General features: G+C 62.8%; 57 protein-coding genes and 1 tRNA gene (1 of these 58 only partly in view). 27 read left to right on the forward strand and 31 right to left on the reverse strand.

Annotated features, from left to right (window positions below):
- Positions 1-1,572: calcium-binding protein (locus AC07UR_RS32615; RefSeq protein ID WP_494700483.1), on the forward strand; the 1,572-nt coding region annotated here is incomplete at its 5' end.
- Between the two features lie 46 nt (positions 1,573-1,618).
- The gene (locus tag AC07UR_RS32620) at positions 1,619-2,944 is read left to right on the forward strand and encodes an HlyD family type I secretion periplasmic adaptor subunit (RefSeq protein WP_209793191.1); all 1,326 of its coding nucleotides are present in this window, start codon (positions 1,619-1,621) and stop codon (positions 2,942-2,944) included.
- Between the two features lie 115 nt (positions 2,945-3,059).
- On the opposite strand, the gene AC07UR_RS32625 is transcribed toward AC07UR_RS32620, so the two are convergent.
- From AC07UR_RS32625 to AC07UR_RS32645, 5 genes are all read right to left on the reverse strand, one after another.
- Positions 3,060-3,296: a sulfurtransferase TusA family protein gene (locus tag AC07UR_RS32625; protein ID WP_173423534.1), complete on the reverse strand. Its 237-nt coding sequence runs from the start codon at positions 3,294-3,296 to the stop codon at positions 3,060-3,062.
- A complete protein-coding gene (locus tag AC07UR_RS32630) occupies positions 3,296-4,741 on the reverse strand; it encodes a L,D-transpeptidase family protein (RefSeq protein WP_209793189.1) in 1,446 nt (481 codons plus the stop codon). Before AC07UR_RS32630 ends, AC07UR_RS32625 begins: the two co-directional genes overlap by 1 nt.
- 213 nt (positions 4,742-4,954) lie before the next feature.
- Complete coding sequence (locus AC07UR_RS32635; protein WP_173423532.1) at positions 4,955-5,908, reverse strand: acetyl-CoA carboxylase carboxyltransferase subunit alpha; 954 nt, start codon at positions 5,906-5,908, stop codon at positions 4,955-4,957.
- A 64-nt stretch (positions 5,909-5,972) separates the two neighbouring features.
- Entirely contained in the window at positions 5,973-6,935 is a 963-nt protein-coding gene (xerD, locus tag AC07UR_RS32640) for a site-specific tyrosine recombinase XerD (RefSeq protein WP_173423531.1), read from the reverse strand.
- Positions 6,932-7,081: a hypothetical protein gene (locus tag AC07UR_RS32645; protein ID WP_139353876.1), complete on the reverse strand. Its 150-nt coding sequence runs from the start codon at positions 7,079-7,081 to the stop codon at positions 6,932-6,934. Before AC07UR_RS32645 ends, xerD begins: the two co-directional genes overlap by 4 nt.
- 241 nt (positions 7,082-7,322) lie before the next feature.
- Between AC07UR_RS32645 and AC07UR_RS32650 the strand changes: the two genes are divergently transcribed.
- Genes AC07UR_RS32650 through AC07UR_RS32660 form a run of 3 tightly spaced genes read left to right on the forward strand, consistent with a single transcriptional unit; the run spans position 7,323 to position 10,343 of the window.
- Positions 7,323-7,913 (forward strand): shikimate kinase, encoded by a 591-nt coding sequence (locus tag AC07UR_RS32650; protein ID WP_173423530.1) that lies wholly within the window; start codon positions 7,323-7,325, stop codon positions 7,911-7,913.
- Positions 7,906-9,039 (forward strand): 3-dehydroquinate synthase, encoded by a 1,134-nt coding sequence (gene aroB, locus AC07UR_RS32655; protein WP_209793186.1) that lies wholly within the window; start codon positions 7,906-7,908, stop codon positions 9,037-9,039. Before AC07UR_RS32650 ends, aroB begins: the two co-directional genes overlap by 8 nt.
- On the forward strand, positions 9,036-10,343 hold the full coding sequence (locus AC07UR_RS32660; RefSeq protein ID WP_209793184.1) for an HlyC/CorC family transporter: 1,308 nt from the start codon (positions 9,036-9,038) through the stop codon (positions 10,341-10,343). The genes aroB and AC07UR_RS32660 overlap by 4 nt, the downstream gene beginning before the upstream one ends.
- 1 nt (position 10,344) lies before the next feature.
- Here the strand turns inward: AC07UR_RS32660 and AC07UR_RS32665 are convergent, their stop codons facing one another.
- Positions 10,345-10,626 carry a BolA family protein gene (locus tag AC07UR_RS32665; RefSeq protein ID WP_025424659.1) on the reverse strand — a complete coding sequence of 94 codons (282 nt, stop codon included), beginning with the start codon at positions 10,624-10,626 and terminating at the stop codon, positions 10,345-10,347.
- Between the two features lie 143 nt (positions 10,627-10,769).
- Here AC07UR_RS32665 and AC07UR_RS32670 point away from each other — a divergent pair, with 143 nt between their 5' ends.
- The 4 genes from AC07UR_RS32670 to AC07UR_RS32685 all read left to right on the forward strand — a co-directional run bounded on the left by AC07UR_RS32670 (position 10,770) and on the right by AC07UR_RS32685 (position 15,575).
- Complete coding sequence (locus AC07UR_RS32670) at positions 10,770-11,405, forward strand: J domain-containing protein (protein WP_173423798.1); 636 nt, start codon at positions 10,770-10,772, stop codon at positions 11,403-11,405.
- A 73-nt stretch (positions 11,406-11,478) separates the two neighbouring features.
- The gene (cobS, locus tag AC07UR_RS32675) at positions 11,479-12,474 is read left to right on the forward strand and encodes a cobaltochelatase subunit CobS (protein ID WP_077501023.1); all 996 of its coding nucleotides are present in this window, start codon (positions 11,479-11,481) and stop codon (positions 12,472-12,474) included.
- Between the two features lie 103 nt (positions 12,475-12,577).
- Positions 12,578-14,473 carry a cobaltochelatase subunit CobT gene (cobT, locus tag AC07UR_RS32680; protein WP_209793181.1) on the forward strand — a complete coding sequence of 632 codons (1,896 nt, stop codon included), beginning with the start codon at positions 12,578-12,580 and terminating at the stop codon, positions 14,471-14,473.
- Between the two features lie 109 nt (positions 14,474-14,582).
- Entirely contained in the window at positions 14,583-15,575 is a 993-nt protein-coding gene (locus AC07UR_RS32685; protein WP_209793178.1) for an esterase-like activity of phytase family protein, read from the forward strand.
- Positions 15,576-15,622: 47 nt separating this feature from the next.
- On the opposite strand, the gene AC07UR_RS32690 is transcribed toward AC07UR_RS32685, so the two are convergent.
- Together AC07UR_RS32690 and rpmB are read right to left on the reverse strand one after the other, a co-directional pair.
- Positions 15,623-16,261 carry a VUT family protein gene (locus AC07UR_RS32690; protein WP_173423525.1) on the reverse strand — a complete coding sequence of 213 codons (639 nt, stop codon included), beginning with the start codon at positions 16,259-16,261 and terminating at the stop codon, positions 15,623-15,625.
- A gap of 150 nt (positions 16,262-16,411) precedes the next feature.
- Entirely contained in the window at positions 16,412-16,708 is a 297-nt protein-coding gene (rpmB, locus tag AC07UR_RS32695) for a 50S ribosomal protein L28 (protein ID WP_025424653.1), read from the reverse strand.
- Positions 16,709-17,098: 390 nt separating this feature from the next.
- Here rpmB and AC07UR_RS32700 point away from each other — a divergent pair, with 390 nt between their 5' ends.
- On the forward strand, positions 17,099-17,875 hold the full coding sequence (locus AC07UR_RS32700; protein WP_173423524.1) for a DUF3108 domain-containing protein: 777 nt from the start codon (positions 17,099-17,101) through the stop codon (positions 17,873-17,875).
- 97 nt (positions 17,876-17,972) lie between these two features.
- On the forward strand, positions 17,973-18,863 hold the full coding sequence (gene yddG, locus AC07UR_RS32705; RefSeq protein ID WP_173423523.1) for an aromatic amino acid exporter YddG: 891 nt from the start codon (positions 17,973-17,975) through the stop codon (positions 18,861-18,863).
- A gap of 119 nt (positions 18,864-18,982) precedes the next feature.
- Here yddG and AC07UR_RS32710 read toward each other — a convergent pair whose 3' ends face one another.
- Positions 18,983-19,426 (reverse strand): cupin domain-containing protein, encoded by a 444-nt coding sequence (locus tag AC07UR_RS32710; protein ID WP_209793177.1) that lies wholly within the window; start codon positions 19,424-19,426, stop codon positions 18,983-18,985.
- Positions 19,426-20,196 (reverse strand): hydroxyacylglutathione hydrolase, encoded by a 771-nt coding sequence (gloB, locus tag AC07UR_RS32715; protein ID WP_209793175.1) that lies wholly within the window; start codon positions 20,194-20,196, stop codon positions 19,426-19,428. The genes AC07UR_RS32710 and gloB overlap by 1 nt, the downstream gene beginning before the upstream one ends.
- A gap of 171 nt (positions 20,197-20,367) precedes the next feature.
- Between gloB and AC07UR_RS32720 the strand changes: the two genes are divergently transcribed.
- The 3 genes from AC07UR_RS32720 (at position 20,368) to AC07UR_RS32730 (ending at position 23,253) form a co-directional block, all read left to right on the forward strand.
- Positions 20,368-21,132: a class I SAM-dependent methyltransferase gene (locus AC07UR_RS32720; protein WP_139353875.1), complete on the forward strand. Its 765-nt coding sequence runs from the start codon at positions 20,368-20,370 to the stop codon at positions 21,130-21,132.
- Positions 21,133-21,223: 91 nt separating this feature from the next.
- On the forward strand, positions 21,224-22,330 hold the full coding sequence (gene hisC, locus AC07UR_RS32725) for a histidinol-phosphate transaminase (protein ID WP_209793173.1): 1,107 nt from the start codon (positions 21,224-21,226) through the stop codon (positions 22,328-22,330).
- Positions 22,327-23,253: a prephenate/arogenate dehydrogenase family protein gene (locus AC07UR_RS32730; RefSeq protein WP_173423519.1), complete on the forward strand. Its 927-nt coding sequence runs from the start codon at positions 22,327-22,329 to the stop codon at positions 23,251-23,253. Before hisC ends, AC07UR_RS32730 begins: the two co-directional genes overlap by 4 nt.
- A 102-nt stretch (positions 23,254-23,355) precedes the next feature.
- Here the strand turns inward: AC07UR_RS32730 and AC07UR_RS32735 are convergent, their stop codons facing one another.
- On the reverse strand, positions 23,356-24,369 hold the full coding sequence (locus AC07UR_RS32735; RefSeq protein WP_209793172.1) for a DUF2125 domain-containing protein: 1,014 nt from the start codon (positions 24,367-24,369) through the stop codon (positions 23,356-23,358).
- Between the two features lie 194 nt (positions 24,370-24,563).
- Between AC07UR_RS32735 and AC07UR_RS32740 the strand changes: the two genes are divergently transcribed.
- On the forward strand, positions 24,564-25,127 hold the full coding sequence (locus tag AC07UR_RS32740; RefSeq protein ID WP_209793169.1) for a gamma-glutamylcyclotransferase: 564 nt from the start codon (positions 24,564-24,566) through the stop codon (positions 25,125-25,127).
- Here AC07UR_RS32740 and AC07UR_RS32745 read toward each other — a convergent pair.
- From AC07UR_RS32745 to ftsE, 4 genes are all read right to left on the reverse strand, one after another.
- On the reverse strand, positions 25,124-25,915 hold the full coding sequence (locus tag AC07UR_RS32745) for a lysophospholipid acyltransferase family protein (RefSeq protein WP_209793167.1): 792 nt from the start codon (positions 25,913-25,915) through the stop codon (positions 25,124-25,126). The genes AC07UR_RS32740 and AC07UR_RS32745 overlap by 4 nt on opposite strands.
- A gap of 125 nt (positions 25,916-26,040) precedes the next feature.
- The gene (locus AC07UR_RS32750; protein WP_173423797.1) at positions 26,041-26,739 is read right to left on the reverse strand and encodes a YdcF family protein; all 699 of its coding nucleotides are present in this window, start codon (positions 26,737-26,739) and stop codon (positions 26,041-26,043) included.
- A gap of 96 nt (positions 26,740-26,835) precedes the next feature.
- On the reverse strand, positions 26,836-27,783 hold the full coding sequence (locus tag AC07UR_RS32755) for a cell division protein FtsX (RefSeq protein ID WP_412728434.1): 948 nt from the start codon (positions 27,781-27,783) through the stop codon (positions 26,836-26,838).
- A gap of 73 nt (positions 27,784-27,856) precedes the next feature.
- Complete coding sequence (ftsE, locus tag AC07UR_RS32760) at positions 27,857-28,516, reverse strand: cell division ATP-binding protein FtsE (protein WP_173423514.1); 660 nt, start codon at positions 28,514-28,516, stop codon at positions 27,857-27,859.
- Between the two features lie 294 nt (positions 28,517-28,810).
- Between ftsE and AC07UR_RS32765 the strand changes: the two genes are divergently transcribed.
- From AC07UR_RS32765 to AC07UR_RS32775, 3 genes are all read left to right on the forward strand, one after another.
- Positions 28,811-29,476, forward strand: a complete 666-nt coding sequence (locus tag AC07UR_RS32765) for a hypothetical protein (protein WP_209793163.1) — start codon at positions 28,811-28,813, stop codon at positions 29,474-29,476.
- A 63-nt stretch (positions 29,477-29,539) separates the two neighbouring features.
- Positions 29,540-30,085, forward strand: a complete 546-nt coding sequence (hpt, locus tag AC07UR_RS32770; RefSeq protein ID WP_173423512.1) for a hypoxanthine phosphoribosyltransferase — start codon at positions 29,540-29,542, stop codon at positions 30,083-30,085.
- 293 nt (positions 30,086-30,378) lie between these two features.
- Positions 30,379-30,738 (forward strand): response regulator, encoded by a 360-nt coding sequence (locus AC07UR_RS32775; protein ID WP_173423511.1) that lies wholly within the window; start codon positions 30,379-30,381, stop codon positions 30,736-30,738.
- Positions 30,739-30,866: 128 nt separating this feature from the next.
- On the opposite strand, the gene AC07UR_RS32780 is transcribed toward AC07UR_RS32775, so the two are convergent.
- From AC07UR_RS32780 to argH, 4 genes are all read right to left on the reverse strand, one after another.
- On the reverse strand, positions 30,867-33,488 hold the full coding sequence (locus AC07UR_RS32780; RefSeq protein WP_209793161.1) for a TIGR02302 family protein: 2,622 nt from the start codon (positions 33,486-33,488) through the stop codon (positions 30,867-30,869).
- A 154-nt stretch (positions 33,489-33,642) separates the two neighbouring features.
- Positions 33,643-34,911 (reverse strand): diaminopimelate decarboxylase, encoded by a 1,269-nt coding sequence (gene lysA, locus AC07UR_RS32785; protein WP_209793159.1) that lies wholly within the window; start codon positions 34,909-34,911, stop codon positions 33,643-33,645.
- Between the two features lie 15 nt (positions 34,912-34,926).
- Entirely contained in the window at positions 34,927-35,121 is a 195-nt protein-coding gene (lptM, locus tag AC07UR_RS32790) for an LPS translocon maturation chaperone LptM (protein WP_077501004.1), read from the reverse strand.
- 150 nt (positions 35,122-35,271) lie between these two features.
- On the reverse strand, positions 35,272-36,675 hold the full coding sequence (gene argH / locus AC07UR_RS32795; RefSeq protein ID WP_209793156.1) for an argininosuccinate lyase: 1,404 nt from the start codon (positions 36,673-36,675) through the stop codon (positions 35,272-35,274).
- A gap of 26 nt (positions 36,676-36,701) precedes the next feature.
- Here argH and tlpA point away from each other — a divergent pair, with 26 nt between their 5' ends.
- Positions 36,702-37,373, forward strand: coding sequence for a thiol:disulfide interchange protein TlpA (gene tlpA, locus AC07UR_RS32800; protein WP_209793154.1), 672 nt, complete (start codon positions 36,702-36,704; stop codon positions 37,371-37,373).
- 74 nt (positions 37,374-37,447) lie between these two features.
- Here tlpA and AC07UR_RS32805 read toward each other — a convergent pair whose 3' ends face one another.
- From AC07UR_RS32805 to AC07UR_RS32835, 7 genes are all read right to left on the reverse strand, one after another.
- Positions 37,448-38,320 (reverse strand): 3-hydroxybutyryl-CoA dehydrogenase, encoded by an 873-nt coding sequence (locus AC07UR_RS32805; RefSeq protein ID WP_173423506.1) that lies wholly within the window; start codon positions 38,318-38,320, stop codon positions 37,448-37,450.
- Between the two features lie 157 nt (positions 38,321-38,477).
- The gene (locus AC07UR_RS32810) at positions 38,478-39,407 is read right to left on the reverse strand and encodes an electron transfer flavoprotein subunit alpha/FixB family protein (RefSeq protein WP_209793152.1); all 930 of its coding nucleotides are present in this window, start codon (positions 39,405-39,407) and stop codon (positions 38,478-38,480) included.
- Positions 39,408-39,431: 24 nt separating this feature from the next.
- A complete protein-coding gene (locus AC07UR_RS32815) occupies positions 39,432-40,181 on the reverse strand; it encodes an electron transfer flavoprotein subunit beta/FixA family protein (RefSeq protein WP_209790197.1) in 750 nt (249 codons plus the stop codon).
- Positions 40,182-40,469: 288 nt separating this feature from the next.
- Positions 40,470-41,264: a rhomboid family intramembrane serine protease gene (locus AC07UR_RS32820; RefSeq protein ID WP_173423505.1), complete on the reverse strand. Its 795-nt coding sequence runs from the start codon at positions 41,262-41,264 to the stop codon at positions 40,470-40,472.
- Between the two features lie 30 nt (positions 41,265-41,294).
- Entirely contained in the window at positions 41,295-41,873 is a 579-nt protein-coding gene (locus tag AC07UR_RS32825) for a cob(I)yrinic acid a,c-diamide adenosyltransferase (RefSeq protein WP_209793150.1), read from the reverse strand.
- 16 nt (positions 41,874-41,889) lie between these two features.
- Positions 41,890-42,093, reverse strand: a complete 204-nt coding sequence (locus tag AC07UR_RS32830; protein WP_077500997.1) for a twin transmembrane helix small protein — start codon at positions 42,091-42,093, stop codon at positions 41,890-41,892.
- 23 nt (positions 42,094-42,116) lie between these two features.
- Positions 42,117-42,950: an SDR family oxidoreductase gene (locus tag AC07UR_RS32835; protein WP_209793148.1), complete on the reverse strand. Its 834-nt coding sequence runs from the start codon at positions 42,948-42,950 to the stop codon at positions 42,117-42,119.
- Positions 42,951-43,133: 183 nt separating this feature from the next.
- Here AC07UR_RS32835 and AC07UR_RS32840 point away from each other — a divergent pair, with 183 nt between their 5' ends.
- On the forward strand, positions 43,134-44,015 hold the full coding sequence (locus AC07UR_RS32840; RefSeq protein WP_173423502.1) for a YihY/virulence factor BrkB family protein: 882 nt from the start codon (positions 43,134-43,136) through the stop codon (positions 44,013-44,015).
- A gap of 6 nt (positions 44,016-44,021) precedes the next feature.
- Here the strand turns inward: AC07UR_RS32840 and gluQRS are convergent, their stop codons facing one another.
- Positions 44,022-44,912 carry a tRNA glutamyl-Q(34) synthetase GluQRS gene (gene gluQRS / locus AC07UR_RS32845; RefSeq protein WP_234942083.1) on the reverse strand — a complete coding sequence of 297 codons (891 nt, stop codon included), beginning with the start codon at positions 44,910-44,912 and terminating at the stop codon, positions 44,022-44,024.
- A gap of 54 nt (positions 44,913-44,966) precedes the next feature.
- On the opposite strand from gluQRS, the gene AC07UR_RS32850 reads away from it, so the two are divergent.
- Positions 44,967-45,614, forward strand: coding sequence for a DNA-3-methyladenine glycosylase family protein (locus AC07UR_RS32850; RefSeq protein ID WP_209793144.1), 648 nt, complete (start codon positions 44,967-44,969; stop codon positions 45,612-45,614).
- Between the two features lie 107 nt (positions 45,615-45,721).
- Positions 45,722-46,279 carry an HNH endonuclease gene (locus tag AC07UR_RS32855; protein WP_173423499.1) on the forward strand — a complete coding sequence of 186 codons (558 nt, stop codon included), beginning with the start codon at positions 45,722-45,724 and terminating at the stop codon, positions 46,277-46,279.
- A 116-nt stretch (positions 46,280-46,395) separates the two neighbouring features.
- Here the strand turns inward: AC07UR_RS32855 and AC07UR_RS32860 are convergent, their stop codons facing one another.
- Entirely contained in the window at positions 46,396-46,905 is a 510-nt protein-coding gene (locus AC07UR_RS32860) for a disulfide bond formation protein B (protein WP_173423498.1), read from the reverse strand.
- 219 nt (positions 46,906-47,124) lie between these two features.
- On the opposite strand from AC07UR_RS32860, the gene AC07UR_RS32865 reads away from it, so the two are divergent.
- From AC07UR_RS32865 to AC07UR_RS32885, 5 genes are all read left to right on the forward strand, one after another.
- A tRNA-Leu gene (locus AC07UR_RS32865) sits at positions 47,125-47,209 on the forward strand.
- Positions 47,210-47,393: 184 nt separating this feature from the next.
- The gene (locus tag AC07UR_RS32870; RefSeq protein ID WP_209793142.1) at positions 47,394-47,831 is read left to right on the forward strand and encodes a CopD family protein; all 438 of its coding nucleotides are present in this window, start codon (positions 47,394-47,396) and stop codon (positions 47,829-47,831) included.
- An 8-nt stretch (positions 47,832-47,839) separates the two neighbouring features.
- Positions 47,840-48,148, forward strand: a complete 309-nt coding sequence (locus AC07UR_RS32875) for a DUF3817 domain-containing protein (protein WP_234942082.1) — start codon at positions 47,840-47,842, stop codon at positions 48,146-48,148.
- 6 nt (positions 48,149-48,154) lie between these two features.
- Positions 48,155-48,742, forward strand: a complete 588-nt coding sequence (locus AC07UR_RS32880; protein WP_209793140.1) for a TetR/AcrR family transcriptional regulator — start codon at positions 48,155-48,157, stop codon at positions 48,740-48,742.
- Between the two features lie 134 nt (positions 48,743-48,876).
- On the forward strand, positions 48,877-50,523 hold the full coding sequence (locus AC07UR_RS32885) for an AMP-binding protein (RefSeq protein WP_209793137.1): 1,647 nt from the start codon (positions 48,877-48,879) through the stop codon (positions 50,521-50,523).
- A 9-nt stretch (positions 50,524-50,532) separates the two neighbouring features.
- Here the strand turns inward: AC07UR_RS32885 and AC07UR_RS32890 are convergent, their stop codons facing one another.
- The 3 genes from AC07UR_RS32890 to secA all read right to left on the reverse strand — a co-directional run.
- Positions 50,533-51,807, reverse strand: coding sequence for a GNAT family N-acetyltransferase (locus AC07UR_RS32890; RefSeq protein ID WP_209793135.1), 1,275 nt, complete (start codon positions 51,805-51,807; stop codon positions 50,533-50,535).
- Positions 51,804-53,198: a lipopolysaccharide biosynthesis protein gene (locus AC07UR_RS32895; RefSeq protein WP_209793133.1), complete on the reverse strand. Its 1,395-nt coding sequence runs from the start codon at positions 53,196-53,198 to the stop codon at positions 51,804-51,806. Before AC07UR_RS32895 ends, AC07UR_RS32890 begins: the two co-directional genes overlap by 4 nt.
- A gap of 287 nt (positions 53,199-53,485) precedes the next feature.
- Positions 53,486-55,215: the 3' portion of a preprotein translocase subunit SecA gene (secA, locus tag AC07UR_RS32900; protein WP_209793131.1), read on the reverse strand. It continues 985 nt past the right edge of the window; the window shows 1,730 of its 2,715 coding nt (coding positions 986-2,715); its start codon lies off the right edge, out of view; its stop codon occupies positions 53,486-53,488.

Here is a 55,215-nt window from a genome sequence, read left to right on the forward strand (position 1 = left end):
GGAACCGATACGCTCGATGCCAGCGCCACCACCGAGACCATTGTTGTCGATCTCGAACAGGGAACGGCGACAGGCGAGGAGATCGGCTCCGACACCGTCGACAGCATCGAGACCGTGATCGCTGGTTCCGGTGATGACCAGCTTTCCGGCGATGCCGCCTGCAACACGTTGGTCGGCAATGACGGCAACGATGTCATCGATGGCCGTGCCGGCGACGACATTCTCGCTGGCGGCCAGGGCGACGATGTCGTCTCCGGTGGAGCCGGTGATGATACCATTGTCGTCGAGGCTCCGGCCTGCGCGCCGGGTGAGGCGACTGATGGCAATGATAGCTATAATGGCGGCTCAGGCTACGACACGCTCGATGCCAGTGCCACCACCGAGAGCATCGTCGTCGACCTTGAAGAGGGAACGGCGACGGGCGACGAGATCGGTTCGGACACCGTCGACAGCATCGAGACCGTGATCGCCGGCTCGGGTGACGACCAGCTTTCGGGTGACAGCCAGAACAACACCCTCATCGGCAATGACGGCGACGATGTCATCGACGGCCGCGCCGGCGACGACACGCTGGCCGGCGGCCAGGGCGACGATACCGTCACCGGCGGCCAAGGCAATGACACGGTTATCGTCGTGGTGGCCGAAGGTGCCGGCAATGACGGCAATGACAGTTATTCGGGTGGGGACGGCATCGATACGCTCGACATGTCGGCGCTGGTGCAGGCCGTGCTCGCCGATATCGAGGCCGGCATTGCCGAAGGTGAGGAGATCGGTTCGGACCTGATCGACGGCTTCGACATCATCGTCGGCGGGAACGGCGGCGACCGGCTGTCGGGTGGCGCCGGCAACAATATCCTGTCGGGTGGCGAGGGTAACGATAGGCTGCGCGGCCGCGGCGGCGACGACATTCTCGTCGGCGGAGCCGGGGACGACGAGCTCGAAGGCAACACCGGCAATGATACCTTCCTGGTGGTGATCGCGCCGGAGGCGAGCGGCGACGATGGCGACGACCGTATCGATGGCAACGAGGCGATCGACACCTACGACGCTTCGGCAGCGACGCGTGCGGTGGTGATCGACCTCGACCGCGGGACGGCCGAAGGGGTTGAGATCGGCTCGGACCTGTTGACCTCGGTCGAAGGCGCTGTCGGCGGCAAGGGCGACGATGTGCTCGTCGCCGGCAATGCCGTCAACTTCCTCGCCGGCGGCGAAGGCGCCGACATCTTCGTCTTCCGCACGACCGCGGCGCTCGCCAATGACGGCAGCGGTCGCGACGAGATCCGCGACTTCCAGGTCGGCGATCGCGTCGACCTGTCGAAGATCGCCGAAGCCATCGGCGGGCTCGTCTTCGGCGGACTGCTGGAGGATGGGCAAGCACCGCCGGTGCACCAGATCACCTTCTATCACGAAGCCTTTGCCGACGGCGAGCGCACTGTCGTTCGCGCCGTCGTCGACCTCGAGCGCGACGAGGATCTGCAATTCCTGATCGCCGGCCGCCACGAGCTTACCGAACAGGATTTTATCCTGGCGGCAACCGAAAGCCCGGCCGACCAGCCGAGAGACACCGTCTGAACGACCACAAAACTCAATTGTCACGCGTTATCGGGAGAAGAAGACCATGAACACCACGGACAACCCCGCAACCAATGGCGCCACAGCTGCCGGCAAGCCGGCCGAGAAGCCGCAGTTCGGCATCACCTCGCGCATCGCTGTGTCGGCGATCTTTGCCGCAACGCTGGTGTTCGGCATCGGCGGCTGGGCCGCCCAGGCGAAGCTCTCGGGTGCCGTCATCACCCAGGGCCAGGTCGCCGTTTCCCAGCAGGTCAAGCTGATCCAGCACCGCGACGGCGGCATCGTCTCGGCCATCCCCGTCAAGAACGGCACCCATGTCAGGAAGGGCGACGTGCTGCTGCAGCTCGACGAGACACAGACCCGGGTCGAGCTGTCGATCGTGCGCGGCCAGCTGCAGCAGTTCTACGCCATGCGCGCCCGGCTGACGGCCGAACGCGACGGCGACGCCACCGTCTCCTTCGGCGAGCTCGATATTCCGGACGTGCTGAAAACGAGCGAAGTGAAGCTGTTCGAGGCCAATCGTCGGATGATCACCAGCCAGGAAGAGCAGATGCGGCTGCAGATCGGCCAGTTCGAGGAACAGATCCGCGGGCTGAAGGCCCAGACTGGCTCCAGCGACAAGGAGAAAGAGATCGTCGAGAAGGAGATCTCCAAGCTCGAGACGCTTCTGAAGAGCGGCCTGGTGCCGGTCTCCGAACATCGCGACCTGTTGCGCCAGATGGCCCGCATCGATGGTTCCAAGGGGGAACTGCTGGCGCGCATCGCCGAGGCGCTCGGCCAGATCAGTGAGCTGCGCATCAAGCTGATGTCGATCGACCAGAACAACCGCAAGGAAACGCAAGGGCAGATCGTCGGGCTCGAGGCCAAGATCGCCGAACTGACCGAACGGGCGGTGGCGGCCAAGGACCGGCTGTCGCGCATGGAAGTGCGTGCCCCCGTCGACGGTCTCGTCTACGACCTGCAGATCCACACCATCGGCGGCATCATCGCGCCCGGCGCCACCGCCATGTCGATCGTGCCCGAGGGCGAGGACCTGACGGTCGAGATCCGCATCCCGCCCGTCGATATCGACCGCATCGCGCCCGGCCAGAAGAGCCGCATGCGCTTTACCGTCTTCAACCAGCGAACGACCCCCGAGCTTGACGGCCGCATCGACGTCATTGCCGCTGCCACCACGCTCGACCGCAACACCGGACAGCCGTTCTATCTCGCAACCGTCGAAATCACCGAACCGCTCGACAAGCTCGGCGGCCGCAAGCTCATGCCCGGAATGCCCGTCGAAGTGTTCGTCCAGACCGACGAGAGAACCGCGATCTCGTACCTCACAAAACCATTCTCCGACCAGATGCTCAGAGCCTTCCGCGAGGAATGAGGGCGCGTTTGGTAAAGCGCGGACCGCGGGGATGAAGCCGATAATCCGGCTTCATCCCTGTTCTTTGACGTGCGGACGCCATCGGCTTGGATGAGAGACGTAGGCGCTGTGTGCTTCAGCCGCCCTTGCGGATCAGGAAGCGATGACCGCCGTCGGCAGGCGAGGCGGCCTCGAGGCTATGGCCGTCTTCCCGGCAGAAATGCGGGATGTCGATGACTGCCATCGGATCGGTCGTTTCGATCTCGAGCAGCGCGCCTGCGGCCATGGAGGCGATGCGCTTGCGGGCCTTCAAAACGGGAAGGGGGCACTTAAGCCCCCTGAGGTCGTAGACCGTCTTTGCTTCCTCAGGCATCAATTGCCCCAGATCTTCCAGAACGGCCGCTTCTTCGGCGGCTCTTCTACGGCGACCGGCGCTTCGGTCGTCGGCGCAACGGTGACTTCGGCATTTGCCGCGGCCACGGCGGTCACTTCAGGCTGTGCCTTCTGCGGGGCTGCGACTGAGCGGGTCTGTTTTGCCGCTGCTCCGGCAGGTTGCGCCTGTGGCTGCACGGCTGCCTGCAGTTCAGGGGGCGGTTGTGTGAGCTGCGCCTGTTCTGCCGGTTCGCTCTTGGAGAACAGGTTCCAGAAGGAGTTCTTGGCCGGCTGTTCGACGGCTGCCTGCAGCACCGGCTGGGGGACAGGATTGGCGGCGGGAACCGGCACATGGGTGCCGCCCTTGGTTGCTTTTTCGAGTTCCTTCTTCTGGATCTCGACAGCCACCTTGGTTTCTTCGGCTTCCTTCTGTTCGGCCAGCTTCTTTTCGAGGTCGCTCGCCTTCATCAGCTTGCCGGCATCGATCGAGTTGCCGGTCGGTGCGTAGGCAAGCTCGCGGCCGGCGCGCTGCTTGGCGACGATAGCCTTGCGCTCGGCCTCGCTCGGCTCATACCAGACCATGCCGTCATACTTCTTCATGGCCTTGTCGTAGTCGAGCTTGTAGCCTTTTTCGAAGGTCGACATGGCCATCTGAAGCGCGGGTGGGGTCGACATGGCAGGGCATGTTCCGCCCGGATTGAATGCGCCGCTGCCCTGCTGGTTGAAGACGTATTTCTTCTCGCAGACATTGATTTCCGGAGGACGCTTGGTGACTTCGAACTGATCGTAGCCGACCTTCAGCATGTTCCAGAATTCGATGTTCGGATTGTTGCGATGACGCGCCATGTTCTCGGCGGTCATGCGGAAGGGGAATGCCTGCAGCTGGACGCTCTGCTGCCCGCCCTTGAAGGCGTCACGCGCCATCGCGAAAATCTCGATCATCTGCTCGTCGGTCATCGAGTAGCAGCCGGACGACGAACAGGCGCCGTGGATCATCAGATGCGTACCCTGCCGGCCGTTGGCGCGGTCATAGGTGTTGGGGTAGCCGGTGTTGATCGCCAGGTAGTACTTCGAATTGGGGTTCAGCTGCTGCGGGAACAGCGGATAGAAGCCTTCCGGGGCCTGACGATCGCCTTCCTTCACCTTCGGGCCGAGCTTGCCCGACCAGGCACAGATCTTGTAGCTTTTCAGCAACTGGAAGCGGTTGGAGGTATTGGCCTTCCAGACTTCGAGCGTGCCTTCTTCCTTGAAGATGCGCAGCGCGATCGGGGCTGTCTTTTGCATCCCGAGCTCGCTCATCTTGGCGGCCATCTTGCTGGAAAGCTGGTACTCGGTCTTGTTCTTGACGGTCGAAAGATCGACCGTCGCCGTATCCAGGGCATCGTTGGTGCAGCCCGCAAGCAGAGCGGCAACAGTGGCGGTGGCTACAAGGTTTCTCAAGCGCATCAGCGAAAGCCCGTTCAAACCAAAACTCGTCAGTGCGAGCCGCGTCCGACGGGGAAGGGCTCTTAGGGAATCAGTAAGCCATTATACTTCACGAATTCTTAACCTTGCAGGGCGCCCTGCACAGACAGTTGTTCATGACGCCACGAATATGGCCAAGGTTTGGCCACAGTCCGATTTGCGGTTGCGAATTCTCTGGCGAACAATCGCCGGGAATCAGAGGTTCCGGCCGATATTGAGGTACTTTTGTCGGCGATCTGTGCGCAGTTCGTCGCCATTGCGTCCGGACAGTTCCTTCAGCGCATCGGCGATCACCGTTCCGGTGCGGGCGATGACCGACTGCGGATCGCGGTGCGCGCCGCCGACGGGCTCGGGAATGATGCCGTCGATCACACCCAGCGCCTTCAGATCTTCAGATGTGATCTTCATGTTGCTGGCGGCTTCCTTGGCGCGGGTCGAATCGCGCCAGAGGATCGAGGCGGCCCCTTCCGGCGAGATGACGCTGTAGATGGCATGCTCGAGCATGTAGACGCGGTTGCCGGTGGCGATCGCGATCGCGCCGCCGGAGCCGCCTTCGCCGATGACGACGGTGACGATCGGGACGCGCACGTTCAGGCACATTTCCGTCGAACGGGCGATGGCTTCCGCCTGGCCGCGTTCTTCCGCGCCGACGCCGGGATAGGCACCGGCGGTGTCGATCAGCGTGATCAGCGGCAGGCCGAAGCGGTCGGCCATTTCCATGATGCGGATCGCCTTGCGGTAGCCTTCAGGGCGCGGGCTGCCGAAATTGTGCTTGATGCGCGACTTAGTATCGCTGCCCTTTTCCTGGCCGAGGACGGCGACCGGCATGCCGCGAAAGCGCGCAAGCCCGGCCTGGATGGCCTCGTCGTTGCCATAGTTGCGGTCGCCGGCAAGCGGTGTGAACTCGGTGAAGAGCTCTGCCGAATAATCGAGGAAATGCGGGCGCGAGGGGTGGCGGGCGACCTGGGTCTTCTGCCACGGCGTCAGCTTCGAATAGATCTCGGCCATCGCATCGCGGACCCGTGTCTCGAGCCGTTCGACCTCATCCGAAGTGTTCACACTCTCGTCTTCGCCGGCGAGCTTCTTCAGTTCGAGAATCTTGCCTTCGAGGTCGGAGATTGGTTTTTCGAAATCGAGATAGTTGTGCATGAGATGCGTTTCCGATCGTTTTGCGACAAGGATCTGCCGGCCGAAACCAGCCTGCCCGGCGGTCCTAATCCTGTTTTTTCGCCTGTTTGGCAAGAGGGTGATGGTTTTGCACGAGGTCGTGCAGCCGTTCTTCCAGAACATGTGTATAGATTTGTGTCGTGGAAATGTCCGAATGACCCAACAGTTCCTGCACGGCACGAAGGTCGGCGCCGTTGGCAAGCAGGTGGCTGGCGAAGGCATGGCGCAGCACATGCGGCGAGATCGTCGCCACGCGGATGCCGGCGCGCGATGCCAGCGATTTCAGGTCCCGGGCAAAGACCTGGCGGGGAAGAAACCCTGCCTTTGCCGATGACGGAAACAGCCACGGGCTTTCGCGCTCGCCCTTGTCCGCTTTCGCAAACTCTTCAGCCAGAGCCGAACCGTACGTGCGCATCGCGCGGATTGCTGCCTGCGACAAGGGCACAAGCCGCTCCTTATTGCCTTTGCCGCGGATGACGAGAAAACGCCCGTCCTGGGCAAGCACGCTTGCAGGCAGCGACACCAATTCGCTGACGCGCATGCCGGTGGCGTAGAGGAGTTCCATCAACGCATGCATGCGCAGCCTGGACAGCCGCTCCGGACCGCCCGTCGTTGCCGCGGCTTCGCTCTCTGCCTGACCGATCAGTCGCGATACGTCGTCAATGCTCAGCGTCTTCGGCAGGCTTCTGCCTTTCTTCGGCGCATCGAGAATGCCGGTCGGGTCGTCGCCGCGCAGACCTTCGGCATAGAGGAATTTGTAGAATTGCCGGAGCGCCGACAGCCGGCGGGCCTGTGAAGAGGGCTTGAAACCCTGGCCGGCGAGATGGGCGAGATAATGCCGGAGATCGTCGGTCACCGCACCCGTCAGGCCCGTTCCTCGACTGCGCATGTGGGATAACGCGTCTTCCAGGTCGCGCTCGTAAGATTGCAGCGTGTTGACGGCGGCGCCGCGTTCGGCGCTCATCATTTCGAGGAAGGCCTCGACATGTGCCGCGGAAAGGTCGCTCATTGTGTCTTGTTGACCCGCTCGGAGGGGATCTTCACGGTCACATTCCGCTCGACCGGCTCGACGAAGGTGACGAGCGCGATCATCGTGCCATAGACCAGCCCGGCGATGACGCCGCAGAAAAACAGGAACCGGAAGAGGGTGGGCATTTCAGTCTCCTCTGCATGGTTGCTTAAACCGGAGCGAATCCAGGTATAAAATCATGCAGCCGTTGAATGTGCTGCGGCAGCCTGTTGCGCGTCTGGATGGACACGTGGCCCGTTGGCGGATGCCCAATCTATATGAACGCCCCTTTCGCCAAGTTCAAGAAGCTTGCACGGAGGGCCGCGACGGCTTGACGCTCCACCCCGATTTGTCGATACCGGAAGGGAATGGGGAACAAGAAGTCCAATGAACGACGTGATCGAACCGGTTTCCGCGACGCTTGCCGAACGGGCGAAGCTTGCACTCGGTAAACGCAATCTCGTTTTCATCGGCCTGATGGGTGCCGGAAAATCGGCGATCGGCCGGCTGACCGCGCAGGCGCTCGGCATACCCTTCGTCGATTCCGACCACGAGATCGAGCGCGTCTCACGCATGACGATCAGCGATCTCTTTGCCCGTTATGGCGAGGACGAGTTCAGGGCGCTGGAAACGCGCGTTTTGAAGCGCCTGCTGCGCACCGGACCTCGCGTCGTTTCGACCGGCGGCGGCGCCTATATCAACGAGCGATCACGGCGCCAGATCAAGCGCGGCGGCCTGACGATCTGGCTCAATGCGGAACTCGACGTGCTGTGGGAGCGGGTCAACAAGCGCGACACCCGACCGCTCTTGAAGACCGAGAACCCCAAACAGACGCTCGAAAACCTGATGCGCGCTCGCTATCCGATCTATGCCGAAGCCGATCTGACGGTGATGTCCCGCGATGTGAACAAGGAGACGATGGTGGAGGATGTTCTCACCGCCGTCATAGATTTCCGGAAAGTGCCCAACGATGAATAACCATGTGATGCCTGCTGCCGAACGCAAGGTGCGTGTCGATCTCGGCGATCGTTCCTATGACATCCTGATCGGCCCGGGGCTGATCGCGGCTGCCGGCAACGAGATCGCATCGCGCCTCAAGGGGCGCAAGGTCGCCGTCATCACCGACGAGAATGTCGGCCCTCGCTATCTCGAACCGCTGATGGCAAGCCTCAAGCAGAGCGATATCGAGGCCGTGTCGCTGGTGTTGCCCGCCGGCGAAAAGACCAAAAGCTTCGAGCATCTCATTCCTGCCTGCGAGGCCATCCTCGGCGCCCGGATCGAGCGCAACGACGCGGTGATCGCCCTTGGCGGCGGCGTCATCGGCGACCTCACCGGCTTTGCGGCCGGCATCGTTCGTCGCGGCTCGCGTTTCATCCAGATCCCGACATCGTTGCTGGCGCAGGTGGATTCCTCGGTTGGCGGCAAGACCGGCATCAATTCGCCGCACGGCAAGAACCTGATCGGCGTCTTCCATCAACCGGATCTGGTACTGGCCGACACAGATGTGCTGGACACGCTGAGTGAGCGCGAGTTCCGCGCCGGCTACGCCGAAGTCGCGAAATACGGGCTGATCGACAAGCCGGACTTCTTCGCCTGGCTGGAAGAAAACTGGCAGGCGGTGTTTTCCGGCGGTGCGGCTCGCATCGAGGCGATTGCCGTCAGCTGCCAGGCCAAGGCCGATGTCGTGGCGGCGGACGAGCGCGAAAACGGCCTCAGGGCGCTGCTTAATCTCGGGCACACCTTCGGCCACGCGCTCGAGGCTGCCACCGAATACGACAGCGCACGTCTGGTGCATGGCGAAGGCGTTTCGATCGGCATGGTGCTGGCGCATCAGTTTTCGACGCGCATGAACCTTGCGAGCGCCGACGATGCGACCCGTGTGGAAGCGCATTTGCGCGCCGTCGGCTTGCCGACGCGCATGGACGAAATCCCGGGCAGCCTGCCGCCGGCCGAAAAGCTGATGGACGCGATTGCCCAGGACAAGAAGGTCAAGGGCGGCAAGCTGACGTTCATCCTGACCCGCGGCATCGGCCGGTCCTTCGTCGCCGACGACGTGCCGGCCTCCGAGGTCCTGAGCTTCCTTCGGGAAAAGCGTCCGCAATGACTGGCGAAGCCTTCCTGGCGTTTCTTGGCGAATACTGGCTGTCGATTGCCGCGGTCTTCTGTCTCTTGTTGTTTTCCGCCTTCTTTTCCGGCTCCGAAACAGCGTTGACGGCTGCCTCGCGCTCGCGCATGCATTCGCTCGAAAACAATGGGGATGAGCGGGCTGGTATCGTCAACCGGCTGATCGAGCGGCGCGACCGGCTGATCGGCGCTCTGTTGATCGGCAACAATCTCGTCAACATTCTCGCCTCGTCGCTGACGACGAGCCTGCTGATCGGCCTGTTCGGCAATTCGGGCGTGGCGATCGCCACCGTCGTCATGACGGTGCTGCTGGTGATCTTTTCCGAAGTGCTGCCGAAGAGCTGGGCGATCGCCTCGCCGGACCGCTTCGCGCTCGCCGTGGCTGCTCCGGTTCGGTTGTTCGTTGCCGTGGCCGGCCCGATTTCGAGCCTCGTCAACGGCATCGTGCGCCGCATCCTTTCGCTTTTCGGCGTCAACCTTTCGTCCGAGATGTCGATGCTATCGGCGCATGACGAGTTGCGTGGCGCGGTCGACTTGCTGCACCGTGAGGGGTCGGTGATCAAGGCCGATAGGGATCGTCTTGGCGGCGTGCTCGATCTCGGCGAACTCGAAATCTCCGACATCATGATCCACCGCACCAACATGCGGGCGATCAATGCCGACGATCCGCCGGAGATCTGTGTGCGCGAGATCCTGCAGAGCCCGTTCACGCGGCTGCCGCTGTGGCGCGGTGCTGCCGACAACATCATCGGGGTGGTGCATTCCAAGGACCTTCTGCGCGCGCTTGCCGAACCGGATGTCGAGCCGGAAAATCTCGATATCGTCAAGATCGCACAAAAGCCGTGGTTTGTTCCCGACACGACCAATCTCAAGGATCAGCTCAACGCCTTCCTGCGTCGCAAGCTGCACCTTGCCATCGTCGTTGACGAATATGGCCAGGTTCAGGGACTGGTAACGCTCGAGGACATTCTGGAGGAGATCGTCGGCGATATCGCCGACGAGCACGACCTCGACATCCAGGGTGTTCGCCAGGAGGCGGACGGCTCGATCGTGGTCGATGGCTCGGTGCCTATCCGCGATCTCAACCGCGCGCTCGACTGGTCGCTGCCCGACGAAGAGGCGACGACGGTTGCAGGTCTGGTGATCCACGAATCGAAAAGCATTCCGGAGGAACGCCAGGCCTTCACCTTCCACGGCAAGCGCTTCATCGTGATGAAGCGGGTGAAGAACCGGATCACGAAATTGAGGATCCGCCCGGCTGACGACCAGACGCCGATCGCCTGATCTACCAGCGCGTCGGCTCGCCCGGCGCTGCCGGCTCGACGGCCAGCGCATGCAGGCCGGCATCCAGTTCGGGCTTTAGGAGGTCGTTGATGGCGCGGTGGCGCGCCACCCGGCTCATGCCGGCAAAGGCGTCGGCAACGATGCGGACGCGCATATGGGTTTCACCGCCGCCGTCGAAATCCGGTTGGTGGCCCGCATGCAGGTGGCTCTCGTTGATCACGGCCAGCCGTTCGGGATGGAAGGCTTCGGTCAGTTTCTGTTCGATCGTATCCCTGAGCGACATTCTTCCGTCCCATTTCCTTGGTTGCTGGACGCCCTTGTTTCGTGCGGGTCCGGCGATGCTGCCTCGGCGGCGCAAAAGGCCCGCACAAAGCCAGCAACATTCCGGTTTGTCAATTCTTGTTGTGGCTCCGGCCAAGCCCCATAATGAGCGCCATGAGACTCGATTCAAAATACTTCGATCGCATTCGGACACGGCGCAAGGTCGAGCCGCGCGCTGAGCCTACCGCTCCCACCTGTCAATGGGACGGCTGCGACAAGAACGGCGTTCATCGTGCACCCGTCGGCCGCAACGCCGAGGGGCAATACTTCATGTTCTGCTTCGAGCATGTGAAGGAATACAACAAGGGTTACAATTTTTTCTCCGGTCTCTCCGATAGCGAGGTCGCGCGCTACCAGAAGGAAGCGATAACGGGACATCGCCCGACCTGGACCGTCGGCGTCAACAAGAACGCCAAGAATGGTCCGACCCAGTCGCAGACCCGTTCGGGCTCCGCCGGGGCGCAGGCGCGCATGCGCGATCCCTTCGGCTTCGTCAGCGAGGCGAAGGCGCGTGCCGGTCGTCCAGAGCCGCGCCAGCGCAAGCTGAAAACGCTCGAAGCCAAGGCCTATGAAACGCTCGGCCTTGGCGCGTCGGCGACCGCCAGCGATATCAAGGCGGCGTACAAGGAGCTGGTCAAGAAACATCACCCTGATGCCAATGGCGGAGACAGGGGATCGGAGGAGCGTTTTCGTGCAGTAATTCAGGCCTACCAATTGTTAAAACAGGCTGGTTTCTGCTAACAACGCGGATTATTACAGAAGCACTTTTGCAGGCGAATGCGCGGGTGCCGCCGGTGGCCGCTCTGGAGACATGATGAGCAAGATTGACCTCGACATTTCCAACCTCCCCGACACGACCGTCTCGGTTCGGGAGGTTTTTGGCATTGATACGGATTTGCGCGTTCCCGCCTATTCGAAGGCTGACGCCTATGTGCCGGACCTTGACCCTGACTACCTCTTCGACCGCGAAACCACGCTCGCCATTCTTGCAGGCTTTGCCCATAACCGACGCGTGATGGTCTCGGGCTATCACGGTACCGGTAAATCCACCCACATCGAGCAGGTCGCAGCGCGCCTCAACTGGCCGTGCGTGCGCGTCAACCTCGACAGCCATGTCAGCCGTATCGACCTCGTCGGCAAGGATGCGATCGTCGTCAAGGACGGCATGCAGGTCACCGAGTTCAAGGACGGCATTCTGCCTTGGGCCTACCAGCACAATGTCGCGCTCGTCTTCGACGAGTACGACGCCGGCCGTCCGGACGTGATGTTCGTCATCCAGCGCGTGCTGGAATCTTCCGGCCGCCTGACGCTGCTCGACCAGAGCCGCGTCATTCGCCCGCACCCGGCGTTCCGCCTGTTTGCGACCGCCAACACGGTCGGCCTCGGCGACACCACCGGCCTCTACCACGGCACGCAGCAGATCAACCAGGCGCAGATGGACCGCTGGTCGATCGTCACGACGCTCAACTACCTGCCGCATGACAAGGAAGTCGACATCGTCGCTGCCAAGGTCAAGGGCTTTACGGCCGACAAGGGCCGCGAGACCGTTTCCAAGATGGTGCGCGTCGCGGATCTTACCCGCGCCGCCTTCATCAACGGCGACCTTTCGACGGTCATGAGCCCGCGTACGGTCATTACCTGGGCCGAGAACGCTTACATCTTCGGCGATATCGCGTTTGCCTTCCGCGTAACCTTCCTCAACAAGTGCGACGAGCTGGAGCGGGCGCTGGTCGCCGAGCATTACCAGCGCGCCTTCGGCGTCGAGCTCAAGGAGAGCGCCGCCAACATCGTGCTTGAAGCCACCGCCTGATCCATGGGTCGCCTTCCCCCAGGGAAGGCGACCTGTGACTTTGTGGCAAACTCGATGATATCCCGCCGGGGTATCATCGCCTCTGGCTGAAGAAGGGACTGTCGTGAGCTCGAACTCCAAGGCAAAGCCGACCACGCGTGAAAATGCCGCCGAACCGTTCAAGCGGGCGCTTTCCGGCTGCATCCGATCGATTGCTGGCGATGCCGAGGTGGAGGTGGCCTTCGCCAACGAGCGGCCGGGGATCACCGGTGAGCGCATCCGCCTGCCTGAAATATCGAAGCGTCCGACGCGGCAGGAACTCGCCGTGACGCGAGGGCTTGGCGACAGCATGGCGCTGCGCAAGGCCTGTCATGATGCGCGCATCCACGCGACGATGTCGCCGCAGGGTGCCGATGCGCGGGTGATCTTCGACGCTGTCGAGCAGGCGCGTGTCGAGGCGATCGGCTCGCTGCGCATGGAAGGTGTTGCCAAGAACCTGAGCTCGATGCTCGAAGAGAAATATTCGAAGGCCAATTTCGGCGCGATCAGCAAGCAGGCGGATGCACCGCTCGGCGAGGCCGTTGCGCTTCTGGTGCGTGAAAAGCTGACCGGTGAGAAGCCGCCGGCATCCGCCGGCAAGGTGCTCGATCTCTGGCGCGACTTCATCGAGGAGAAGGCCGCCGGCGACATCAAGAACCTGTCGTCGACGCTCAACGACCAGCAGGCCTTCGCCCGTGTCGTGCGCGACATGCTGACATCGATGGATGTGGCCGAGAAATACGGTGACGATGACATCGAGCCGGACGAGCAGGAAAGCGAGACCGACGAGGATCAGCCGCGCAGCCAGGAGCAGGACGAGAACGCCAGCGACGAGGAAGCCGGCGACGACGCCGCTCCTGCCGACGAGAACCAGGCTGCCGAAGAGCAGATGGAAGAAGGCGAGATGGACGGCGCGGAGATTTCCGACGACGACCTGCAGGACGAGGGCGACGAGGACAGCGAGACACCAGGCGAGGTCAAGCGCCCGAACCAGCCCTTTGCCGACTTCAACGAAAAAGTCGACTACACCGTCTTCACCCGCGAGTTCGACGAGACCATCGCTTCCGAAGAGCTGTGCGACGAGGCGGAACTCGACCGCCTGCGCGCCTTCCTCGACAAGCAGCTCTCCCACCTCCAGGGCGCGGTCGGCCGGCTCGCCAACCGCCTGCAACGCCGCCTGATGGCGCAGCAGAACCGCTCGTGGGAGTTCGACCTGGAGGAGGGCTATCTCGACAGCGCCCGCCTGCAGCGCATCGTCATCGACCCGATGCAGCCGCTGTCGTTCAAGCGCGAGAAGGACACCAATTTCCGCGATACGGTCGTGACCCTCCTGATCGACAATTCCGGATCCATGCGGGGCCGGCCGATCACGGTTGCGGCGACCTGCGCCGACATTCTGGCGCGCACGCTCGAGCGTTGCGGCGTCAAGGTCGAGATCCTCGGCTTTACCACCAAGGCGTGGAAGGGTGGGCAATCGCGCGAGAAGTGGCTGGCTGGCGGCAAGCCGCAGTCGCCGGGCCGCCTCAACGACCTGCGCCACATCATCTACAAGTCGGCCGATGCGCCATGGCGGCGTGCGCGCCGCAATCTCGGGCTGATGATGCGCGAGGGACTGCTCAAGGAGAACATCGACGGCGAGGCGCTGATCTGGGCGCATGAGCGGCTGATGGCGCGGCGCGAACAACGCCGCATCCTGATGATGATTTCGGATGGCGCGCCGGTCGACGACTCGACGCTGTCGGTCAACCCGGGCAACTATCTCGAGCGGCATCTGCGCGCCGTCATCGAGCAGATCGAGACGCGCTCGCCGGTCGAACTCCTGGCGATCGGCATCGGTCACGACGTGACGCGCTACTACCGCCGGGCCGTGACGATCGTCGATGCCGACGAGCTGGCCGGCGCGATGACCGAGCAGCTTGCCGATCTGTTCGAAGACGAAAGCATGCGCCGCCGTCCCGGGCGAGCTCGCCGCGCAGGATAATCGCTTACGAAACCGGGGCGACTTGTAGCCGCCCCGTTCATCCCAGAAGACGGCGGCACGCTTGTCGTTCCCTCCCTGCCTTTCCTGCCCGCCGAAGGAACTCCCCCATATGCTTGGTCGCGGCCTCCTCGTTCTTTGCCTGCTGGCGTCGGCCTGTCCGGCTATGGCTGCCAGCGACAGCGAGACGCTGCCGATCCGCAGTCGGCAGATCGATGCTTTCAAGGTTGGTTCCAGCCAGACGCGGTTTGGCCAGCTGGAGTTCATCGGCGGCCTGGAGATGACGTCGTCCAATGCGCTGTTCGGCGCCGTCTCGGCGATCCGCTTCCGTCCGGATGGAGCCTCTTTTGTTGCAGTCATGGATACTGGTCATTGGCTCGAAGGGGCCGTGACCCGCGACGCCGCCGGCAAGCTTTCCGGCCTGACGGACCTGACGGCGACGCCGATGGCCGACAGGAGCGGCGCGGTCGGGCTGGAAAAGTGGAAGGTGGATTCGGAGGGTCTGGCGCTACGCGAAGGCGAAGTGATCGTCAGCTACGAGCAGTCCCACCGCATCGATATCTACCCGGACCCCGGGTTTTCCGTTTCGGGGCCAGTCGGCAGCGTGCCGTTGCCGTTTCCGGCAACCGAACTGCGCAGCAATGGCGGGCTCGAAACCGTGGCCGTTTCACCGGCTGACAGTCCGCTCGGCGGCGCTGCCGTCACGGTGTCGGAGCGCAGCGTCGACAAGGCGGACAATCTGCTGGCCGGCATTCTCGACGGGCCGATGAAGGGCGCCTTCGCAGTTGTTCGCACAGAACCCTACGCCGTCACCGACGGCGCTTTCCTGCCCGATGGCGATCTCCTGCTCCTGGAGCGGCGGTTCAACTTCGCCTCCGGGCTCGGCATGCGCATCCGCCGCATTCCCGGTGCCACCATCCGGCCAGGCGCCGTGGTCGACGGCGACGTCATTCTCGAAGCCGACATGGGCTATCAGATCGACAATATGGAGGGCCTCGACGTGGTCGCTGGCCTTGACGGTGATATCAGGGTCATCGTCGTTTCCGACGACAACCACTCGATCCTCGAGCGCAATCTCATGCTGGAATTCCGGCTGATCAAATGAAAACGGGGCCAATCGGCCCCGTCGTCAATTCAGCTGTCTGAGATGGATCAGGCCGCGGCCTTGCCCGCAGGCATGGGCTTGATCACGCTCATTAGCGCGCCATAGGGCAGCAACATCACGATGCCACAGAGGATCTTCACCGAGAGGTCGCCGAGCGCCCAGGAGATCCAGCGCGGGGCCTCTGTGGCAAGAATGCCGAGCAGGGGCGCCGTCTCCAAGGCAAAGCTGTCGTTCGGTCCGAAGAACACGAAGAACGGCGCGAAGGCGAAGGAGAAGAACATCGCCGTGTCGAGCGCCGAGCCGATCAGCGAGCCCGCCAGCGGCGCCTGCCACCAGCTCTGGCGGCGGAGCCGGTTGAACACCGAGATATCCAGCAGCTGGCCGAACAGGAAAGCGGAGCCGGAGGCAATCGCGATGCGCGGCGTGGCGGCGAAGAAGGAAAGGACGATCGCCACGAGGAAGCCGACGACGACGACACGACGCGCAATGCGCGGGCCGAAATGGCGGTTGGTCAGGTCGGTGACGAGGAAGGCGAAGGGATAGCTGAAGGCGCCCCAGGTCAGGAGATCGCCGAGCTGCATGCCGGCGATCGAGCCTGGCAGCGGGTACTGAACGAGGAAGTTCGACGCAACGACCACCAGGGTCATGAGTGCGACGTAGACAAAGAACGTGCGGTTGATAAGCATTTTTTTATCCTGGGAGATGCCACCAGTTGCGCGGAAGCCAGGGCTGGACGCCTGGCCGATGAAATCTGCAAATTACACACGAGAAAAAGGCTTGCCGGATAAACCCGCAAGCCTTTTTAAAGTCGTGTCGAAGACAGACGCTAACGCCGATTAAGCGGCGGCAGCTTCAGCGTTCTTCTTGACGATCTGACGGCGCAGCAGGCGAGCGCGCATGCTCAGCTCGTTCTCGTCAGCCTTCACGAGGAAAGCGTCGAGGCCGCCACGGTGTTCAACCGAGCGAAGAGCGGCTGCGGAAACGCGCAGACGGAAGCGCTGGCCGAGAGCATCGGAAATCAGCGTGACGTTGCACAGGTTCGGAAGGAACTTGCGCTTGGTCTTGTTGTTGGCGTGGCTGACATTGTTGCCCGACTGGACGCCCTTGCCGGTCAATTCGCAACTACGGGACATGGTACACCTATTCTCTTTATCGCCGCCGGACGATGCGGTAGCGGGCCCAGAGCCCAGGCCGCGTTCCTGTTGGCCATTATTGGAAAGTTGCGGTTCTATAGTCAGAGACAGCCCGCCCGTCAAGCCAAACCTCTTGCATTCTCGGAAAACCGCGGTTTCTTGCGGCTGTTTCTGCATCAGGCAGGCTTGATAGCGGCCACACTAATGCTTCGCGATGGCCATTCCAAGCCCATTCGTGATGCGCTATCTGTTGTCCTGTGGATGCAGAAGAAGTCCTTGGCGCGGCTTTGGCCCCGGCGGCCGGATCTCCCGGAAAAGGCGTAGAAAAGCCGCAAACGACCTGCATTCCAAGGCATTGCGACGACATTTGAGTGATGGATCTCTTAGGGTATGAAGTTGCGCATCGGTTCTCGCGCGGTAGCGCTTTTGTCGGCGGCATTGTTTTCCACAGCATCGCTTGCTGCGGACATCGAGCATCAGACCGATTACAGCATTTCGCTTGCCGGATTGCCGCTTGCGAGAGCGTCATTCCATACGGCCCTGGAAAAGAATCGCTACACCATTTCAGGAACACTGCATTCGGCCGGTCTCGTCGACATCTTCAGTCGGACATCGGGCCAGACCCGTGTTTCGGGCGTCATCGGCCGCGACCATCTGCGCGCAAACGAATATTCGATGTCCTATCGCAGCGGCAAGAAGGGCCGGGCGATCAATGTCACCTATGCCAACGGCAACGTCGTGCATGCCAGCATGACACCGAAGCGCACGCCGCTACCGAAGAACTGGGTGCCGGTGACCTCCCGCGACATGCGCAACGTGCTCGACCCGCTGTCCGGCCTGATCATTCCGGGCAAGGCTCGCGTCTGCCCCAACACGCTGCCGATCTTCGATGGCGAATCGCGTCTCGACATCAAGCTGTCGGCGAAAGGAACCAGGCCGTTCAAGACCAAGGGCTTCGACGGCGAGGCGATCGTCTGCGGCATCCGCTTCGTTCCAAGGGCGGGCTACAAGAAGGGGCGCGAGGACGTCGAGTATCTCAAGCGTCTGCAGACCATGGAAATCTGGTTTGCCAAGTCGGACGCCGTCGATGTCTATGCGCCGGTCTATGTTCGCATACCGACCAAGCTTGGTCCGGTGACGGTTTCGGCCACGCGATTCGGCGGTTGAAACCACCAGTCGGTGGCGACCGGGCACTAACATTTTTCGGCGAGTCGTGATTTTATCCGCGCCGGCTTTCGCCAAGGAGCCGCACAGGGGATAAGACATGAAATTCAAGGCGACGTTGATCGGTGCGACCGCGATTTTGATGTGGTCGCTTCTGGCGCTGTTTACCGCAGCGTCCGGCAAGATGCCGCCGTTCCAGTTGTCGGCGATCTGTTTCCTTATCGGCAGCATTCCGGGTTTGATCGTTCTCGCGCTGAAGCCAGAGCGCCTTGCGCTGCTGAAGCAGCCGGCCAAGGTGTGGATCACCGGCATCGCCGGTCTTTTCGGCTATCATTTTCTCTACTTTACCGCGCTTCGCAACGCACCGGCCGTCGAGGCGGGCCTGATTGCCTATCTCTGGCCGCTATTGATCGTTGTCGGCTCAGCTCTTCTGCCGGGCGAGCGGCTGCGCTGGTATCATGTCGCTGGCGCGTGTTCGGGCCTGATGGGTACGATCATGATCATCGCCCGCAACGGCATCGCCTTTGACGACGCCTATCTCATGGGCTACGGCGCCGCGTTGCTGTGCGCCTTCACGTGGTCAGGCTATTCGCTTCTGACGCGCCGCTTCGAAGCGGTCTCGACCGACGTCGTCACCGGCTTTTGCTTGGCGACGTCGCTGCTCTCGTTCCTGTGTCATCTCGGCCTGGAGACGACGGTGTGGCCGGCAACGACATTCGAGTGGCTGGCGGTTGCCGGTCTCGGGCTGCTGCCGGTGGGGGCTGCCTTTTATGCCTGGGACTTCGGCGTCAAGAACGGCAATATCCAACTGCTCGGCGTTGCCAGCTACGCAGCACCGGTTCTGTCGACGTTGATCCTCATCCTGTTCGGCTTTGCCGAGCCATCTTGGCGCATTGCCGCCGCATGCCTCTTCGTCACCGGTGGTGCCGTGCTGGCCGCCAAGGACATGATCTTTCGCAAGGGGCGAGCGGCGGCGCAGCCGGCGGAGTAAAACGGGCTCGTTGGATCAAAGCATGTCGCGCAAAAGTGTGCCGCGGTTTTGCGACAACGACATGCGCAAAAGCAAGAACTTAAAGCGCGCCAAGTGAATCTGAAAGATCGCGACGCGCTTTAAGTCTCAGGCGGTGCCCAGTCGGGGGCCGCCATCTCGAAGACCGAGAAATCGAAGCCCGGCGCCACGGTGCAGCCGACCAACGTCCAGTCGCCGAGCGAGACGGCCGATTGCCACCAGTTGGGCGGCACCAGCCCCTGTGGGCGCTCGCCGTCCAGAATGCCGGGACCGAGGCGCAGCACCGTTGCCGGCGCGCCGTCGGCTGCGATGCTGAGCTCCAGCGGCGCACCAGCATAGTGATGCCAGATCTCAGCTGCATCGCGCACCCGATGCCAGTGCGAGCGTTCGCCGCGCTCCAACAGGTAGTATATCGCCGTCGAGTGGCCACGCGGCCCACCATTGCCGTCACGGAAGGTCTGAACATACCAGCCGCCCTCGGGATGGCGGGTCAGCCCGAGGATCTCGATGATGGCGGCAGGTGTCAGCTCGTTGTCGGCCGTCATCAGAAGTTATCCTTGCGCTTGCGGATCTCGGCAAAGACAGCCGCGTCGGCAGCGCCTTCCATGCTGAGACGGGCACGGATCTTCGGGTCTGCGGCGCGCAGGAACGGGTTGGTACGCTTTTCAAGGCCGATGGTCGTCGGCGCGGTAAAGCCGCCATCGCAACGCGTTTCCTCGATTTCGGCGGCACGCGCCTTCAGTTCGGCATTATCGGGATCGATGGTCACGGCGAAATGGGCGTTCGACAATGTGTATTCGTGGCCGAAATAGACGGTTGTGTCGTCGGGCAGGGCGAGAAGGCGGCTGAGCGATTGCCACATCGTCTCCGGCGTTCCCTCGAACAGGCGGCCGCAACCGAGCGCAAACAGCGTGTCGGCGGCAAAGAGCAGCTTGTCCTCGGGGAGGTGGAAACAGATATGGCCAGCGGTGTGGCCAGGCGTCTCGATGACGTCGACCGGGTGGCCGGCAAAGTCGAAGCGCTCGCCGTGGCGCACGCTTTTATCGATGCCGGGGATACTGGACGCTTCTGCCGCCGGGCCGATGATGGTGGCGCCGAAACGATCCTTGAGCGCCACGTTGGCCGCTACATGGTCGCCATGGTGGTGCGTGGTGAGGATGTGGGTGAGCGTCCAGCCCCGTCGCTCCAGCGCCTCCAGGATCGGCTGCTCCTCAGGCGCATCGATCGACGCAGTGGCGCCGCTTGCGAGGTCATGCACCAGAACGCCGAAATTGTCGGTACGGCAAAGAAAGAGGTCGAGTTCGAGTGCGGCCATGGCAAATCTTCCGATCGGGTTTCCGCCGGATGATGTTCGATCGGATCGACGAAAATCATCCGGCGCGTTTAACGCGGCCGCGCGCTTTGACGCTCTCAATAGCGCGGCGCAGCTGGGACTACCGTCGAATGTAGCGAGGCTTGCCTTGAAGTCTACCGCTTCAAGGCTAACATGTTGCGCATGCACACCGATATCGTCGACCTCCGCGAATTCTACCACTCCGAACTGGGCCGCATGGCGGAACAGTCCGTGACCATGGCGCTGTCGTCCGTCTGGGCGCGGCTGCCGGAGGAGCGGCTCGTCGGCCTCGGCTATGCCGTGCCTTATCTCGAGCGCTTCCGGAAGGACACGGAGCGTACCTTCGCCTTCATGCCGGCGGGGCAGGGCGCGGTGAACTGGCCGGTTGCCGAGCTGTCTTCGACGGCGCTGGTGTTCGACGAGGAGCTGCCGCTGCCCGATTCGTCGATTGACCGGGTGCTGATGGTGCATTCGCTGGAATTTGCCGAAAGCCCGCGCGAGACGATGAAGGAGATCTGGCGGGTGTTGGCGCCGGGTGGGCGGCTCGTCATCGTCGTGCCCAACCGTCGCGGCGTCTGGGCGCGCATGGAGCATACGCCCTTCGGCTCCGGCCGGCCCTATTCGCGCAGCCAGCTGACGGCGCTCCTGCGTGAGACGAACTTTACGCCCGGCGCCTCGGCGGAGGCGCTGTTCTTCCCGCCATCGAAGCTGAAGATGATCCTGCGCTTGCGCCGCGGCTTCGAGCGGCTCGGTCGGTCGCTGTGGCCTGTCTTCTCAGGGGTGATCGTGGTCGAGGCACAGAAACGGCTCTATCAGGGCCTGCCGGTCGCTGCGCGCGCATCACGCCGCGTGTTCGTGCCGGTGCTGGCCCCGCAGGGTATCCCAAGCACCCGGGACCGGCCTCGCGCTCAGTCGTGATCGCTGCCCTCACAGGGCCTGCCGACCCTCGACAAATCCCGATTGCGCCGGTATTGGCTTGGCCTTCTTTCCTGCCTTGAAAGCTGACCCCATGAGCCTTGCCTCCAAGAGCCCGCAGCCGCGCCCCGGCATTCTGGATATTGCCGCCTATGTGCCCGGCAAGGAGCATGCCCCCGGTGTCGCCAAGGTTCACAAGCTCTCCTCCAACGAGACGCCGCTCGGCGCGAGCCCGAGCGCGATCGAAGCCTTCCAGGCGGCCGCCTTCAATCTGGAGCGCTACCCCGACGGTCAGGCGCGGGCGCTGCGCGAGGCGATCGGCGCCGTGCATGGGCTCAATCCGGCAAACATCCTGTGCGGCAACGGTTCCGACGAATTGCTCGGCCTGCTCTGCCACACATACCTTGCGCCCGGCGACGAGGGCGTTATCACCGAGCACGGGTTCCTGGTCTACAAGATCCAGATCACCGCCGCCGGCGGCATACCCGTTACGGTCAAGGAACGGAATGCGACGGTCGACGTCGACGCGATCCTCGCTGCCGTGACCGAGCGCACGAAGATGGTCTTCCTCGCCAATCCCGCGAACCCGACCGGCACCTATATCCCGGTCGACGAAGTCCGCCGCCTGCATGCGGGCCTGCCCGAGGGCGTGCTTCTGGTGCTCGATGCTGCCTATGCCGAATATGTTCGCCGTAACGATTATGCGGCCGGGCTCGAACTGGTGTCGGCCAACCGCAACGTCGTCATGACCCGCACTTTCTCCAAGATTTACGGGCTTGCCGGCCTGCGCATCGGCTGGATGTACGCGCCTCCCGAAGTGATCGACGCGGTCGACCGGGTGCGCGGGCCGTTCAACCTCAGTGCGGTATCGATCGCAGCCGGTGCCGCTGCCGTGCGCGATCAGGCCTTCGTCGCTAAAGCCGTGGACCATAACCTGACCTGGCTGGAGCACGTCAGCCGCGCGCTGGAGGCGCTCGGCCTCACGCTAACGCCATCGGTGACCAATTTCGTGCTCATCCACTTCCCGGACGAGGACGGCAAGCGCGCGATCGACGCGGACACGTTCCTCACCGCTCGCGGCTACATCCTGCGCGCGGTTGCAGCCTACGGCTTTCCCAATGCCTTGCGCATGACCATCGGCTCGCAGGAGGCCAATGAGGGCGTGATCGCGGCACTGACAGATTTCATGGGACGGAAATGATGACACAGCAGTTTGAAACGATCGCGCTTATCGGCATCGGCCTCATCGGCTCATCGATTGCCCGGGAAATCCGCGAGAAGCAGCTCGCCGGGACCCTGGTGATTTCCACCCGCAGCGAGGCGACGCTTGCGCGGGCCGAAGAGCTTGGGCTTGGCGACCGCTATACGCTGTCGGCTGCCGACGCGGTGCGCGGTGCCGATCTCGTCATCGTCTCGGTGCCGGTCGGCGCGTCGGGTGCAGTCGCTCAAGAAATCGCCGCCCACCTGAAGCCGGGCGCGATCGTCACCGATGTCGGATCGACCAAGGGTTCGGTCATCGCCCAGATGGCGCCGCATCTGCCCGACACGGTCCATTTCGTGCCGGGCCATCCGATTGCCGGCACCGAGCATTCCGGTCCGGACGCGGGCTTCGTCGGCCTCTTCCGCGGCCGCTGGTGCATCCTGACGCCGCCCGCCGGCCAGGACGAGGAAGCGATCGCCCGGCTGCGGCGGTTCTGGGAAACGCTCGGCTCGATGGTCGAGGAAATGGATGCCGAGCATCACGACAAGGTCTTAGCGATCGTCTCGCACCTGCCGCACATCATCGCCTACAACATCGTCGGCACGGCGGACGATCTGGAAGCGGTGACCGAATCCGAAGTCATCAAGTATTCCGCGTCCGGTTTCCGTGACTTCACCCGTCTTGCCGCATCCGACCCGACCATGTGGCGCGACGTCTGCCTGCACAACAAGGATGCGATCCTGGAAATGCTGTCGCGGTTTTCCGAGGACCTCGCCTATCTGCAGCGGGCGATCCGCTGGGGCGACGGCGACAAGCTGTTCGATCTCTTCACCCGCACCCGCGCGATCCGCCGCTCGATCATTCAGGCCGGCCAGGATACGGCCATGCCCGACTTCGGCCGCCACGCGATGGACCAGAAATAGTCATTGCGCCACAAGAAAGCCCGGGTGGTGGACTTGATCCAAGACCCGGGCTTTTTCTATTCTTGCTCTTCCTGTCAATGCCGCAGGAGGCGCCGCTCTTGATCAGAGCGTCGGCAGCACGCCGATCGGGATGAAGGCAAGGAAGGCGGTGCCGTCGCGCACGTTGAGCTTCACCGTCGCCTCGTTCTTGCCGTTGGCAAGGGCCTTCAGCATGTTGGCGGTGTTGTTGACGAGATTCGCGTCGTCAGGGATGAGCGTGACGAGGTTCTGCCGCCAGGCATCGATGTTGCTCATCGTCAGCGAAAGTTCACCGGAGATCAGCCCCTGGTCGTTGACCGAGAAAGGACCTGACAGCTTGGCGTTCATGCCGGAGCCGAGGTCGAGTGTCATCTGGCGCAGTTCCCCCTTGCTGCCGCGCAGCATGGCCGGCGTCGGGATGCCCGAGCCCATCCAGCTTGCCTTGTCGACGAATGTGAGGTCGGCGGCGATGTTGGCGGGCGGCGCGAAGCTCGCGCCGTTTTCCGGGCGGAGATCGAGCTTGTCGACGCTCAAGGCTGCGTCGAGGTCGTTGCCGTTGCGGCGCAAATGCACTTCGCCGTGGCTTGCGCCGAAACCGAAGCTGTCGCCGCTCACGGGAAGGCGCACGGTGCCGGTCAGGTTGTCATAGGTAAGCGAGCTGCGGTCGAGCCCAGAGAGCGTCGCGCGGACGCTGGCATGCAGCAGCGTCCAGTCAGCCGACACTTTGAGGTCGGGCGCCACGCGCAGTTCCGCCGGGCCGTCGAGCTCGATGATCGCATGGCCGGGCTGGTAGACCTGGGCTGCCGTGCGAAGCGCCCCGAAGGAGGCGGAGGCGCCGCGGCGAGTGTCGTCGAGATTGACCTTGTCGCAGAAGAGGCCGATGCGGAAGGGGAAGCCGCGCACATCCATGTTGATGCATTCGCCGCCAAGCCCGTTTGCCCGGCCGTCTGCCAGGTGTGCCGTCAGGCGCTTTTCGACCTGGTCGGCCACGACGAACCAGCCGGCCGAGTAGGCGGCACAGACGATTACGATGCCGGCGATCAGCCAGCGGAACTTGCGGGCGACCGGCGAGGGATTGGCGACTGCGGTTGCGGTCATGATAGCGCGTACTCCACAAAACTTGAGACCGCGGCCGCCTTTCGGGTGGCGCCGCCGATCCTGCTTATTATCTTTCATTCTATGCACGGGGACGACTTGTCTCTTCCGTGCCGGGATGCTGTGCCGTAGAAAAACCGACATGGCTGGCCACCGATGAGCCGACGATTCGGCGACGAGCAGACAGCGCGGATTGAATGACAGTGGATATGGACGAATTTTGGGTCTTTGGCTACGGGTCGCTGATGTGGAACCCGGGCTTCCGGTTCGAGGAAAGATCGACGGCGCGGGCGTTCGGCTATCGCCGGGCGTTGTGCGTGCGATCGTGGGTCCACCGCGGCACGCAGCAGCGGCCAGGACTGGTGCTCGGGCTCGACTATGGCGGCTCCTGCATCGGCACGGCCTTTCGTGTCGATGGCAGCGACAAGACCGCGGTCGTCGACTATTTGCGCGAGCGCGAGCTGGTCACCCATGTCTACAAGGAAAAGACGATGCCGGTGCAGCTTGCCGACGGGCGGCGCGTGCCGGCGCTGACCTACGTGATCGATCGCGCCCATGTGCAATATGCCGGCGCGCTCAGCGCCCCGGAAGCGGCGGCGATCGTCGCCGTCTCGTCGGGAAAGTCAGGCCCGAACAGCGAATATGTGTTCAACACGCTTGCCCACCTGAAAGAGATGGGCATTCGCGATCATTGGCTCGAAGAAGTCGTGGCGACGCTGAACGCGAAGTCGCCGGCTGCAGCGCAGCCGCAGCCGATCTAGCTGCGGCCCATCGCCTTCAACTCGGCGAGGCGCTGCTTTGCCGTCGGCGGCAGCGGCAGATGCGGGTTGTCCCTGACGGTCTCGAGCAGAAGCTCGTCGCTTGCCGTCTCGGTCACCTCGATCAGCCGGGCGAGGAATTCGTCCGGATCGAGGCCGGCCTCGATCGGCGGCAGCACGCGCACCTTGAAATGACCGGGGAAGCGCAGGAACTTGCGGCGCGGCCAGAACAGGCCGGGATGCATGGCGACCGGCACGACAGGCACATTCAGGTCGCGATAGAGCCGGGCGATGCCATACTTGTAGTGCGGCGGCGCGCCGGGCGGACGGCGGGTGCCCTCGGGATAGATGATCAGCTCGCGGCCGGAGGCCATTTCCTGCTTGGCACGATCCATGACCTCGGTCATGGCGCGGCCACGGGCAGCCCGGTTCACCGGCACCATGCGCTGCTTGCGGATGTACCAGCCAAAGAGCGGGATCCAGGTCAGCTCGCGCTTGAGAATGAAGAAGGGGTCGTTCAGCCAGGGCAGGAGCGCGTAGACGTCCCAGAACGACTGGTGCTTGGGCGCAAAGATGTAGCCGCTCTTCGGAATATTCTCCAAACCCTCGATCTCGAAGGTCGTGCCCACCATCTTTTCGAACAGCCAGTGATTGCTGCGCGCCCAGTTCTTCGGAACGAACCAGGCCGTCTTTCGCGACACCAGAAAATAGGCCGGCGTAAAGACGATCATCTGCAGGATCAGATTGACGTAAAAGACCAGATTGAAAAGGACCGAACGCAGGACGATCATCAGCAGGCTCTCGAGAGGCGAGTTCAGTTATATCCGGCCCGTGGACCGGTGGATCGCTGCGTACACGAATAAACGCCGCAGGAAAACCGCTCGTTCTCACTTTGCTGATGGAAGCGTGCCGACGTCTATTCTTCGGCCGGTGTCGCCCGCGAGGGAACGGTGCGCAAACCGCTCGCCGGCCGGGCGCCGGCGATGTCGCGCACGGAGGCGACGGTATATTTGCCGAATTCCAGCAGGATCGATTTCAGCACCATCGGATTGCGCAGCCAGTTCGTCGTCTTGAGATCGGAATTGACGACGGGATAGGCGATGAATTCGGTCTCCGGCCGGGCGCGGCGCAGCTCCAGCAGGCTACGCGGCATATGGTAATTGTTGGTCACGACAAGCACGCGCTTGTAGCCGCGGTCGCTGATCCACTGGCTGGCCTCGGTGGCGTTGCCGATCGTGTCGATTGCCTCGTGACCGATGTCGACGCAGCATTTGAAGAGATCGGCCGAGCTTTGGGTGTTGCGCCGGATCTGGCTGCCTGTCGTTGCCGGGTGCACGCCCGAAATCAGCAGCCTTTTGCCGGCCCCGGACTTCAGCAGATCGACCGCCTGGTCTATGCGCTGGAAGCCGCCGGTCAGGACGACGATCGCCTCTGCCTTCGGGTTGTCGGGTGGCTGCAGCGAGGCGACGGTGTCGGCGAAATTGAGGAAGGCCGCGACGACGATCGCAAACGGCACAAGCAGAACGAAGAACGTCCGGCGGAGAATTTTGCGCAAAGGACCACGGCGTCGGCGTTCCTGCTCGGCCCCGCCTTGCCATTTACCTCCTCCGGCCATCCCGCTCCCGCGAAGTCCTTGCGCCATCATGATTCTCTTCAGATAGCGCCAGATTGCGGCAAGTCATGGATCGAATAAAGGCGAAACATCGGGGCGTCAGCTTTGGTAGGTATCCGTGCGTCCGGGGTCGGAGCGGATCAGGTCGATCTCATAGATCGTGCGGGTTACCGTGAGCCGCGCCGTCAGCGTCGTCAACACCGCAATCACGATCATGATGGCAAGAATGCCGAGATACCCACCGTAACCGATGGTGAACGTGCCGAAGAGGGCTGTCGCCTGATCGGTTTCCGGGGTTGCGAGGGTGCGGGATTGCCAATAGCCGGCAAGCGCGAAGAACAGTGCCGCCAGCAGCCCGCCGGCACCGGCCCCCTTGAGGCTTATCCTCAGGAAATGCTTCTGGAATTCCGACGCCACAAAACCGGCCTCGGCGCCGACGAAATGCAGCACTTCGACGATATGGCGGTTTCCGGAGAGAGCCCCGCGCGTGGCGAAGATGACCGTCAGTACCATGGTCGAAAAGACAAGGACGAGCACGCCGGTGCCGATCATCGCGGTGGTGTTGGCCATCGCCACCAGCCGGTCGACCCAGGTGCGGTGATCGTCGAGAAAGGCCTGGGGGATGATCTCGGTCAGCGCCTTGCGCATGGCGGCGAAATCGGGAGGGTTGTTTTCATCGATGGTAATGATGACAAGGCGCGGAACCGGCAATTCGTCGAGGTCGAGGCCCTCGCCAAGCCAGGGTTCGAGCAGGCGTGCGGTGGCTGCCCGGTCGACGATGTTGCCACCGGTCGCGCCACTGAAGGTCAGGGCCAGGTCGCGCGCGTCGGCCAGCGCCTTTTCCATGTCGAGATTGTCATCCGGCTTGATCTGGATGGTGATCTCGCGGGAAATCTGGCTCTGCCAGCTTTGTGCCGTGGCCCGCACCATGCTGACGCCGCCGAGCGTCAGGCAGGCGAGGAACGACATGATGGCGATGACGCACATCAGCGCGTGGCCGGAGACGTTCGTCGAGGGAACAATGGGCCCCATCGGGCGCACGCGCATCTCGGTACGGCGTGGCTGCTGCTGCGGTTCCGGTTGTTGCTCCGGCACCTCGTGGGTGCGTTTGGTGCGGCTCTCACTCATAGATATCGAGCCGCCCTTGCGAAAGGATCATGCGCCGCGCCTCGACCTGATCCATCAGCGACAGATCGTGTGTGGCGATGACGACGGCTGTGCCGAGCCGGTTGAGCTCGAGGAAGAGGTTGAGGAGACGGCGGGCCATCGGCGGATCGACGTTGCCGGTCGGCTCATCCGCGAGCAGGATTTCGGGGCGGTCGATCAGCGCCCGGGCGATGGCGGCGCGCTGCTTCTCACCGCCCGACAGCACCGGCGGCAACACATTGATACGTTCGCCAAGACCGACCCATTTCAGCAGTTCCAGCACGTCGGCGCGGTAGCTCGATTCGTCCTTGCCGCGCACGCGCAAGGGGAGGGCGACGTTTTCGTAGGTGGTGAGGTGGTCGAGCAGGCGGAAATCCTGGAAGACGATACCGACGCGGCGGCGCAGCATCGGGAATTCTTCGCGCGGGATCGTCGAAATGTTGCGGTCGAACATGCGGATCAGGCCGCGCGTCGGCTGCAACGAGAGGAAGAGCAGGCGCAGAAGCGTCGTCTTGCCGGCGCCGGATGGGCCGGTCAGGAACTGGAACGACCGACGCGGAATATCGAAGGTCAGGTCCCGAAGAATTTCCGGCCCCATACCATAACGCAATCCGACGTTCTCAAAATGAATCAAAGGGTAGCCCAGTCTCTCTCACGACCCATGCAGTTTTGCTGAAGGCCGGTCATCTGCGCATAGGACGACAAGCAACGAAAGGCAAAACCGCCAGCGGAACCATGGTTAAGCAGCGGTTAATTTTTCATGAAAAGACGCCGGTTTCGCGACCTCTTTCCGAAGCATTAACCATTTTGGTTTACGTGTCGGAAAGATTTGATGCAATGCCCAGATTCTTGCACCGCACGGGATCGGCGCATTGCCCGATGGTTTCGCACTGATGGTACGTCCGTCGGCGATCCGGGAGGAAAAGCGATGCAGGCATTCCGCACGAAAACGGCTGGCGCCACGGCCTATGCCGATCTGCTTCCGCCGGACCGCGCCCGGCGAAAGCCTGCAACCGCCGCGCGCCGCGTCGACTACATCGAGGCAGAGTTCGAGACGGTTTCAACGACGGCCCGTCGCAATCCCTATCCGGTTTTCAACGACAGCAAGCAGACCCGACGCGATGCCCCGATCCTGACGGTCGTTCGCGACGAGCAGACCGCGGCAAGGCGTCTGCTGTCCTTCGCCGAGGCGCGGCTGCGCGCCATGCCGGCCCGCCAGTTTGCAGGGCTTGTCGCCGGTTTCGCGCTTGCGGTCTTTGCGGGCATTATCGCGCTTTCGACCGGTGGCGGGGTTGCGCGCGATCCGTTGGCCATCTCCGACATCACCACCTCGCTCGATTATTCCGGCGGCATGCGGGTACTTTCCGTCTACGGCTCCATCGACAATTCCTCCTCCGACCTGCAGCGCTTGCCGTTGATCGTGGTGGATATTGTCAACAACGGCCGCAAGGTTACGGCGACGCGACTGATGCCGGAGGGCGCTGCCATTTCGCCCGGCGAGAGCCGCCGCTTCGTGACCAGGCTCCCATATGCAGGTGGAAAAATGCCGGAAGTGAAGGTTTCCTTCGCCGAAAACGGTGTCTCCGCGCGCTGATTGTGCTAAGCGGGCGCGAAAGGGAAGGCGCTGGTCTTCCGGAAGAAACGCTGGAGAAACCGCATGCCCGTCGTTCGCGGAAAGAATATCGAGCCCCTTTACACGGCAGAAACGATCGCCGCACGCAACACCGAGCTTGCCGACATGATCGTCGAAGGTCCCCACAAGGATCTGCTGGTGATCGCGGTGTTGAAGGGCTCGTTCATCTTCGCCGCAGACCTGATCCGTGCCATGCACAACACCGGGCTTGCACCTGAGGTCGAGTTCATCACGCTGTCGAGCTACGGGCTTGGCACGGTCTCCCAGGGCGTGAAGATCATCAAGGACATCGACAGCGACGTGCATGGCCGCGACGTGCTTCTGATCGACGATATTCTCGAGTCCGGCCGCACCCTGCGCTTTGCCAAGGAACTGATGTTCGAGCGCGGCGCCCGCAACGTCACGATCGCGGTGCTGCTCGACAAGCGCGTGAAGCGCAAGGTCGAACTTGAGGCCGATTATGTCGGCTTCGAATGCCCTGATCACTTCGTCGTCGGTTACGGCATGGACGTCGCCTATGCGTTCCGCGAATTGCCGTTCGTGGGTGTTGTCACCGGCGACGCCGAGTAAAAGGCGAGAGTAGGCAGCGCTGCGGCATTTGCGACCGTGGCGCTGCAACGACCTCCGGGATCGCCCGGAACCGGGCCTGCCGATCCGACATTCCGAAATCCAGCCGCCCGGCGTTTACCGAACACAAAGAAAAAGCTGGTTGTTTGGGGGCGTGTCGCGCTTCGTCCCCTCAAGGGTCTTGCGCGCCGCTGCGGCCTGCCGTCACATTTCTCGTGAGCGTTGCCGTATCCATTGGAATGGGCCGGTCTCTCCGCGATAGAGCCGTGCCGTCGCAGCGAACGCGGGAGGCCATGATGGCGAAGATCCTGATTACCGAGGACGAGGATGCATTGCGCTCGTTCGTCGCGCGAGCCCTAAGGCTCGATGGGCATGAGACCGTGGAGGCTGGAGACGGCGCAGACGGACTTGCCTGCCTGCAGACCGAGAATTTCGATCTGCTTCTTTCGGACATCCGCATGCCCGTGATGGACGGTATCGAGTTGACCCACCAGGCGTCCGCCGCCTTTCCGGCGATGAAGATCCTGCTGATGACCGGCTACGCCGAGCAACGCGAACGAGCCGACGATCTCGCCGACAAGATCGTCGACGTCATCTCCAAGCCCTTTTCTCTGCCAGATATCCGCAAGGCCGTGGCACAGGCGCTGGCTGCCTGACGTCTCTGTCCCGCGACCCGAATGCGGGCAGTGCCTTGGCGGTCTGACGATCTTACAAATTGAAGACGCCCTTGGCGCGGTTCCGCGCCAAGGGCGTTGTTGTTTCCGGCTGTTTTTCTGATCGAGGGTCAGCGCATGTCGAGCAATCGCTCGAGGTATTGCCGCTCGGCTTCCGGCGACAGGGTGTTGCCGAGCCGGCGGCGGATCTCGTCGAGAATCTCGCGCGCCCGCTGGGTATCGATTTCATCCGGCACCTTGACCTGGTCGCCGAAGTCAGGGCCGGCATTCTGTTGGCGCCGGCCGAGTGGATCGCGGCCGTTCTGCCCATATTGTGGCACGCCCTGACCCGGTCCCTGTCCCTGGGCCTGCATCTGGTTCATCATGTCCTGGGCGCCTTCGCGCAACGCCTGCAGTGCGCGGCCCTGGCTGCCGACGGCCGGTTCGCCCTGGCCCTTGCCGAGAGACCCGGAGGCGCCGTCCATTTCGCGCTTGGCGTCGCCGAAACCCTTGCCCGGCTTGATGCCGAGGCTTTCCAGCCCTTTCTGCAGTTCACCGAGCTGCTTGCCCAGTGCGTCCTGCTGCTGCTTCAGCTGCTTCAGCGCTTCTTTCAGCTGCTCGGCCGTCATGTCGTCAAGCGGGTTTGGCTCGCCGTTTTCGTCACCGCGCTGGCCCGGATCCTGTGGCATGTCCTGGCCGTAGAGCTCGTTGTCTTCGCCCTGCAGCGGGTCACCGCGCTGCATGCGGTCACGCTGCGCCTGGTCGAGCTTGAACGTCTCGTCCATCAGTCGCTGCTGCTCCTGCATCAGCTGTCCGAGCTTGTCCATCTGCTGGCGCATGGCGCTGTTCTGTTCGCCCTGCTGTTGTTGGCCGCGGCCGGCCTGCAGATTGTTCATCATCCGCTGTAGTTCGGACAACATCTGGCGGGCTTGATCGCGCGCGCCAGAGCGCGCCAGGTTCTCGATCTGGTTCATCATCTTTTCCAGATCCTGCTGGCGCAGAACATTGTTTTGATCCGGATTGGCAGCCATGCGCGGGTTCTTCGCCGCCTCCTTGGCAAGCGCCTGCATGTACTCCTGCATCGCTTCGCGCAGTTCCTTCATCAGCTTGGCGATTTCCTCGTCGGGCGCGTTGCGCTCGAGCGCGTCCGAGAGCGCCTGCTGTGCATCGCGCAGGCGACGGTCGGCAAGTGACAGATCGCCGTCTTCGATGCCAAGCGCGATTTCCCAGAGATGTTTGGCCGCATCGCGCAGCATGTCGTCGTTGTGCGCCAGGGCCATGCGCGAGCGGGCCGATTTCAAAAGCAGGAAATGGGTAAGATTGGGGATCGTTTCCTCGGCGAAACTGGCGATCGCGTCATTGAGGTCGATCGCCCGCGGCAGGTCGTTGGCGTTGAGGGCGAAGACCTGGCGCTGCTCAGCGACGGAGCCTGCCAAGGGGTTGAAGAATTGCCGTGCCGGCAGGATCATGTCCTGCGGGACACTGCGACCTTCTTGTCCGGCGGCATCGCGGGCAACGAGCGTGATGCGAACGCGCTTGCCGGCGAGCGGATGTTCGCTGAGGTTGCGGCTGGTCGTGCCCTTGGCCTCGCGGGCATTGCGGCGCGGCAGATCGAGCCGGTATTCGGGAAGCGGATAGAGCGGCCGTGCGTCCTTCACAGGCTCATCCAGCGGCTTGATCTCGGCCCAGGCCTGCGCGATCCCATAGTCGTCGGATGCGAGGAACGTTATGTCGAGCGACGCGTTGGGCGTCGGCTTCGGCACGCCGTCGAAGGCGATCTGCGGCACGCTGTCAGGGGTTATCTTGAACGTCCACTTCTGACCCCCGACGGAAAGCTCACCGTCCTTGACGATCTTGTAGAGGTGATTGCGAACCGTCTTATTGTCGGGCGCCGTCTGTGCGACGGGTTCTGCAGATGCAGTCTTTTCGTCCGGTCTTTCACCGGCGGTCGGGATGACGATCGGCTCTGCCGTTCCGTTCTCGGAGTAGCGGACGGTCTCTTCCACCCCGGCTCCGGTGACGCGCACGGTCAGGTCGCTGAATTGCGGAATGGTGATTGCAGCCGTTTCGTCGGCCTGGGAAGTGACGCCCTGGCGGCCGGTGAGGAAGACGGGTGCGCGTCCGGTGTAGGCGGGCGGCGTCACCCAGGCGTCGACCCTTATGTCGGCGACTTCGCTTGCAGGCTGCGGCAGGTGGAAGGCGTCCGAGAGCAGCCCTGCCCGGTTGGAATAGGAATAGGCGAAGGCGACGCAGGCGATCAGCACCGGCAGGGCGCGCAGCGCAAAGGGGTCGTGGCGGGCAATGTCGGGACGCGGCAGCCCAGTGTCGAGTGCGCGGATCATGCCCGCCATGCGCGTCTGGTGTTCGCGCCACAGCGCCTGGCCGAAAGCGCCGCCGGTTGCCGGCATGTCGTCCTGGACGCGGATCGCCTGGTGCGGCAGGTCGTTGCGCTCCTCCAGCATGCGGTCGGCATCGACATTGCCAGGCAATCGCAACCGGGTCAGCGGGACGAGCGAAGCGACGAAGGCGACGAGAAAGCCTAGGAGCAGGCTGGCATGCAGCCAAAGCGGAGCGATGCGGAAGAGGCCGAGCCAGGCAGCCGACAGAAACAAAAGGACGATCGAAGCGGGAACGAGGGCGCGCGGCAAAACCTGCTCGGCGATCAGTACCGCCCGCGCGACAAATCTCTTCAGTGCCAGCGTCCTGGCAAACGACTTCGGTTGTGGCGTTTCATCCTGCCGGAATTGCGTCATCCGCCCAAGTTCCCTTTCGGCCGTTCATGACCGTTCGTGACCGACCTATTGAAGGTTCAGGATAACATCGTTTGTGGCGAAGACGAGGGCGACAACAAAATCGTGATCGCCCGTGCGGGCGATCCACAGATCATCGTTCGATCCGGCGCGTGGCTCAGTCGAGCCAGTCCGGGACGGAATCGAGCCCGATCAGCTCGTCGTAGCTCCGGCGCGGCCGGATCACGTGGAAGCGGTCGCCCTTGACCAGCACTTCCGGGATCAGGAGCCGGCTGTTGTAGGTGCTGGACTGGACCGCGCCATAGGCGCCGGCAGAGCTGACGGCGATAAGATCACCCGGCTTCGGCATGGCCATTTCGCGGTCAAGCGCCAGATAATCGCCGGTCTCGCAGACGGGGCCGACGACGTCAGCCTTGATGCGGGGGGCATTGGCGGCCGAAATGCGCACCGGCCTGATCTCGTGATAGGCCTCGTAGAGCGTCGGACGGATCAGGTCGTTCATGGCGCCGTCGACGATGACGAAGGTCTTGTCGCCGCCATCCTTGACGTAGATGACCTCGGTCACGAGGATGCCGGCATTGCCCACGATCAGCCGGCCGGGTTCGGTGACAATCTTGCAACCGAGCGACTGCAGCTGGCTCTTGACGATCGAGGCATAGGCGTCGGGCAGCGGCGGCGGGTTGTTGTCTTCCTTGTAGGGAATGCCGAGACCACCGCCGATATCGACGTGATCGATCGCATGGCCGTCGTTGCGCAGCGTATCGACCAGTTCGCGCAAGAGCTTGAAGGCGGCGTCGAAGGGCTGCAGCTCGGTGATCTGACTGCCGATATGCATGTCGATACCGGTGACCTGAATGCCCGGCAGCGTTGCGGCATGGGCGTAGACGGCGCGGGCGCGCTCCCACGAAATGCCGAACTTGTTTTCCTTCTTGCCAGTCGAGATCTTCGAATGAGTGCCGGCGTCGACGTCCGGATTGATGCGGAAGGAGACGTGCGCGCGCTTGCCGGCGCGAACGGCACGCTGGTTCAGGACTTCGAGTTCCGGCTCGGACTCGACGTTGAAGCAGTAGATGCCGGCCTCGAGCGCCAGGTCCATTTCCTGCGGGGTCTTGCCGACGCCCGAAAACATGATGCGGCTTGCTGGAATTCCGGCAGCCAGCGCCCGGCGCAGTTCGCCGCCGGACACGACATCGACGCCGGCACCAAGGCGCGCAAGCGTCTTCAGCACGGCCTGGTTCGAATTGGCCTTCATGGCGTAGCAGACCATAGCGTCGACGTCGGCAAAGGCCTTGGAGAAGACCTTGTAGTGCCGCTCGAGCGTCGCGGTCGAATAACAGTAGAAGGGGGTGCCGACGGCACGGGCGATGTCGGTCACCGGCACGTCTTCGGCGTAGAGGATTCCGTCGCGGTATTCGAAATGATTCACGGGGCGTGGCTCGGCTTAGAGGAGGGGATCGAGCAGGAAACGGCGGTCGTCTGCCTGTTCTTTCTTTTCGACGGTTCCGGCAGGGGTCAAGGTGTTGATCGGTGCCGTCGAGCCGGGTCGGTCGAGGTCGCCCTTGCGTCCACAACCGGCAAGAACCAGCCCGGGGATCGCCAGAAGAAGCGCAAACCGGGCCGCCTTCGTGAATGTCATCGTGATTTTCCTTCGCGGAGACTGATGCTGGTGCGATGTCTTATCGATTTTTCCGGCGCTTGTGCACCCTGATTCTGCGACCTGTTTCAGGCGCTTGTGTCGAGGAAGGGCGTTGCCCCGAAACTGACGGGCAGTTTCGGGAGACAAGCATCAGTTGCGGGCGCGCCACCAGGCGATCTGCTTGCGAACCTCGTTCGGGGCCGTGCCGCCGAAGGAGGTGCGGCTGGCAACCGAGGCCTCGACAGTCAACACATCGAACACCTTTGCGGTGATCTGGGGATGGATCGATTGCAAGTCTTCGAGCGTGAGATCGGCGAGGTCGCAGGTCTTCTGCTCGGCAAGGGCTACGGCACGGCCGGTGACGTGGTGGGCATCGCGGAAGGGCAGGCCCGCTTCGCGCACCAGCCAGTCGGCAAGGTCGGTCGCAGTCGAATAGCCGGAGCCGGCAGCCGCCTTCATCCGGTCGGCGCGGATGGTCATGTCACGCACCATGCCGGTCATCGCGGCAACGGCGAGTTCGAGGCTCTCGGCGGCGTCGAAGACCTGTTCCTTGTCTTCCTGCATGTCCTTGGAGTAGGCGAGCGGCAGGCCCTTCATGACGGTCAGAAGGGCGATCAGCGAACCGTTGATGCGGCCGGTCTTGGCGCGCACCAGTTCGGCAGCGTCCGGGTTCTTCTTCTGTGGCATGATCGACGAGCCGGTCGAAAACGCGTCGGACAGGCGGATGAAGCCGAACTGTGGCGTCGACCAGATGACGATCTCTTCGGCCAGGCGCGACAGGTGGGTGGCGGCGATCGCCGCGATCGACAGGAATTCGAGCGCGAAATCGCGGTCGGAAACCGTATCGATCGAGTTGCGGGTCGGGCCGGCGAAGCCGAGGGCGCTGGCGGTCATGTGGCGATCGATCGGGAAGCCGGTGCCGGCAAGGGCGGCGGCACCAATCGGGCTTTCGTCCATATGCTCGATGGCGTGGCGCACGCGCGAGCGGTCGCGGCCGATCATTTCGACATAGGCCATGCAGTGATGGCCGAAGGTGACGGGCTGGGCCGTCTGCAGATGGGTGAAGCCGGGCATGACGGTCTCGGCATGTTCCTCGGCGCGGTCGAGGAAGGCGGCGATCAGGCCGGTCAGGGCCTTTTCGGTCCGCTGCAGCTCTTCCTTGACCCAGAGGCGGAAGTCGAGCGCCACCTGGTCGTTGCGCGAGCGGGCGGTGTGCAGCCGGCCGGCGGCCGGCCCGATCAGGGTCGCAAGCCGCGCCTCGATGTTCATGTGGATGTCTTCGAGGCGGCGCGAGAACTCGAACTGGCCGCTTTCGATCTCTGACAGGATCGTGTTGAGACCGTGAACGATCTTGTCTTTGTCCTCAGCCGAAATGATGCCTTGATGCGCAAGCATGGTCGCATGCGCTATTGAGCCGCGGATGTCTTGGCCATAGAGCTTCTTGTCGAAGCCGATCGAGGCATTTATCTCCTCCATGATCGCGTCCGGACCCGAGGCGAAGCGACCGCCCCACATCTGGTTGGAGGATTTCGTCTCGGAATTGCCGTCAGCCATGAAGAATGCCCGCCTTGGAGAATGAAATGTCCGACCAGAAGAAATCCCCCCCGGCCGTGAAATTGTTCGCGCTCGCCGCCGTGTTCGGCGTGATCGTCGGTGCGGCTGCGGTATACGTGAAGGAGACGGGGTCTGGCAATGCCGAGACGACCGAAACGGCGGCTGCCGTATGCCCCTTGACCGGCGAAAAGGTAACCTCGCTGACACCGTTCATGAAGGGGCAGGTGGCCGCGATGTCGCCGGCCGCGTCGCCGCGCCCGATCGCGCTCGATTTCAGCGATCCTGAGGGCAAGCCGACGACGGTTTCAGCCTTTGCGGGCAAGACCCTGCTTGTCAATCTCTGGGCCACCTGGTGCGGACCCTGCCGCGAGGAGATGCCGGCGCTGAATGCGCTGCAGAAGTCGCTCGGCAGTGACAAGTTCGAGGTGGTCGCAATCAACATCGATGTCGGCGACGACGAAAAGCCGAAGGCCTTCCTCAACGAAACCGCAGTCCATGACCTTCGCTACTATCGCGATGCGTCGATGGGCGTCTTCAACAATCTGAAGAAGGAAGGTCTTGCCTTCGGCCTGCCAGCAACGTTGCTGCTGGACGACAAGGGATGCCTGATCGGTTCGATGAATGGCCCGGCCGCGTGGGACAGCGACGACGCCAAGGCGCTGATCGGCGCGGCAATCGCGCCCGCCGCCGGCAGCTGATCGCCTGGCCATCACCCTCCGACAACTGAAAAGCCCGGCATTTCGCCGGGCTTGGAATTTCTGAATTGGGTCGATTAGCGCGTGGGCACCGGGACGTCGCCGCGGTAGTCGTAGAAGCCGCGACCGGACTTGCGGCCGAGCCAGCCGGCCTCGACGTATTTGACCAGCAACGGGCAGGGGCGGTACTTGGAGTCCGCCAGGCCGTCGTGCAGCACCTGCATGATTGACAGGCAGGTGTCGAGGCCTATGAAGTCGGCAAGCTGCAGTGGGCCCATCGGATGGTTGGCGCCGAGCTTCATGGCGGTATCGATCGCCTCGACCGTACCGACGCCTTCATAGAGCGTGTAGATCGCTTCGTTGATCATCGGCAGCAGGATGCGGTTGACGATGAAGGCCGGGAAATCTTCGGCGACGGTCACGGTCTTGTCGAGCGTGCCGACGAATTCCTTGGCGGCCTTGAATGTGCCTTCGTCGGTTGCGATGCCGCGCACGAGCTCGACCAGCTTCATGACCGGAACCGGGTTCATGAAATGGATGCCCATGAACTTTTCCGGACGATCGGTGGCAGATGCCAGGCGGGTGATCGACAGCGACGAGGTGTTGGTCGCAAGCAGCGCTTCCGGCTTCATGACAGGACATACCTGGCCGTAGATCTTGCGCTTGATGGTTTCGTCTTCGGTGACCGCCTCGATGACGAGGTCCACCTGCGAGAGGTCGTTGATGTCGGACGAACCCTTGATCAGCGCAAGTGCTGCCTTGCGGGCCTCGTCGGTCATTTTGCCGGACGACACCTGACGAGCAAGGTTGCCGTTGACGGTGGCAAGGCCCGCCTCGATGCGGTCAGCGGCAAGATCGTAGATCTGCACCTTGTATCCGGCCATGGCCGAAACATGCGCAATGCCGCAGCCCATTTGCCCGGCACCAATAACTCCGACCGTCTTGATCATCGCGGCGAACATCCATCTTCAAGAATTTTGGCGGCCGTGCCGCCGTCATATACGAAAATACCGGGCCGGTCTGGCCGGCCCGGTAGATTGTTAATGCCAAGTCCGCGCTTTTGCCAGCCCTTTTCCTTGAGGCTCAGGCCGTGCGGTTGGCGAATGGTTACAGCGCCTTTGCAAGCTCCGGCAGGGCTTCGAACAGGTCTGCAACGAGGCCGTAGTCGGCGACCTGGAAGATCGGTGCCTCCTCGTCCTTGTTGATGGCGACGATGACCTTCGAGTCCTTCATGCCGGCCAGGTGCTGGATCGCACCGGAGATGCCGCAGGCGATGTAGAGATCGGGCGCGACCACCTTGCCGGTCTGGCCGACCTGCCAGTCGTTCGGCGCGTAACCGGCATCGACCGCGGCACGCGATGCGCCGACGGCTGCACCGAGCTTGTCGGCAACCGGAAGGATGACTTCCTGGAACTTTTCCGACGAACCGAGCGCCCGGCCACCCGAGATGATGATCTTGGCCGAGGTCAGTTCCGGGCGATCCGACGACGACAGCGCGTCGGCGACGAAGGTCGACAGACCCGGGTTGGCGGCTGCCGCGATCGTCTCGACCGACGCCGATCCGCCTTCTGAGGCCGAGGCGAACGAGGCGGTGCGCACGGTGATCACGCGCTTGGCCTCTGTCGTCTGCACCGTCTGGATGGCGTTGCCGGCATAGATCGGACGTTTGAAGGTGTCGGAAGAGACAACTTCGGTGATTTCCGAGACCTGGACGACGTCCAGAAGCGCTGCAACCCGCGGCAGCACGTTCTTGCCGACCGAAGTGGCGGCAGCAAGGATTGTGTCGTAGCTGCCGGCCAGCGAGACGATGAGGGCTGCCAAGGGCTCGGCCAGGTTGTTGGCAAGGCTTGCATCCTCGGCCACCAGCACCTTGGCGACGCCGGAAAGCTTGGCGGCCTGGTCAGCTGCCGCCTTGGCGCCGGCACCGGCCACCAGCACATGCACGTCGCCGCCGATTTTGCTCGCTGCCGTCAGCGCCTTGGCGGTCTGGTCGGAAAGGTGGCTGCCGTCGTGATCAGCCAGAAGCAGAATAGCCATGATGAAATCTCCCTTTCCTGAAACTTAAAGTACGCCGGCTTCGGTCTTGAGCTTTTCGACCAGCTCGGCCACCGACTTGACCTTGATGCCGGCCTTGCGGCCTTCCGGCTCCTCGGTCTTCAGCACCTTCAGCCGTGGCGTCGTGTCGACGCCGAAGTCGGCAGGGGTCTTCTTGTCGAGCGGCTTCTTCTTCGCCTTCATGATGTTGGGCAGCGAGGCATAACGCGGCTCGTTGAGGCGCAGGTCGGTGGTGACGACTGCCGGCAGCTTGATGTCGATCGTCTGCAGACCGCCGTCGACTTCGCGGGTCACGGTTGCCTTGCCATCACCGATCTCGACCTTGGAGGCAAAGGTGCCTTGCGCCCAGCCGAGTAGCGCCGACAGCATCTGGCCGGTCTGGTTCGAATCGTCGTCGATCGCCTGCTTGCCGACGATGATCAGGCCGGGCTGTTCGGCCTCGGCCACACCCTTGACGATCTTGGCGACGGCGAGCGGCTCGACCTGGTCTTCGGTCTCGACAAGGATCGCCCGGTCGGCACCCATGGCGAGCGCGGTCCTGAGCGTCTCTTCGGCCTTGGCCGGACCCACCGACACGACCACGACCTCGTCGGCCTTGCCGGCTTCCTTCAGCCGCAGCGCCTCTTCCACCGAGATCTCGTCGAACGGGTTCATCGACATCTTCACATTGGCAAGCTCGACACCCGAGCCGTCCGCCTTCACCCGGATCTTGACGTTGTAGTCAACCACCCGCTTAACCGTCACAAGTATTTTCATGGATTCTTCCCTCCAAGAGCTTTCGCAGGAAAATGCGCCTTAACGGAGCCGCCTGATTGTCGGTTGGCGACATCGATACGCGTTTTTTCTCCAATTACAATCACTGTGCATGGCGCTAAATCGATATAACCCCGAGAATTGGAATAACGTTTACGTACACGTAAGAAAGTAGCCTGACAAGACCTCTTCGCAGATGCGGCAACGGTGTTTTTCTCCGGTCAGGAAACGACAATCAACCCTTTGAAATAATAGGAAAACTGCGGTGCGCGCGGTGCCCAGCTGACGATTTCAGGCCGTTGGGCGACCCCACGGCGTCGGCGGTTTGCGCGTTTCGGGCAGGGGTTGTGGCAGGACGACGACGGACTCAACCTTGTGTTCGACGGCGCGCGGTGTGACGATCGTGCGGTCGAACAGGGGCACGCCGCGGCGTCGCAAAACGACCACCAGCGCGAGCCCGGCGACGATGCCGCCGACATGGGCGCTCCAGGAGACGCCACTACCCGGATCGACCACCAGCATGAAGAATTGCTGGCCGATCCAGAAGGCGAGTGGAATGGCCGCCGGCAGGGGCAAGGGAATGCGGAAAAACACCAGAACCCAGACGCGCACCTTCGGATGCAGCAGGAAATAGGCGGCGACCACGCCGGAGATCGCGCCCGAGGCGCCGATCAGCGGCGCTTCCGATGCCGGGTCGAGCAGGCCATGCGCCAGGGCTCCGGCAGCGGCACAGGCGAAATAGAACACCAGAAAGCGAAAGTGCCCGAGCGCATCCTCGACATTGTCACCGAACACCCAGAGGAACAGCATGTTCATCGCCAGATGCATGAAGTCGCCATGCAGGAAGGAGTAGGTGATGAAGGTAAAGCCATCGGGCACGATGATCAGCGACGGGTCGAGTTGGGCATAGTCGAAGACGAGTGCCGGTATGTAGCCGAAACCCAGGAGCGTCGCATTGGCGAACTCTTCGGTGGCGATCGGGCCGGTTATCAGCCAGACGGCGATGTTGATGACGATCAGGCTGATCGTCACATACTGAACCTTGATGTACTTCAGGGTGTTCTTATCGTGAAGCGGTATGAACATGCGGTCTCCCGAAGCGTGATTCCCTGGACGTTATCGGTTTTTTCCGGGAATCCATAGGACGTCGGCTTGACCTTTGTCGTTGGCCCAGCGGGCGGCCACGAACAGGAAATCCGACAGCCGGTTGATATAGGCGATCGCCTCACGGCTGACGATTTCTGTCTCGATCTGCGCCAGCGCCACCATCTGCCGCTCGGCGCGGCGGGCAACGGTGCGCGCTACATGGAGTGCGGCCGATGCGGCGCTGCCGGCCGGCAACACGAAGGAGCGCAGCGGTTCAAGGTCGGCGTTCAGCCGGTCGATTTCCGATTCGAGCCAGTCGACCTGGCTTGCGACGATGCGAAGCGGTTCATATTCCGGCTTCTCGCCGGTATCGGGCGTGGCGAGATCGGCGCCGAGGTCGAAGAGATCGTTCTGGATCCGCATCAAGGTGGCATCGAGATCGGGCACGTCGGCGGTGTATTGCCGGGCAGCGCCGACAAAGGCATTGGTCTCGTCGACAGCGCCATAGGCATCGACCCTGAGGTCGCTCTTCAGGCGGCGCGGGCCGGCGACGAGCCCGGTGGTGCCGTTGTCTCCCGTCCGGGTGTAGATCTTGTTGAGCTTGACCATGATGTCGTCAGGTTCCTTAAGACGGGCGGCCACCGCCGGTCAGCCACAGCGTCAGCATGATCAGGGCGATGGCGACTGCCTGCAACAGGACGCGCGCCTGCATAAGCTTGTTGGAGGTGTTGCCGCTGCCGCCCTTGGCCATGTTCACGAGGCCACGGATCAGGACGATGACGACCAGGCCCATGACGAGCAGGGTCAGGCCGGTGAAGAAACTGGACATCGAATGCTTCCTTGCGTTTACGATCAGCCTAGGCGGCCGATTATGCGGTAAAACAATGCTGCCGGCAGGAGCTTCTTCAGGAGCGCACCCTGCCTGGCGGGCCTTGTTACAATATAGTGCGGCTTGGGTCTTTTTGCCGTCAGCGCATGCTTGAGCACGGCATAGACCGCCTCCGGGCCGAGCTTGCCGGCGGCCGGCTTGCTTTCGCCTTTCAGCCGTCGCAACTGCCGTTCGTATTCGACCCGGTGCACTGATGTCTTCAGGTCGATGAAGCGCTCGATATAGGTCACGGCATTGGCGGTAAACCTGGAGGCGATCGGTCCCGGTTCGATCAGGCTGACCTCGATGCCGCTGCCTGCGAGCTCCATCTTCAGCGTCAGCGACAGCCCCTCGATCGCGAACTTCGAGGCGTTGTAGGCGCCGCGCCAGCGATAGGGAACTATGCCGAGAATGGAGGAGCATTGCACGATGCGGCCGCTACCGCGGGCGCGCATGGCGGGGATCACCCGGCGCGTCAGGTCGTGCCAGCCAATGACGTTGGTTTCGAGCTGCAGCCGCAAGGCCTCGGTCGGCAGATCCTCGACGGCACCGGCCTGGCCATAGGCGCCGTTGTTGAACAAAGCATCGATGCGGCCGCCCGAACGCGCCATCACGGCTTCGACCAAAGCGGCGATCGTTGCCGCCTGGGTATAGTCCATCAGGAAGGTTTCGATGCCCTCGTTTTCTAGAGCGCTGCGGTCGTCTTCACGGCGGACGGTGGCGAACACCCGCCAGCCGTCGGCCTTGAGCGCACGGGCGCAATGGGCGCCGATCCCGGATGAACATCCGGTGACAATGATTGTGGGGCGATCGGACATCCTGTCGATTCCTGTAGAAATCCTGCCCCCGTTTCCCATATTCATCGGCGGGATACAATTGAATTGCGCGAGCCCGAACCCGTGTACGTTGTCGCGGTTGGCCGAGCGCCAAAGCCATGGAACGGCATCGGAGGCCCCGCATGCGAATGCAGGTGACCCTGGTGCCACTCGGCCGGAGTGGAAATGCCATCGTTTATACGCATCACCTGGAAAGTCGTGTTCGATGCGCTATGGCACTTCAGTCTGGACGACGGCTGGGCCATGGCGAGCCATGTGGCGCTCTCCTCGCTGCTTGCCGTCTTTCCGTTCCTGATTTTCGGCACGGCACTCGGTAGTTTCCTCGGGGCCGATCAGTTTGCCGAGACCGCCGTTCATCTCATTTTCGACGCCTGGCCGGAATCGATCGCCACCCCGATCGCCAACGAGATCGTCCAGGTGCTGACCATTCCGCGTGGGGGCCTGTTGACTGTTTCGGTGCTCGCGGCCGCCTATTTCGCCTCGAATGGCGTCGAGGCGCTGCGGGTGTCGCTCAACCGCGCCTATAGGGTGACGGAGAGCCGCTACTGGTATGTGACGCGCCTCGCCAGCCTCGGCTTCGTGATTGCCGGGGTGCTGATCCTGGCAGCGCTCAGCATCCTGCTCGTCGCGGTGCCGCTTGCACTTCGCTACGCCGGCGAATGGCTGCCCTGGCTTGACGGGGTGTTGGCGACCGTCGACAACTGGAGCCTGCCGCTGGCGCTGGTCGTGGTCACGGGGGGGCTCTTCATGTCGCATCTGTGGCTGCCGGACGGGCATCGCAAGGTGATCGACGTGTTGCCCGGTATCTTCCTGACGCTGCTCTGCTGGACGATCGGGGGCTATACCTTCGCCTACTATCTTTCGACCTTTGCGACCTATGTCTCGACCTATGCCGGCCTTGCCTCGATCATGATCGTCTTGGTGTTCCTCTATATGGTCGCGGCGATCTTCATCATCGGCGCCGAGATCAACGCGGCCATCCTCAAGTACCGGGTCAAGCGCATGGTGCGGCGCAGCTTCCAGGGACAGCGCGCGACCGGGGATTAGGTTCGCCTAGAGGATCAATGCCCTGATGTCCGCCGGTGTGCGGCCAGCCTCGCGGAAGGCGGAGATGCCAGTGTCGCGATTGCTCTTGGAGAGTTTCCGGCCGTCCGCGCCGAGCAAAAGGCGGTGATGATGGTAGACCGGCTCCGGCAGGTCGAGGAGCCGCTGCAACAGGCGATGCACCGCAGTTGCATGATAGAGGTCGCGGCCACGCACCACATGGGTAATGCCTTGCAGCGCGTCGTCGACGACGACGGACAGATGATAGCTTGACGGCGCATCAGAGCGCGACAGGATGACATCGCCCCAGGCCGTCGGATCGGCCGCTATGAGGCCCGTCTCTCCCTCCGGGCCGTGGCCGGTCTCCTGCCAGGTCAGGGGCGTTGCGCCGGCCGCAAGCACGGCCCTTTGCATGTCCAGCCGCCAGGCATGGGGTTTGTTTCCGGCAAGAATGGCGTTGCGCGCGTCGCGGCCCAGATCGCGCTCGCGTCCGGGATAGAGTGGTGCGCCATCCGGATCGCGCCGCCAGACAAGGCCCCGCGTTTCGGCATCGGCAACCGCCGCCTTGATCTCGCCGCGGGACATTGCGGAGGGGTAGGCGAGGCCCATATCATCAAGCCGTTTCAAGGCGGATGCGTAGACGTCGAGGTGATCCGATTGTCGACGCGCCGGCTGTTCCCATTCAAGTCCGAGCCATGCGAGGTCGTCGACGATTGCCGTTTCGAACTCGGGGCGGCAGCGCGTCCGGTCGATATCCTCGATGCGCAACAGGAACCGCCCGTTCGACGCTTGCGCCATATCGTGGTTGAGCATCGCCGACAGCGCGTGGCCCAGATGCAAAAGTCCGTTCGGGCTCGGTGCAAAACGGAAAACGGGTTGTGCGGATGACGTCTTTGCCATCGTTTCCCTTTGACATGGAAGCGGTATAAAAATCATCCGCTTTTTGGAGGCGCCATGCGGATCATCCGGACACATGAGGACATCGAGGCGGGTCTTGCCGGCCTGGTGATGCTCGACGCCCGTCTCGAACATGTCGTGGCCAGGGCCGGTCCGGTGCCGCTCAGGCGAACGGATCCCGGCTATCGCGGGCTTGCCAGTATCATCGTGTCGCAGATGGTCTCGAAGGCGAGTGCTGCGGCGATCTGGAAACGCATGGAAGGCGCGCTCGGCGAGATTACCGCGCCTGCCGCGCTCTCGCTCAGCGACGAGGATTGCCGTGCGATCGGGCTTTCCCGCGCCAAGGCCGATACACTCCGGCGGGTGGCGCAGGCGGTCGTTGCCGGCGATATCGACCTCGACGCGATCTGCAATGTCGAAGCGTTGGACGCGATCCGCGAGCTGACGATGATCAAAGGCGTCGGGCGCTGGACGGCGGAGGTCTATCTCTTGTTTTGCGCCGGGCATCCGGACGTCTTTCCATCCGGCGACGTCGCGCTGCAGAACGCCATCGGCCATGGGCTCGGCCTGGAGCTTCGCCCGACCGCCCGCGAGATTGATTCGCTGGCCGCGCACTGGGCGCCGTGGCGCAGCGTCGCGGCGCGTCTGTTCTGGGCCTATTACGCGCAGGAAATGCGCCGGGATGCCGTTCCTGTGACACCTTGAAGGAAAAAGCGAATCCAAGGTTCGCTTTTTTCTTTCCTGCTTCACAATCCTGTTGCAACGGGCCTAATATAGAAGGTGCAGATGCCGAATCGATCAGGAGAATACGCTTGACGATTGCAGTCTCACCGCAGGCCTTACCGGCGCTCGTCTTGAACGCTGACTATCGGCCGCTGAGTTATTACCCCTTGTCGCTCTGGTCCTGGCAGGACGCGATCAAGGCGGTCTTCCTTGACCGTGTGATTATCCTTGCGGAGTACGAGCACTCGGTCTCCTCGCCCAGCTTCTCTATGCGGTTGCCGAGCGTGGTTTGCCTCAAGAGCTACGTGCAGCCGTCGCGTCATCCGGCGTTCACCCGGTTCAACGTCTTCCTGCGCGACAAGTTCGAATGCCAGTATTGCGGCACGCCCGACGACCTGACCTTCGACCACGTAGTGCCGCGCGCCCATGGCGGTCAGACGACCTGGGACAACGTCGTTGCGGCCTGCTCGCCCTGCAATCTGCGCAAGGGCAGCAAGTTGCCGAAGCAGGCAGGCATGGTCCCGCACCAGAAGCCCTACCAGCCGACGGTGCAGGACCTGCACAACAACGGGCGGCTATTCCCGCCGAACCACCTGCATGAAAGCTGGATGGACTATCTCTACTGGGATGTCGAACTGCAGCCCTGAGGTATTTCGGCTATCGGATTGTCGGCGACAGCGCCTTGAACGCCGGGGCAAAGCCACGCCGCGTGAACCTCTTCACGCGGCCGTCTCTTCAGGCGAAAGGTGATTTTACGTCTCAATCAGGCCTTGGCAGCGCCGCGCAGGGCAATCGCTGCAAAGATCAGGCTGGCAATGACGTTCCAGCCGGCAAAGGAGAGGCCGAGCACCCGAAGCGCTGCTTCCGTGCAAGAGGGACCATGCTTGGAATCGAGGTCACCCAAGAGGTCGCCGACATTGGACGATACGCCCTGCGCCGTCGTCGCGCAGGTTGACGGCCCTTCCCAGAAGCCCCATTCAGCGCCCGAGTGGTATACGCCCATGCCGGCACCCACGAGCATCAGGATGCCGATCGCCAGAAGCAGGGTGCGCGTCGTCCAGGCCGGCAGCTTCAGGGCGCTGGTGATGACGGCCAGAATGCCGAGCGGGATGCCGTAGTAATAGGGGTCGCGCTGCAAGAGGCAAAGCGCGCAGGGGATATAGCCGCCGATATGCTCGAAACCGAGCGCGCCGCCAACGGTCGCCGCCATGCCGAGCGTCAGGAGAACGGCGATGACGAGGTGATGGCGGGAAGCGGTGGAAGCGTCGATCATGCGTACCTCACGCGGGAAAGCATCGGGATTGGTGTCCGGCATATGCTGCATTGCAACTGAATGATGGCCTTCTTAGGTGCGACGGTGCGCGCTGTAAATCGTCTCGCCTGCGTCGTCTTTGCACGCTTTCGTGATTGTTGCGGAGCAAGTTGAAAATGGTGGTTGACCACGGCAAAAACCTTCGTGTAAATCCACGCCGCTGATATCTTATATCCCTGAGCCCCATTGGCGGAATTGGTAGACGCGCTCGACTCAAAATCGAGTTCCGAAAGGAGTGCTGGTTCGACCCCGGCATGGGGCACCACCACTTAAGCTTTTCCCGCATGACGTCCCAGCGTGGCTTCCCGTCGTCGACGGCACGCCGATCAAGCGCTTCGTGCGCAGTCTCATCTCATCGCTCACATCGCCAGGTCACTGCCGATTTGTCGCAGTGACTTCCTCTCCGATTTCGTTAAAAGCAGAATGATCATTCTGTTTTGGATTTGACGATGCTCGATCTGATTTTTCCCTATTATCTCTGGGTCAAGGCGGCGCATGTCGTCTCGGTGGTCGTCTGGCTCGGCGGCCAGTGTCTGCTGGTCGTCCAACTCGCCAGCCATCGGCAGGTGCTGGCGCAGCAGGGTAACGCCGATCTGCTCAGCGCCGTGGAGCAACGCTGCCTGCGGCTGGTCGTCAATCCGGCGATGCTGGCGACCCTTCTGCTGGGCGCAACGCTATTCTTCCTGCGCGGACCTGAGTTGCTTGGCGAGGGCTGGTTTCAGGTCAAGCTTGTCTTCGTCGTTGCGATGATGGCGCTTCACGGCGCCATAGCCGCAACGGTCGCTTCTCTGCGCCGAGAAACCGTCTCCGCAATCCGCATCCGTGCGCTGCAACTCGCAGGCCTGATGCTTACCGCCGCCATCGTTTCCATTGCCGTCATCAAATAGGAATCGACATGTCCGAACACCAAACCAACCGACAGATCTCCCGTCTGCTGCGTATCGCAGCGATCGCAGAGGGCACGACCTTGCTGCTCCTCGTCTTCGTCGGCGTGCCGCTGAAGCAGGGCCTCGGCTACGGCGAGGTGACGCGCTTCCTGGGGCCTTTGCATGGCCTTGCCTTCCTCACCTATATCTGGGCCGTCATCAACGAACTGTCCTTAGGCGATAAGCCGCGCGGTTGGGCCTTCAAGGCGATGCTGTTCAGCTTCGTGCCGGGCGGCACCTTCTGGTTCTTCCGTCGATCGATCGCTTCTGCGAGCTAGGGCATCATGGGCTACGACAAGGGGCTGAAAACGCGCGAAGAAATCCTCGATGCCGCTGGGCGGCTGGTTTTCGTTCGTGGTTATGCCGCCTCCTCCTTTTCCGAGATCACCGCCGCGCTCGGGATCTCGCTCGGCAAGATCACTCACCATTTTCCGAGCAAGGCCGCGTTGTTCGAAGCGCTGTTCGAGCAGGCTGTGGCGCATTTCCGAAAGGAGACGCTGCCGATCTTCGAAGCGCCCGAACTGATGCCGTTGCAGCGGATCGAGCGGGTGTTTTTCCGCATCGAGACGTTCTATGCAGCGCAAGGGGAAATCATCGGTTGCCCGGTGGGGCAGACGATGGTCGATCCCGTTGCCACAACCGTGGCTATGCGCGAACTGGCGGCGGCGTTGCTTGGTGATATCGAAAGATTGCTGGCGCGCAATCTCGTCGAAGTGGGTTGGTCGCCGGCGCAGGCGGCGTCGCGAGCAGCGATCGTGACGGCTGCTTGGCAAGGTGCGGTGCTGATCTCCCGGGGTGGGGGCGGGGTCGATGGTTTCAGGCGTATTCTCGGTCACGTCAGAACGCTTCTCGCCGAGGAGCCGCCGCGCTGACGTGAGGAATGCGTGGAGGCGACGAAAGAGGAAGCTCGTGCCTGTCGGTAGATAGCCCGCGTCGCGCTGACGATTGAACTGAGGCCGACGAAGATGTTAGGTGCAGTGCAGCAGAAGTCTGTCGCGGCGGGGCCATGTTACCGACAATCGAAAATTACGACGAACTCTACCGCGCGTTTGAGTGGCAGATCCCCAAGAAGTTCAACATCGGTGTCGCCGTCAGCGATGCCTGGGCCGCGCGTGAGCCGGAGCGCATCTGTCTTCAGCATTTCAACCCGGACGGCGATCATCGCACACTGACCTACGGCGCTTTCTCGCGGCAATCCTCCGCCTTCGCGCGCGGGCTTGAGCGCCAGGGGATCAAGCCGGGGGACCGCGTGGCGATCCTGCTGCCGCAGGGGTTCGAGGCCGCCATTGCGCATGCCGCCATCTACAAGCTCGGTGCGATTGCCCTGCCGCTCGCCCTTTTGTTCGGGGTCGAGGCGCTGGAATACCGTCTGCATGACGCCGGTGCCGCTGCGATCGTCACCAATGCCTTCGGCCATGAGCGCGTCGCCGCCATCCGCGGGCGGTTGCCGGGGCTGCGGCTGGTCGTGTTGAGCGGTGCCGAGCCCCGGCCAGGGACGCTCGACTTCACTGAGCTTGCCTCAGGGGGCGCCGACGGCTTCGTCGCCGCCGACACCACGCCCGACGATGCAGCACTGATGATCTACACTTCGGGAACGACAGGGCCGCCCAAGGGCGCGCTACATGGCCATCGGGTACTGCTCGGCCATCTTCCGGGGTTCCAGTTTCACCACCATTTCCTGCCGCAGCCTGATGACCGGATGTGGACGCCCGCCGACTGGGCCTGGGCTGGCGGCTTGCTGAACGCGCTCCTGCCCTCGTTGCTGCTCGGCGTTCCCGTGGTTTCGTCGCCGGCGCAGAAATTCGACCCGCATACCGCCTTCCGGATTCTGGAAGAGATGGACGTGCGCAATGCCTTCATTCCGCCGACGGCGCTGCGGCTGATGAAGGCGATCGACAGGCCGCGCGAGCGGTACCGTCTCAATCTCAGAACCATCGGTTCGGCCGGCGAGGCGCTCGGGCGGGAAACCTTCGAATGGGCCAAGGCCGCCCTCGGCCTCGAGGTCAGCGAGTTCTACGGCCAGACGGAGTGCAACATCGTCATTTCGTCGGCCGCCGATCTCGGCGTGGTCAAGCCGGGCTCGATGGGCAAGGCGGCTCCAGGCCACCGGGTGGCGATCATCGACGGTGACGGCCAGGAATTGCCGGCCGGAACTATCGGCCAGGTGGCGATCCGCAGACCGGATCCCGTGATGTTTCTCGGGTACTGGAAGAACGAGAGGGCGACGGACGCAAAGTTTATCGGCGACTGGATGACGACCGGCGACCAGGGCGTGATGGATGGCGAGGGCTACTTTACTTTCTTCGGGCGCGATGACGACGTGATCACCTCATCAGGCTACCGCATCGGTCCTGGAGAGATTGAGGACTGCCTTGCCGGACATCCGGACGTCCAGCTTGCCGCGGCCGTCGGAAAGCCGGACGCGTTGCGCACGGAAATCGTCAAGGCCTATGTCGTCCTGAGGCCCGGCGTGGCTGGCGACGAAGAAACCGCACAATCGATCCGCGACTGGGTGAAGACGCGTCTGTCGATGCATGAATATCCGCGGGAGATCGCGTTCGTCGACAGCATGCCGCTGACGACATCGGGCAAGGTTATCAGGCGGTTCCTGCGCGAGCAGGCGGCGGCGGAGCCGCCGCACGCGCCCATCTGAGGACGCCGGTCAACGGCCGGCGAGCGCCTTGATCTTTTCCCGCAGCATCCGCGCCATGTTGCGGGTGTTGCGATAGAGGTGCAACTGGGCTGCGACCTGGCGAACGTCGCGGTCGCGGGTCTGCTGCAGGCCGATGACGAGCGTGCCCATTTCTTCCCGCTGTTGCCAGAACCGGCTCATGATCGGGTGGTCGGGAACGGCGCAGGAATCCGAACGGGCGATGTTGGCGTCGTCGAGGTGCCATTCGGTCAGTTCCGCCAAAAGCAGCTTGCCCGGCGAGAACTTCGCGTATTGCTCATTGTAGGCCGTCTTCCACGTATAGGCTTCGCCCGACATCAGGAAAACGACCATGGAGGCAATGGCCTTGCCGTCGAGGTCGAGTGTGTGGATACGAACGCTGTCGGCTTCGGCGAGGTTGGTGATTGCCTCGCGCGCGAAGGCCGCGCGGAAGCGGTCGAGCACCATGGCGCTGCGTTCACGGCCCTTCCAGCCGGACGCTTCCAGCGCAAGGAACTCTTCCATGCGAATGCGGATCTCGCTCGGCTGGCGCGCGACGGAATAGGCGAGTTTCCCGCGCTTTTCCAGCTGGTTCCATTGGCGCCGCAATTCTCGGAAATGCGCCGGGCTGATCGCCTTTTTCAGATAGGTCGGGCCATCGAGCAGGCTTTCGAGCATCGGCCGGCTGAACATGTCAGTCACTGTCAGCGGCAGGTTTCGGCCGATGGCGACAGCACGCGCCAGTTGCGCGAACTTGCCCTTGAGGCGCACATCCGGCAGCACCAGAACCGGAGGAAGGCTTGCCGACGGATTGGTCAGGGCTTCAAGCAGGTTGTCGATTGTTTCGGCCGCATCCTCGGCATCGAGCAGCGGCACGCCAAGCGGGCCGAAGGGATTGGACCAGGCGCGGATAATCGGTGCGCCGATCGAAAAGCCGGGCTTCTCGATCGAAAATGGCATCAGGAAACGCATGCGGCTGCGGCGCTCGTTGTTGTCCCTGATGATGGCGAGCCGGATGACGCGTTCCTCGAGCCTGGGCATCGCCGGCGCCAGGAAACGGCCGGTGAAGAAGACGTTTGGCTCAAGCGCCCGGTTCGACAGGAAGTCGAGTTCGCCCTGCAATTCATAGCCGGCCTTGGCCGGGTAGATAGCGAGATGCCGTCCGGGGCGTCCGACCGCAAGCATGTGCTCCGCCTGGGGATGCGAATGGCCCATCGGTGCCAGCCCGCCAAGGATGCGGGCAGCTCTGTCGTCTGCGTCACCGGGAAGATTGGTATTGCCGATCATGGATGGATCGCCCCGTTGTTGTCATGGTTCGAACGCCCGCTTGCGAAAGCGAACAGCGCGAAGCCGAAGGTGCGCCTTACGGCGAAATGAAGCAGCATTGCCTCGACGAACATAGCACCGGCGGTTGCAAATGCAGCACCAATCAATCCGAAAAGAGGAATGAGGCTCAAGTTAAGCGCGAGGTTTGCCACCAGAGCGCCGGCGTACAGGATCACGCACAGCGTCTGCTGGCCGGCCATCGTCAGCAGGATTTCGGCGGGCCCGATGAAGGCCTTGGCCATGATGCCGGCAAACAGGATCGCCATCAAAGGCCAGCCGCCGACGAAGGCCGGACCGAACAGCGAGAGCAGGATCGGGCCGGCCGCCAGGACGACTGCACCGAGCACCAGCGACGGCCAGAACGCCCAGCGGGCGCTTTCGATGGCGATCTCGGCCAATTGCCTGCGGTCTTTTGCGGCCATGGCTCCGGCAATCCGTGGACCTGCTGCCGCCTTGACGGAGAACATGACGAAGTGAACCAGCGCCATCGTCTTGGCGGCGGCGAAGTAGACGGCGACATCGTCCGGCTTCAGGTAGAAGCCGACAATAACGACGTCGGAATTGGTCAGCAGGAATCCGAAGCCGTCGATCAGGAAGATCGGCACCGCGACCGTGAGCCAGCGTCCCATTTCGATGCGCAGCGGTCCTTTGACGTAGCGCGAACGCAACCGCCAGGTGAGTACGAGGAACTGGCTGATGGTCGTCGCATAGACGGCGGCCATGGCTGCGGCCATGGCGGTGCGCGCCGTGTGCGGCGCGCCCATCGTCGTTGCCAGCACCATGAAGGCGAGCACCAGCAGAGGGCGGATGATGAAGGTGGGGCTCATGGCTGAAAGCGGCCAACCATGGGCGCGGGCGGTGCCGTCCATCACGTCGCCGAGCGCGATCATCGGCAGAATGAACAGGCCGAGATAAAGCGGCACGAGGTAGTAACCCTCGATCCGTTCCGCAAACAGCCACAGGCCCGCAAACCCGACGAGTGCGAGCGTGCTTGCCGACACGAGGGCAAAGATGCGCGCGGTGGTCGTCAGGCCGCGAATTTCGTCCAGCGCCGCTGTTGCCTGGTATTCCGGCAGGAAACGGATCACGGCCGAATGGAAGCCGACGCAGGACAGGTTACCGAACAGGATCACCAGCACCCAGACGAAGACGAAGATGCCGTACTCGAACTCGCCCATCAGGCGCGCGAGAATGATCTGGGACAGGAAGGCGATTGCGGCGCTGAGGATGCGGATGGCGAAGGCGACCAGCGCCATGCGCCGTGCCGTGTTTCTCGGGTCGGGTTCGGTCAGGGCGGCGACCAGCATGCCCCCCAGCGGAGACAAGCGGTGACGAAGCGCTGACGGCAGCATTCGTCCGGCTGTTTGACACACCGCCATGAACACGAGAACACCCTGAGATTACGCAATACAGGGTTTGGTTGTGCCAGATCAGCGTTAACAAACGGTTCAGTCGGCGGGTTTGCCTTGGGGAGGGAGCCGAGCGGATGGACCCCGTCCGGTGCCGAAAAGACGCTCTTTGGATCGCAACCGGCCAACGCCAGATCGTTCGGCCCCGCCACTGGACGTCGGGAGGCGAGGCGGTGTTCGCCTTTCACGCCTCGCAAACAAAAATGCCGCCCGGAGGCGGCATTTTCAGATCAGGCTTCGTAAATTCCGTGGCAGTGCTTGTACTTCTTGCCGGAGCCGCATGGGCAGGCCTCGTTGCGCGAGACCTTGCCCCAGGTCGACGGATCGGCCGGGTTGCGTTTTTCCGGAGCGACGGCCAGCAGCGAACCGGAGCCGCCGCCAAAATCGTCTTCGCCGGTCAGCGGGTCGATATGGTGACCTTCCATCATCGGCGGAACCGGCTGCGGTGCTTCGGCCGCCTCTCGCACCAGTTCGACGCGCATCAGCTGGGCCGTCACTGCCTGGCGCAGGTTGCCGAGCAGCGCCTGAAACAGCTCGAAGGCTTCGGACTTGTATTCCTGCAACGGATCGCGCTGCGCATAACCACGGAAACCGATGACCGAACGCAGGTGGTCGAGGTTGACGATGTGTTCGCGCCAGAGATGGTCGAGTGTCTGCAGGATCACCGAGCGCTCGACATACTGCATGATCTCCGGTCCGAAACGCTCGGCACGGTCGGCAACGGCCTTTTCGGTGGCTGTCGTGACGCGCTCGAGAATATCGGCCTCGTCGATGCCTTCCTCGGCGGCCCATTCGACGATCGGCAGGTCGAGGTTGAGGTACTGCTGCACGTCGGCCTTGAGGCCGGCGACGTCCCACTGCTCGGCATAGGCGCGCTCAGGGATGCGCTTGGACACGATGTCCTCGATGACCTCGGTGCGCATGTCGGTCACGGTTTCGGTGACGCTGACGGCATCCATCAGCTCGATGCGCTGCTCGAAGATCACTTTGCGCTGGTCGTTGAGCACGTCGTCGTATTTCAGAAGGTTCTTGCGGATATCGAAGTTGCGGGCTTCGACCTTCTTCTGCGCGCGCTCGAGCGCCTTGTTGATCCAGGGGTGGATGATCGACTCGCCTTCCTTCAGGCCGAGCTTCTGCAGCATGCCGTCCATGCGGTCGGAGCCGAAGATGCGCATCAGGTCGTCCTGGAGCGACAGGTAGAACTTGGACCGGCCCGGGTCACCCTGACGGCCGGAACGGCCGCGCAGCTGGTTGTCGATACGGCGGCTTTCGTGACGTTCGGTGGCGAGGACGTAAAGTCCGCCGGCGGCAAGCGCCCTTTCCTTCAGTTGCTGCACCTCGGCACGGATCGCCTGTTCGCGTTGGTCGCGCTCAGGGCCGGGCTCGACTTCCGAGAGTTCCTGCTGGATGCGCATGTCGACGTTGCCGCCGAGCTGAATGTCGGTACCGCGGCCGGCCATGTTGGTGGCGATCGTGACGGCACCGGGAACGCCGGCCTGGGCCACGATGAAGGCTTCCTGCTCGTGGTAACGCGCGTTCAGCACCTGGAAGTTGTCGAAGCCCGACTTCTTCAGGAGGTCGGCAAGCTGTTCGGACTTTTCGATCGACGTCGTGCCGACCAGCATCGGCTGGCCGCGCTCGTGCGCCGACTTGATCTCGTCGATGATGGCTTTCAGCTTTTCGCCCTGCGTCCGATAGACTTCGTCGTCCTCGTCGATACGCTTGATCGGCAGGTTGGTCGGGACCTCGATGACTTCCAGGCCGTAGATGTTGCCGAATTCTTCCGCTTCGGTGGAAGCCGTGCCGGTCATGCCGCCGAGCTTGGAATACATGCGGAAATAGTTCTGGAAGGTGATCGAGGCGAGCGTCTGGTTCTCGGGCTGGATCTGCACCTTTTCCTTGGCTTCGAGCGCCTGGTGCTGGCCTTCGGAATAGCGGCGCCCCGGCATCATGCGGCCGG

This window comes from Ensifer sp. GW821-FHT05G01, from assembly GCF_059419585.1.

Excerpts from the sequence above, each read along its gene's own strand:
- hpt (WP_173423512.1), top strand. The coding sequence starts at position 29,540 with ATGCCCGTCGTTCGCGGAAAGAATATCGAGCCCCTTTACACGGCAGAA.
- AC07UR_RS32625 (WP_173423534.1), bottom strand. The coding sequence starts at position 3,296 with ATGCCTGAGGAAGCAAAGACGGTCTACGACCTCAGGGGGCTTAAGTGC.
- AC07UR_RS32730 (WP_173423519.1), top strand. The coding sequence starts at position 22,327 with ATGATGACACAGCAGTTTGAAACGATCGCGCTTATCGGCATCGGCCTC.
- AC07UR_RS32885 (WP_209793137.1), top strand. The coding sequence starts at position 48,877 with ATGTTACCGACAATCGAAAATTACGACGAACTCTACCGCGCGTTTGAG.
- AC07UR_RS32815 (WP_209790197.1), bottom strand. The coding sequence starts at position 40,181 with ATGAAAATACTTGTGACGGTTAAGCGGGTGGTTGACTACAACGTCAAG.
- AC07UR_RS32810 (WP_209793152.1), bottom strand. The coding sequence starts at position 39,407 with ATGGCTATTCTGCTTCTGGCTGATCACGACGGCAGCCACCTTTCCGAC.
- AC07UR_RS32735 (WP_209793172.1), bottom strand. The coding sequence starts at position 24,369 with ATGACCGCAACCGCAGTCGCCAATCCCTCGCCGGTCGCCCGCAAGTTC.
- AC07UR_RS32690 (WP_173423525.1), bottom strand. The coding sequence starts at position 16,261 with ATGCTTATCAACCGCACGTTCTTTGTCTACGTCGCACTCATGACCCTG.
- AC07UR_RS32750 (WP_173423797.1), bottom strand. The coding sequence starts at position 26,739 with ATGGCCGGAGGAGGTAAATGGCAAGGCGGGGCCGAGCAGGAACGCCGA.
- AC07UR_RS32755 (WP_412728434.1), bottom strand. The coding sequence starts at position 27,783 with ATGCGCGTGCGCCCGATGGGGCCCATTGTTCCCTCGACGAACGTCTCC.
- AC07UR_RS32870 (WP_209793142.1), top strand. The coding sequence starts at position 47,394 with ATGCTCGATCTGATTTTTCCCTATTATCTCTGGGTCAAGGCGGCGCAT.
- AC07UR_RS32765 (WP_209793163.1), top strand. The coding sequence starts at position 28,811 with ATGCAGGCATTCCGCACGAAAACGGCTGGCGCCACGGCCTATGCCGAT.
- AC07UR_RS32630 (WP_209793189.1), bottom strand. The coding sequence starts at position 4,741 with ATGCGCTTGAGAAACCTTGTAGCCACCGCCACTGTTGCCGCTCTGCTT.
- AC07UR_RS32830 (WP_077500997.1), bottom strand. The coding sequence starts at position 42,093 with ATGTCCAGTTTCTTCACCGGCCTGACCCTGCTCGTCATGGGCCTGGTC.
- gluQRS (WP_234942083.1), bottom strand. The coding sequence starts at position 44,912 with ATGGCAAAGACGTCATCCGCACAACCCGTTTTCCGTTTTGCACCGAGC.
- AC07UR_RS32700 (WP_173423524.1), top strand. The coding sequence starts at position 17,099 with ATGAAGTTGCGCATCGGTTCTCGCGCGGTAGCGCTTTTGTCGGCGGCA.
- yddG (WP_173423523.1), top strand. The coding sequence starts at position 17,973 with ATGAAATTCAAGGCGACGTTGATCGGTGCGACCGCGATTTTGATGTGG.
- AC07UR_RS32775 (WP_173423511.1), top strand. The coding sequence starts at position 30,379 with ATGGCGAAGATCCTGATTACCGAGGACGAGGATGCATTGCGCTCGTTC.
- AC07UR_RS32710 (WP_209793177.1), bottom strand. The coding sequence starts at position 19,426 with ATGACGGCCGACAACGAGCTGACACCTGCCGCCATCATCGAGATCCTC.
- hisC (WP_209793173.1), top strand. The coding sequence starts at position 21,224 with ATGAGCCTTGCCTCCAAGAGCCCGCAGCCGCGCCCCGGCATTCTGGAT.
- AC07UR_RS32670 (WP_173423798.1), top strand. The coding sequence starts at position 10,770 with ATGAGCGCCATGAGACTCGATTCAAAATACTTCGATCGCATTCGGACA.
- AC07UR_RS32850 (WP_209793144.1), top strand. The coding sequence starts at position 44,967 with ATGCGGATCATCCGGACACATGAGGACATCGAGGCGGGTCTTGCCGGC.
- argH (WP_209793156.1), bottom strand. The coding sequence starts at position 36,675 with ATGGCTGACGGCAATTCCGAGACGAAATCCTCCAACCAGATGTGGGGC.
- xerD (WP_173423531.1), bottom strand. The coding sequence starts at position 6,935 with ATGAGCGACCTTTCCGCGGCACATGTCGAGGCCTTCCTCGAAATGATG.
- AC07UR_RS32685 (WP_209793178.1), top strand. The coding sequence starts at position 14,583 with ATGCTTGGTCGCGGCCTCCTCGTTCTTTGCCTGCTGGCGTCGGCCTGT.
- AC07UR_RS32650 (WP_173423530.1), top strand. The coding sequence starts at position 7,323 with ATGAACGACGTGATCGAACCGGTTTCCGCGACGCTTGCCGAACGGGCG.
- AC07UR_RS32835 (WP_209793148.1), bottom strand. The coding sequence starts at position 42,950 with ATGTCCGATCGCCCCACAATCATTGTCACCGGATGTTCATCCGGGATC.
- AC07UR_RS32825 (WP_209793150.1), bottom strand. The coding sequence starts at position 41,873 with ATGGTCAAGCTCAACAAGATCTACACCCGGACGGGAGACAACGGCACC.
- AC07UR_RS32720 (WP_139353875.1), top strand. The coding sequence starts at position 20,368 with ATGTTGCGCATGCACACCGATATCGTCGACCTCCGCGAATTCTACCAC.
- rpmB (WP_025424653.1), bottom strand. The coding sequence starts at position 16,708 with ATGTCCCGTAGTTGCGAATTGACCGGCAAGGGCGTCCAGTCGGGCAAC.
- AC07UR_RS32880 (WP_209793140.1), top strand. The coding sequence starts at position 48,155 with ATGGGCTACGACAAGGGGCTGAAAACGCGCGAAGAAATCCTCGATGCC.
- AC07UR_RS32895 (WP_209793133.1), bottom strand. The coding sequence starts at position 53,198 with ATGCTGCCGTCAGCGCTTCGTCACCGCTTGTCTCCGCTGGGGGGCATG.
- AC07UR_RS32645 (WP_139353876.1), bottom strand. The coding sequence starts at position 7,081 with ATGCCCACCCTCTTCCGGTTCCTGTTTTTCTGCGGCGTCATCGCCGGG.
- AC07UR_RS32820 (WP_173423505.1), bottom strand. The coding sequence starts at position 41,264 with ATGTTCATACCGCTTCACGATAAGAACACCCTGAAGTACATCAAGGTT.
- AC07UR_RS32660 (WP_209793184.1), top strand. The coding sequence starts at position 9,036 with ATGACTGGCGAAGCCTTCCTGGCGTTTCTTGGCGAATACTGGCTGTCG.
- lptM (WP_077501004.1), bottom strand. The coding sequence starts at position 35,121 with ATGACATTCACGAAGGCGGCCCGGTTTGCGCTTCTTCTGGCGATCCCC.
- AC07UR_RS32875 (WP_234942082.1), top strand. The coding sequence starts at position 47,840 with ATGTCCGAACACCAAACCAACCGACAGATCTCCCGTCTGCTGCGTATC.
- gloB (WP_209793175.1), bottom strand. The coding sequence starts at position 20,196 with ATGGCCGCACTCGAACTCGACCTCTTTCTTTGCCGTACCGACAATTTC.
- AC07UR_RS32805 (WP_173423506.1), bottom strand. The coding sequence starts at position 38,320 with ATGATCAAGACGGTCGGAGTTATTGGTGCCGGGCAAATGGGCTGCGGC.
- AC07UR_RS32780 (WP_209793161.1), bottom strand. The coding sequence starts at position 33,488 with ATGACGCAATTCCGGCAGGATGAAACGCCACAACCGAAGTCGTTTGCC.
- cobS (WP_077501023.1), top strand. The coding sequence starts at position 11,479 with ATGAGCAAGATTGACCTCGACATTTCCAACCTCCCCGACACGACCGTC.
- AC07UR_RS32745 (WP_209793167.1), bottom strand. The coding sequence starts at position 25,915 with ATGATCGTCCTGCGTTCGGTCCTTTTCAATCTGGTCTTTTACGTCAAT.
- aroB (WP_209793186.1), top strand. The coding sequence starts at position 7,906 with ATGAATAACCATGTGATGCCTGCTGCCGAACGCAAGGTGCGTGTCGAT.
- AC07UR_RS32665 (WP_025424659.1), bottom strand. The coding sequence starts at position 10,626 with ATGTCGCTCAGGGATACGATCGAACAGAAACTGACCGAAGCCTTCCAT.
- AC07UR_RS32840 (WP_173423502.1), top strand. The coding sequence starts at position 43,134 with ATGCCATCGTTTATACGCATCACCTGGAAAGTCGTGTTCGATGCGCTA.
- AC07UR_RS32890 (WP_209793135.1), bottom strand. The coding sequence starts at position 51,807 with ATGATCGGCAATACCAATCTTCCCGGTGACGCAGACGACAGAGCTGCC.
- AC07UR_RS32740 (WP_209793169.1), top strand. The coding sequence starts at position 24,564 with ATGACAGTGGATATGGACGAATTTTGGGTCTTTGGCTACGGGTCGCTG.
- tlpA (WP_209793154.1), top strand. The coding sequence starts at position 36,702 with ATGTCCGACCAGAAGAAATCCCCCCCGGCCGTGAAATTGTTCGCGCTC.
- AC07UR_RS32620 (WP_209793191.1), top strand. The coding sequence starts at position 1,619 with ATGAACACCACGGACAACCCCGCAACCAATGGCGCCACAGCTGCCGGC.
- AC07UR_RS32635 (WP_173423532.1), bottom strand. The coding sequence starts at position 5,908 with ATGCACAACTATCTCGATTTCGAAAAACCAATCTCCGACCTCGAAGGC.
- AC07UR_RS32860 (WP_173423498.1), bottom strand. The coding sequence starts at position 46,905 with ATGATCGACGCTTCCACCGCTTCCCGCCATCACCTCGTCATCGCCGTT.